At 44.9% G+C, this 57,671-nt stretch carries 49 protein-coding genes and 1 other RNA gene (2 of these 50 only partly in view); 29 read left to right on the top strand and 21 right to left on the bottom strand.

Annotation, left to right across the window (positions count from 1 at the left end; genetic code table 11):
• On the top strand, positions 1–489 hold the end of the coding sequence (gene vmeF / locus ACF8OV_RS07740) for a multidrug efflux RND transporter permease subunit VmeF (protein ID WP_005481813.1). The gene continues 2,625 nt to the left of window position 1, outside the view; 489 of the gene's 3,114 nt are visible here — the last part of the coding sequence; its start codon lies off the left edge, out of view; its stop codon occupies positions 487–489.
• A 221-nt stretch (positions 490–710) separates the two neighbouring features.
• On the top strand, positions 711–908 hold the full coding sequence (locus tag ACF8OV_RS07735; protein ID WP_005461161.1) for a type II secretion system protein: 198 nt from the start codon (positions 711–713) through the stop codon (positions 906–908).
• A gap of 90 nt (positions 909–998) precedes the next feature.
• On the opposite strand, the gene ACF8OV_RS07730 is transcribed toward ACF8OV_RS07735, so the two are convergent.
• Entirely contained in the window at positions 999–1,574 is a 576-nt protein-coding gene (locus ACF8OV_RS07730; protein ID WP_005495951.1) for a porin family protein, read from the bottom strand.
• 215 nt (positions 1,575–1,789) lie between these two features.
• On the opposite strand from ACF8OV_RS07730, the gene ACF8OV_RS07725 reads away from it, so the two are divergent.
• On the top strand, positions 1,790–2,107 hold the full coding sequence (locus ACF8OV_RS07725; protein ID WP_021449582.1) for a DUF1244 domain-containing protein: 318 nt from the start codon (positions 1,790–1,792) through the stop codon (positions 2,105–2,107).
• Between the two features lie 63 nt (positions 2,108–2,170).
• Here ACF8OV_RS07725 and ACF8OV_RS07720 read toward each other — a convergent pair whose 3' ends face one another.
• The gene (locus ACF8OV_RS07720) at positions 2,171–3,265 is read right to left on the bottom strand and encodes a PLP-dependent cysteine synthase family protein (protein WP_140113320.1); all 1,095 of its coding nucleotides are present in this window, start codon (positions 3,263–3,265) and stop codon (positions 2,171–2,173) included.
• A gap of 139 nt (positions 3,266–3,404) precedes the next feature.
• Here ACF8OV_RS07720 and ACF8OV_RS07715 point away from each other — a divergent pair, with 139 nt between their 5' ends.
• Entirely contained in the window at positions 3,405–3,869 is a 465-nt protein-coding gene (locus ACF8OV_RS07715) for an Lrp/AsnC family transcriptional regulator (RefSeq protein ID WP_005481879.1), read from the top strand.
• 456 nt (positions 3,870–4,325) lie between these two features.
• Positions 4,326–7,370 carry a cadherin repeat domain-containing protein gene (locus tag ACF8OV_RS07710; protein WP_203502929.1) on the top strand — a complete coding sequence of 1,015 codons (3,045 nt, stop codon included), beginning with the start codon at positions 4,326–4,328 and terminating at the stop codon, positions 7,368–7,370.
• A gap of 64 nt (positions 7,371–7,434) precedes the next feature.
• Here the strand turns inward: ACF8OV_RS07710 and tesB are convergent, their stop codons facing one another.
• Complete coding sequence (tesB, locus tag ACF8OV_RS07705; RefSeq protein ID WP_005461165.1) at positions 7,435–8,295, bottom strand: acyl-CoA thioesterase II; 861 nt, start codon at positions 8,293–8,295, stop codon at positions 7,435–7,437.
• Positions 8,296–8,606: 311 nt separating this feature from the next.
• Here tesB and ACF8OV_RS07700 point away from each other — a divergent pair, with 311 nt between their 5' ends.
• Positions 8,607–9,041 carry a YbaY family lipoprotein gene (locus tag ACF8OV_RS07700; protein ID WP_005461146.1) on the top strand — a complete coding sequence of 145 codons (435 nt, stop codon included), beginning with the start codon at positions 8,607–8,609 and terminating at the stop codon, positions 9,039–9,041.
• Positions 9,042–9,070: 29 nt separating this feature from the next.
• Here the strand turns inward: ACF8OV_RS07700 and ACF8OV_RS07695 are convergent, their stop codons facing one another.
• Positions 9,071–9,373 carry a DNA base-flipping protein gene (locus ACF8OV_RS07695; RefSeq protein ID WP_005481834.1) on the bottom strand — a complete coding sequence of 101 codons (303 nt, stop codon included), beginning with the start codon at positions 9,371–9,373 and terminating at the stop codon, positions 9,071–9,073.
• Between the two features lie 268 nt (positions 9,374–9,641).
• On the opposite strand from ACF8OV_RS07695, the gene ACF8OV_RS07690 reads away from it, so the two are divergent.
• The 4 genes from ACF8OV_RS07690 (at position 9,642) to ACF8OV_RS07675 (ending at position 13,652) form a co-directional block, all read left to right on the top strand.
• Entirely contained in the window at positions 9,642–10,385 is a 744-nt protein-coding gene (locus ACF8OV_RS07690; RefSeq protein WP_029826720.1) for a hypothetical protein, read from the top strand.
• Positions 10,386–10,545: 160 nt separating this feature from the next.
• Entirely contained in the window at positions 10,546–12,549 is a 2,004-nt protein-coding gene (locus ACF8OV_RS07685) for a GGDEF domain-containing protein (RefSeq protein ID WP_203502926.1), read from the top strand.
• Positions 12,550–12,688: 139 nt separating this feature from the next.
• Positions 12,689–12,785, top strand: an RNA gene (gene ffs, locus ACF8OV_RS07680) — signal recognition particle sRNA small type.
• Between the two features lie 132 nt (positions 12,786–12,917).
• Positions 12,918–13,652, top strand: coding sequence for an RNA methyltransferase (locus ACF8OV_RS07675; protein WP_005495942.1), 735 nt, complete (start codon positions 12,918–12,920; stop codon positions 13,650–13,652).
• A gap of 91 nt (positions 13,653–13,743) precedes the next feature.
• Here ACF8OV_RS07675 and fdxA read toward each other — a convergent pair whose 3' ends face one another.
• The gene (gene fdxA, locus ACF8OV_RS07670) at positions 13,744–14,067 is read right to left on the bottom strand and encodes a ferredoxin FdxA (protein WP_005495940.1); all 324 of its coding nucleotides are present in this window, start codon (positions 14,065–14,067) and stop codon (positions 13,744–13,746) included.
• Positions 14,068–14,272: 205 nt separating this feature from the next.
• Between fdxA and ACF8OV_RS07665 the strand changes: the two genes are divergently transcribed.
• The 4 genes from ACF8OV_RS07665 (at position 14,273) to udp (ending at position 20,215) form a co-directional block, all read left to right on the top strand.
• Positions 14,273–15,892 (top strand): NAD(P)/FAD-dependent oxidoreductase, encoded by a 1,620-nt coding sequence (locus ACF8OV_RS07665; protein WP_203502923.1) that lies wholly within the window; start codon positions 14,273–14,275, stop codon positions 15,890–15,892.
• Between the two features lie 343 nt (positions 15,893–16,235).
• On the top strand, positions 16,236–16,655 hold the full coding sequence (locus ACF8OV_RS07660; RefSeq protein WP_005461138.1) for a CBS domain-containing protein: 420 nt from the start codon (positions 16,236–16,238) through the stop codon (positions 16,653–16,655).
• Positions 16,656–16,839: 184 nt separating this feature from the next.
• Complete coding sequence (locus ACF8OV_RS07655; RefSeq protein WP_203502920.1) at positions 16,840–19,146, top strand: zinc/cadmium/mercury/lead-transporting ATPase; 2,307 nt, start codon at positions 16,840–16,842, stop codon at positions 19,144–19,146.
• A gap of 310 nt (positions 19,147–19,456) precedes the next feature.
• Positions 19,457–20,215, top strand: coding sequence for a uridine phosphorylase (udp, locus tag ACF8OV_RS07650; RefSeq protein WP_005461152.1), 759 nt, complete (start codon positions 19,457–19,459; stop codon positions 20,213–20,215).
• Between the two features lie 191 nt (positions 20,216–20,406).
• Here the strand turns inward: udp and ACF8OV_RS07645 are convergent, their stop codons facing one another.
• The gene (locus ACF8OV_RS07645) at positions 20,407–21,567 is read right to left on the bottom strand and encodes a DUF1887 family protein (protein ID WP_005461150.1); all 1,161 of its coding nucleotides are present in this window, start codon (positions 21,565–21,567) and stop codon (positions 20,407–20,409) included.
• Positions 21,568–21,720: 153 nt separating this feature from the next.
• Entirely contained in the window at positions 21,721–23,712 is a 1,992-nt protein-coding gene (locus tag ACF8OV_RS07640; protein ID WP_005481899.1) for a methyl-accepting chemotaxis protein, read from the bottom strand.
• Positions 23,713–23,948: 236 nt separating this feature from the next.
• On the opposite strand from ACF8OV_RS07640, the gene hinT reads away from it, so the two are divergent.
• From hinT to ACF8OV_RS07605, 7 genes are all read left to right on the top strand, one after another.
• On the top strand, positions 23,949–24,299 hold the full coding sequence (gene hinT / locus ACF8OV_RS07635; protein ID WP_005461572.1) for a purine nucleoside phosphoramidase: 351 nt from the start codon (positions 23,949–23,951) through the stop codon (positions 24,297–24,299).
• 74 nt (positions 24,300–24,373) lie between these two features.
• Entirely contained in the window at positions 24,374–25,771 is a 1,398-nt protein-coding gene (locus tag ACF8OV_RS07630; protein WP_203502918.1) for a COG3014 family protein, read from the top strand.
• Positions 25,771–26,163, top strand: coding sequence for a YcfL family protein (locus ACF8OV_RS07625; protein WP_005456243.1), 393 nt, complete (start codon positions 25,771–25,773; stop codon positions 26,161–26,163). Before ACF8OV_RS07630 ends, ACF8OV_RS07625 begins: the two co-directional genes overlap by 1 nt.
• 66 nt (positions 26,164–26,229) lie before the next feature.
• Positions 26,230–26,820, top strand: a complete 591-nt coding sequence (gene lpoB, locus ACF8OV_RS07620) for a penicillin-binding protein activator LpoB (protein ID WP_005456187.1) — start codon at positions 26,230–26,232, stop codon at positions 26,818–26,820.
• A 24-nt stretch (positions 26,821–26,844) separates the two neighbouring features.
• A complete protein-coding gene (gene thiK / locus ACF8OV_RS07615; RefSeq protein ID WP_021485339.1) occupies positions 26,845–27,726 on the top strand; it encodes a thiamine kinase in 882 nt (293 codons plus the stop codon).
• 74 nt (positions 27,727–27,800) lie between these two features.
• On the top strand, positions 27,801–28,340 hold the full coding sequence (gene ycfP, locus ACF8OV_RS07610; protein WP_005456278.1) for an alpha/beta hydrolase YcfP: 540 nt from the start codon (positions 27,801–27,803) through the stop codon (positions 28,338–28,340).
• A gap of 536 nt (positions 28,341–28,876) precedes the next feature.
• On the top strand, positions 28,877–30,166 hold the full coding sequence (locus ACF8OV_RS07605) for an NAD(P)/FAD-dependent oxidoreductase (protein ID WP_005456272.1): 1,290 nt from the start codon (positions 28,877–28,879) through the stop codon (positions 30,164–30,166).
• 133 nt (positions 30,167–30,299) lie between these two features.
• Here the strand turns inward: ACF8OV_RS07605 and ACF8OV_RS07600 are convergent, their stop codons facing one another.
• From ACF8OV_RS07600 to ACF8OV_RS07585, 4 genes are all read right to left on the bottom strand, one after another.
• Entirely contained in the window at positions 30,300–30,848 is a 549-nt protein-coding gene (locus ACF8OV_RS07600) for a GNAT family N-acetyltransferase (protein WP_005481806.1), read from the bottom strand.
• Positions 30,849–31,060: 212 nt separating this feature from the next.
• Positions 31,061–31,828, bottom strand: a complete 768-nt coding sequence (locus ACF8OV_RS07595) for a peptidoglycan binding protein CsiV (protein ID WP_317676138.1) — start codon at positions 31,826–31,828, stop codon at positions 31,061–31,063.
• 7 nt (positions 31,829–31,835) lie between these two features.
• The gene (gene mfd, locus ACF8OV_RS07590; protein WP_203502915.1) at positions 31,836–35,297 is read right to left on the bottom strand and encodes a transcription-repair coupling factor; all 3,462 of its coding nucleotides are present in this window, start codon (positions 35,295–35,297) and stop codon (positions 31,836–31,838) included.
• A 5-nt stretch (positions 35,298–35,302) separates the two neighbouring features.
• Positions 35,303–35,872 carry a PilZ domain-containing protein gene (locus tag ACF8OV_RS07585; protein WP_203502913.1) on the bottom strand — a complete coding sequence of 190 codons (570 nt, stop codon included), beginning with the start codon at positions 35,870–35,872 and terminating at the stop codon, positions 35,303–35,305.
• Positions 35,873–36,136: 264 nt separating this feature from the next.
• On the opposite strand from ACF8OV_RS07585, the gene lolC reads away from it, so the two are divergent.
• From lolC to lolE, 3 genes are read left to right on the top strand one after another with little or no spacing between them, the layout of a single operon-like run.
• A complete protein-coding gene (gene lolC, locus ACF8OV_RS07580; RefSeq protein ID WP_029786973.1) occupies positions 36,137–37,345 on the top strand; it encodes a lipoprotein-releasing ABC transporter permease subunit LolC in 1,209 nt (402 codons plus the stop codon).
• Complete coding sequence (lolD, locus tag ACF8OV_RS07575; RefSeq protein WP_140347221.1) at positions 37,338–38,045, top strand: lipoprotein-releasing ABC transporter ATP-binding protein LolD; 708 nt, start codon at positions 37,338–37,340, stop codon at positions 38,043–38,045. The genes lolC and lolD overlap by 8 nt, the downstream gene beginning before the upstream one ends.
• A gap of 2 nt (positions 38,046–38,047) precedes the next feature.
• Entirely contained in the window at positions 38,048–39,292 is a 1,245-nt protein-coding gene (gene lolE / locus ACF8OV_RS07570) for a lipoprotein-releasing ABC transporter permease subunit LolE (protein WP_021449343.1), read from the top strand.
• A gap of 205 nt (positions 39,293–39,497) precedes the next feature.
• On the opposite strand, the gene ACF8OV_RS07565 is transcribed toward lolE, so the two are convergent.
• Entirely contained in the window at positions 39,498–40,007 is a 510-nt protein-coding gene (locus ACF8OV_RS07565) for a DUF2062 domain-containing protein (protein WP_005456245.1), read from the bottom strand.
• An 8-nt stretch (positions 40,008–40,015) separates the two neighbouring features.
• Between ACF8OV_RS07565 and ACF8OV_RS07560 the strand changes: the two genes are divergently transcribed.
• From ACF8OV_RS07560 to kdsB, 5 genes are read left to right on the top strand one after another with little or no spacing between them, the layout of a single operon-like run.
• Complete coding sequence (locus ACF8OV_RS07560) at positions 40,016–42,274, top strand: DNA internalization-related competence protein ComEC/Rec2 (protein WP_203502904.1); 2,259 nt, start codon at positions 40,016–40,018, stop codon at positions 42,272–42,274.
• 31 nt (positions 42,275–42,305) lie between these two features.
• Positions 42,306–44,054 carry a lipid A ABC transporter ATP-binding protein/permease MsbA gene (msbA, locus tag ACF8OV_RS07555; RefSeq protein ID WP_029795884.1) on the top strand — a complete coding sequence of 583 codons (1,749 nt, stop codon included), beginning with the start codon at positions 42,306–42,308 and terminating at the stop codon, positions 44,052–44,054.
• Between the two features lie 5 nt (positions 44,055–44,059).
• Positions 44,060–45,067 carry a tetraacyldisaccharide 4'-kinase gene (gene lpxK, locus ACF8OV_RS07550; protein ID WP_129829924.1) on the top strand — a complete coding sequence of 336 codons (1,008 nt, stop codon included), beginning with the start codon at positions 44,060–44,062 and terminating at the stop codon, positions 45,065–45,067.
• Positions 45,048–45,227, top strand: a complete 180-nt coding sequence (locus tag ACF8OV_RS07545) for a Trm112 family protein (protein WP_023585387.1) — start codon at positions 45,048–45,050, stop codon at positions 45,225–45,227. Before lpxK ends, ACF8OV_RS07545 begins: the two co-directional genes overlap by 20 nt.
• Entirely contained in the window at positions 45,227–45,982 is a 756-nt protein-coding gene (gene kdsB, locus ACF8OV_RS07540) for a 3-deoxy-manno-octulosonate cytidylyltransferase (RefSeq protein ID WP_021449339.1), read from the top strand. The genes ACF8OV_RS07545 and kdsB overlap by 1 nt, the downstream gene beginning before the upstream one ends.
• A 77-nt stretch (positions 45,983–46,059) precedes the next feature.
• Here kdsB and ACF8OV_RS07535 read toward each other — a convergent pair whose 3' ends face one another.
• From ACF8OV_RS07535 to ACF8OV_RS07495, 9 genes are all read right to left on the bottom strand, one after another.
• Positions 46,060–47,619 carry a SpoVR family protein gene (locus tag ACF8OV_RS07535; protein ID WP_005456192.1) on the bottom strand — a complete coding sequence of 520 codons (1,560 nt, stop codon included), beginning with the start codon at positions 47,617–47,619 and terminating at the stop codon, positions 46,060–46,062.
• An 11-nt stretch (positions 47,620–47,630) separates the two neighbouring features.
• Positions 47,631–48,902 (bottom strand): YeaH/YhbH family protein, encoded by a 1,272-nt coding sequence (locus tag ACF8OV_RS07530; protein ID WP_005481863.1) that lies wholly within the window; start codon positions 48,900–48,902, stop codon positions 47,631–47,633.
• Positions 48,903–48,949: 47 nt separating this feature from the next.
• Positions 48,950–50,884, bottom strand: coding sequence for a PrkA family serine protein kinase (locus ACF8OV_RS07525; protein ID WP_005456210.1), 1,935 nt, complete (start codon positions 50,882–50,884; stop codon positions 48,950–48,952).
• A 488-nt stretch (positions 50,885–51,372) separates the two neighbouring features.
• A complete protein-coding gene (locus ACF8OV_RS07520; RefSeq protein WP_005456271.1) occupies positions 51,373–51,873 on the bottom strand; it encodes a YfbU family protein in 501 nt (166 codons plus the stop codon).
• A gap of 154 nt (positions 51,874–52,027) precedes the next feature.
• Positions 52,028–52,696: an energy-coupling factor ABC transporter permease gene (locus ACF8OV_RS07515; protein ID WP_203502902.1), complete on the bottom strand. Its 669-nt coding sequence runs from the start codon at positions 52,694–52,696 to the stop codon at positions 52,028–52,030.
• A 160-nt stretch (positions 52,697–52,856) separates the two neighbouring features.
• Complete coding sequence (pflA, locus tag ACF8OV_RS07510) at positions 52,857–53,597, bottom strand: pyruvate formate lyase 1-activating protein (protein ID WP_005456250.1); 741 nt, start codon at positions 53,595–53,597, stop codon at positions 52,857–52,859.
• A gap of 146 nt (positions 53,598–53,743) precedes the next feature.
• Positions 53,744–54,721 (bottom strand): lipid A deacylase LpxR family protein, encoded by a 978-nt coding sequence (locus ACF8OV_RS07505; protein WP_005481800.1) that lies wholly within the window; start codon positions 54,719–54,721, stop codon positions 53,744–53,746.
• Between the two features lie 152 nt (positions 54,722–54,873).
• Positions 54,874–57,150, bottom strand: coding sequence for a formate C-acetyltransferase (pflB, locus tag ACF8OV_RS07500; RefSeq protein WP_005456189.1), 2,277 nt, complete (start codon positions 57,148–57,150; stop codon positions 54,874–54,876).
• A gap of 306 nt (positions 57,151–57,456) precedes the next feature.
• Positions 57,457–57,671, bottom strand: the 3' end of a protein-coding gene (locus tag ACF8OV_RS07495; RefSeq protein WP_005456280.1) for a DUF3360 family protein. Its footprint extends 1,333 nt past the window's final position; the window shows 215 of its 1,548 coding nt (coding positions 1,334–1,548); its start codon lies off the right edge, out of view; the stop codon is at positions 57,457–57,459.

Here is a 57,671-nt window from a genome sequence, read left to right as displayed (position 1 = left end):
GTGAACCCGCTAGTAGTGATGTTCACTGTACCAATGGGTGTGTTTGGTGGTTTCCTTGGTTTGGTCGTGATGGGGCAAGGGATGAACATTTACAGCCAGATTGGCATGATCATGTTGATCGGTATGGTAACGAAAAACGGCATTTTGATCGTAGAATTTGCCAACCAGCTACGTGACCGTGGTGTTGAGTTTGAAAAAGCGATCATTGATGCCGCCGCGCGACGTCTACGCCCAATTTTGATGACTGCGTTTACCACACTTGCAGGTGCAATCCCGTTGATCGTATCAACAGGTGCTGGTTATGAGAGCCGTATTGCTGTGGGTACGGTTATCTTTTTCGGGATGGGATTTGCTACATTGGTGACCTTGTTTGTTATCCCTGCGATGTACCGACTGATTTCTGCGAAAACACAAGCTCCAGGTCATGTAGAAGCAGAACTGAACAAAGCGCTCAGCCACGATTCAAAAGGCCGCACAGTGCATCCTTAACGACAGCATGTAACGCTTTGATTAAAAACGCCGAACCATTTTTTGTTTGGCGTTTTTTATATTTCTAGTGATTATTTGTAGATCTAACCATTAATTGTGGTTATTATTTCGCCACTTCTTCGAGGGGCACAGGACTCGCTCATCGTTTATGACTGAATGTCGAGTCTTGCTAGGTATAAAGCCAGGAAGGTGGCTATACCTATGATTATTGAGGTGTTCCCTTGAAAAAAGTTCGTGGTAGTTACATGGTAGAAATGGTTCTGGTTGCGGGTATTATGGCGTTGTTAGTCACCACTGCACTTCCAACGTTTACGAATGCGCTAAAAGGTCATCAAGATGGTATTTTAGCGTCACTTGATACTGTTCAACCTAGCAGTCATGTAAACAAAGAGACCGCAGAAAAATTTTCCGCTCAATAAGCAAAGCTACTTTTTAGATTGATAAAAGAAGCCGAGGCATTTGCCTCGGCTTCTTTACATTTAACTTCAAATTCTGAGTTCAACGTCGCGCTAGAAGCGTTTTCCTAAGCTGATTTGTAGACCTTCATAGCTGTCGTAAAAGTCTTCAAAACCCATATCTGCGACATTGTAGATGTACTCTGCGCGTAACCAGATATCTTTACTCATATCCCAATGAACTCCAGCTCCCACGTTAAACAGAGCGCCAGAGTCGTCAGTCACTTTCTGGGCATTTGGAACATACATTTCTGCTTGAGTCCCCAAAGCGGTCACGCGGCCAAACAAAGAGAGTGGTGTGTCGCCTAGGTTGTCACTGGTTAATACCGCTGACATGCCCGCTTGGTAATAGTGCAAATCCAAATCTGTTTTTAGCGTGTCGTTCTTAAGCTCGTTTTGGGAGTAACGAAGTACACCTTCAAACGCAAGGTATTGATTAACATGATAGCCCCAGCCAACAGTGATATGCGGTGTGGACCACTCATTGTCTCTGTCTGATCCAAAATATGGCGTATCGAAACCAACGTTACCAGTACCTAGATAAAAATAAGATTGATGAGTTTGTTCTTGAGCAGCAAAAGTCGGCACACTGATGGTCAAGGCAGACAATAATAGGATGGCGTTTTTCATAACTTGACGATAACCTTTGTAAAAGACCGTTGTAATGATTTGTGTTAATATTAATTTAATCAATAAGATAGATGGCGCTTATCATATCAGTTTTTGTTCAAAGGTAGTGATTTTCGAATGGGAATTGTTGCGCTAAAGCATACTTCCTACTTATGAAAGTGGACTAACTGGATATGGTGACGAAAGCCAATCAAATAAGAGAGAAGGAAAGTAAAGTGGCTGAATTCAAATATAAAAATCTGACTCAAGAAGAACAAGACAAGTTAGACGCAGCGACATTTCGTCGTTTATTGGCGCATTTAGATGCAAACAAAGATGTGCAAAACATCGACCTGATGATCCTTGCGGGCTTCTGTCGTAACTGCTTTAGCAAATGGTACAAAGCAGAGGCTGAAAATCTCGGTTTGGATTTAGATATTGATGACGCTCGCGAACGTGTTTACGGCATGACTTATGATGAGTGGAAACAAAACCATCAACCAGCAGCAACGCCAGAACAATTGGCCGCGTTTGAAGCGCGTCAGAAAAAGTAATCCCAATCAATAAAAAACAGCCCGCACATAAGCGGGCTGTTTTTTTACATTCGAATTTACATCTTAAGCGGTAATTGGACCGCAACATGCCGGCTCAACACAGCCTTTCGCTTGAATGACTTCAAGTTGCGCGAGGTAAGGTTGAATATCACCGATGTTCTCTTTTACCCATGTTGAGTCGTAATACGTATCTAAGTAACGCTCACCAGAGTCACATAGAAGTGTCACGATAGAGCCTGTTTCACCGCGTTGTTTCATTTCGCAGGCCAGTTGAAGTACACCGTAGAGGTTCGTCCCCGTAGATGCACCGACTTTACGTCCAATCAGCTGAGAAACCCAATGCGCGGTCGCGATACTTGCCGCATCAGGAATTTTTCGCATCTCATCAACCACACCGGCGATAAAGCTTGGCTCAACACGTGGTCGGCCGATGCCTTCAATTTTGCTGCCAGTATTGCCTTTTAACTCATTGTTGCCGGATTGGAAGGCATCGTAAAACACTGAGTTTTCAGGGTCTACTACACACAGTTTGGTGTCGTATTTTTGGTAACGAATAAAGCGGCCAATGGTTGCTGATGTGCCACCAGTTCCTGGACTCATCACTACCCAACTCGGAATTGGGTGATCTTCTAACTGCATTTGGCTGAAGATCGAGTTCGCGATGTTGTTGTTGCCGCGCCAGTCAGTTGCACGTTCAGCATAAGTAAACTGATCCATGTAGTGGCCATTTAACTCTTGAGCCAAACGTCGAGACTCGTCATAAATCTGATCTGAGCGTTCAACGAGGTGTGCTTTGCCACCGTAAAACTCAATTTGTTCAATCTTTTTACGCGCGGTGGTTTTTGGCATAACGGCAATGAAAGGTAAGCCAAGTAAGCGAGCAAAATACGCTTCTGAAACGGCAGTGCTGCCTGAGGATGCTTCAATTACTGTGGTTTCAGGACCAATCCACCCATTACAAATCGCATAAAGAAACAACGAACGTGCCAACCGGTGTTTGAGAGAGCCTGTTGGATGAGTGCTCTCATCTTTTAGGTAGATATCGATACCATCAAGAGAAGGCAGTTCGAGTTTAAATAAATGAGTATCAGCAGAGCGTTGAAAATCCGCTTCAATTTTACGCACTGCATTGTTGATCCAGTCGTGGTCAGTACACATAGCGTCTCTCCTTGGAAATCGATAGATAAGCATTAGATAGGGATAATTTACCTATAAGGTGAGAGAAAAACTTTGCTATAGTTGCTCTTGATAAGTATTAGGGTGGAAAAATTTTCTACATTTTATGGTTTTTATAGAAATGAAATTAGATCGGGTCGATAAACAACTGCTTGCTTTGCTACAAACCGACAGCACCTTGTCATTAAATGACTTAGCAGAGCGAGTCAATCTGACAACAACGCCATGTTGGAAGCGTTTAAAAAGGTTGGAAGAGGAAGGCTACATTGAAAAGCGCGTCGCGTTACTGAGCGCAGAAAAACTCGACTTGTCTTTTATCGCTTTTGTTCAGCTAAAAACCATCGATCACTCCGAAGATTGGTATCACCATTTTGTCACAACAGTGAGTGATTTCCCTGAGGTGATGGAGTTTTATCGTATGGCCGGCGAGTATGACTACATGATGAAAGTGCTGGTGAAAGATATGAAGTGCTTTGACGAATTTTATAAGCGCTTAGTGAATAGTGTAAAAGGGCTATCTAACGTGACTTCAACATTTGCAATGGAGTCGATTAAATATACCACTGAGTTGCCAATTCGAAGTTAATCTAAGTTTACAGTTACTGGAATAATAGTTGTTACTGACGAGACATTAAAATGGAATGTAAGAGTGACATTATTCCAGTTTTAAAATACAAATCTCTTTTATTAAATATAAACGAGATTCGTTCTTGCTTTTATTTGTGTATTAGATAATTATGTTTTTCTAATCTGTTAATGTCCATACAGCATAGCCCGCCAAAAATTAACGCAATTTTTCTTCATTATTTTTCCTGTTTTATTTTGTTGAATATTCACTCTTTCTAAATTAATTAATTACATTAATTTAAACGTTTGCTTCGCGTTTTTTCGGGTAATTTTCTCGCCATTTATCAGAATTTATTTTTACCCTTAATATAGTAGTAAATACTTAAGTAATAAAGTCATCAACAATAGGGATAGCGATTAATAAAACATCGTATTATTATCTCGCCCCTTGAGATATAACAAATTATTACTAAAAATGAACAGAAATTATTATTTGATTTTTCTTGCTGCTTTACTTGCTGGTTGCGGTGGAGGAGGTGACTCCAAGCCGAGCAATACAAGCTCTCCAACTTCTATCACGAAGCAGAGTCGTCCACAGCTGATTGTTGAAGATGCCTCGTTGCAGTTTGAGGGTGTGGGAACCATCACTCAGACACTACTGAGCAACGTTCGCGGCTCAGTATCTTACCAAGTCATTGATTCAAATCCGCCGAATGTGGTGAGGGTGAATGATTCGGGTGTATTTCAAATCCTGCGTCCAGGCACCGCGATAATTCGTGCAACAGATACCAGTTCTGTGTATGAATCTTCTGAAACGACGTTTTCGGTCACGGTTGAACGAGGTTTTAACAATGATCTTTCTGCCAGTGATTTAAGCCTAGTAGCACTCGATCCTGACGGGAAAGCTCTGACCGTGCGCGGGCAGAAAGGTAAACTGAGTTATCAAGTCGAAAGCGGGCAGAGCCTCATTCAAGTTGATGATAACGGCGTTGTTTATTCACTTGGTTCTGCGGGTCAGGCTTCTGTACTGATTTCCGATTCAGGTAACGACTTATATCTACCTAAGCAAGTTCGTGCAACCGTGACATTGTATGCGATAGGTGCTGAGCAACTTAAATTTGCCTTAATCGAAGATGAGTATCGAGACGGTTTAACCTTAGCGCCTTCACGTTTGGATAAAGTTGAAACGCAAAATATCACTTACAAAATTTTGCGCAGCGAACCAGACAACGAGGTTGCCGAGTTACTAAACCCAGAAACGGGTTTGCTTTTGATCCACAACGTTGGTCAGATAACCGTCGAGGCGACAGCAACATACAGCGATGCTTTCTTAAACAAGCAGCAAGTCGCTCAGTTTGTGGTCGATGTGAAACAGGGTCAACGTCAAGCCATCAGTGTTGCGAATATTGCTAAGACGTATGAAGACGGTGGACGCATTTTCCCTCAAGTTGCACACGCTCGCGGCGACTATGGATATCGCATCATCAATGGTGAAGATGTTGTCGCTAAAACTACGGATGGTGAAGCGTTGTTGATCAAAGGTGTTGGTAGCGCAGAAGTTGAAGCCTACGAATACGACTTGCGTAATTATCCAGCAAGTAAAACCCGCTTCAACATTGAAATCGAACGCGCATCTCATCCGGTAATGAAAGACGTGGAAATGTCTCTCACTTATCAGCCTAAACTGGCTATTCCAATGACGTTTGCTGGTCAGAAAGGCAAAGTCAGTCTGATTGGTGGGTTGCCGGAAGGTCTTCGAATGAAGGATGGCAACTTAGAAGTGGATACCGCGGGCGAATATCGTCTTAAGTTTGAAGATGATGGCGGTGACTTTTACCAACCAATTCAATTCAACGTTGTGATCAAAGTTGCGAAAGCGCAAGGCCAAGCGATGACGACGCAAGATTATGAAATGGTATACAGTAAAGACTACGATTTTAACTTGCAGCGTGATTTTGGTTTAACGGCCAGCAATGATCATTTGGAAGTCGTTGACAATACTTCTCCAAGTGTTGCAGATGTTATTGGTGACGGTCTTATTCGTGTCTACAAAGCGGGTCAAACGACGTTAACGGTTCGCAGGAAAGAGAGTACAAATTACACGGCCGGTCCAGATCAAAAAGTTCGCTTCAACATTCTGAGTGCGCCAAGCCGAATTGCTATCCAGTCAGGCGTAGTAGAAGGTACGTGGAACATCAACCAGCCTTATGTCCAAAAACCATCGATTCTCGGTACGGTTGGCGAAGTAAGCTACCGATTTGCGACGGATTCTGCAACCGATGTGGTTTCCTTAGATCGCAAAACGGGTGATATGCGCATTCTGAATGCGGGCAGCACCAGAGTTATTGTGTCGGACGCAGGTAACGATAAGTTTACTCCAGGTGAAAGTAGCTTTGCTGTAACGATTAAACAAGGTAGCAACCCGGTTTCTATTACTTATCCAACTCTGAACTTTTCTGCTGGTGCGGTTATCACACCTGTGATGAGTGGGGGAGAAGCCAAAGCAAGCTACCGTCTGATTAACCAAGCTGAGCCGGTGGTTGAGTTGTTATCTTCAGATTCTGGTCGTTTGAAAGTGCTGCATGCTGGCGACTACCAAGTGGAAGTGACGTTAACTGCACGTAACTATACAACTAAAACAGTATTGGTTAACGGCACCATTAATAAAGCGGATCATCCAGGTCTTACGACGAAGCTTCAAACTGTGGAATTTACGCCATTTAAGACGATTAGTTTGGACTTTGGTAAAACGGTAGGCACTCGCACTTACTCATTTGCTGATACCGTGAGCGAAGAGCTTGCCACGTTAGACAATGCGAAAGCTGAGTTGACGCTAACTAATTACTCTCAATATCATTCTATTGCGTTGGATATTTCTGAGAGTGAATCGCGAGATCACAAAGCGTTACCAAGAACAAGAGTCACGGTTAATGTCGATTTGGCGGAATCGGGTGTTGCAGATAAATACACACAACTTGATAGCGAACAAACCGTCATCGTAAGTACCCTCAGTGCCCCGCAGTTTTCCAATTTAGAAGAAAGTGAGTTTGGCATCATGGGGTCGCGTTCGGTGCGTGAACCGACGGATGATGAGCTGCAAAAATTTGGCAAAGGTAAGGTCGCGCTGTTCTTGTTAAAACCAGTGGGTAGCGATGACCGAACCCAACAAAAGGCAGTCTGGGTACATGTTGCTCGATTTGATGGCTGTACAGCGGATCTGTTTTCTAATGATCTAAAACCATTTGATGCGATTGATTATGACGCTGCAGGTTATTGTTCGAACGGTAGTACGATTCGCATGACTCGCTTTTTAGTGATTGACGACTCTAAACTAGAAAACATTGAGTATGAGTTGGCAGCGCCTATCGTGTACTACCGTCGCGGTCAACGTGAGTTCTTAGCGAGTGATGACGGCGGTTTTTATGCCAAGCCAAATGTGGTGTACGGAAAAAGCAAGTATGGCTATCCGAAATCACTTTATGAGTGGTCAGTGGTAACCATGAAGTATCAACCGAATTAATCATCGTTTGATACCCACTAAAAAGGAGTGTTGAGCACTCCTTTTTGCGTCTTATACGCACGGGTTACTTCGTGTAGCGCATGACTCCTTCTTGTACGGCAGTCGCTACCAAATGACCTTGCTGGTTATAAATTTCGCCACGCACTAAGCCTCGAGTATTACTCGCCGTTGGGCTTTCTATTGCGTACAAAAGCCATTCATCCATCTTGAAGGGACGATGGAACCAGATTGAATGGTCAATCGTCGCAACTTGGAAATTCGGCGTCATTAACGACACTTCATGTGGATGCATCGCCGTGACCAAAAATCCCCAATCTGACGCGTAAGCCAGCAAGTATTGATGAATCAGTTGGTTATCTGGCATCTCACCGTTAGCACGAATCCAAAGGTACTGTTTTGGCTCCGCTTTTTTGGGTTTTAGAGGATTGATCACCGTGACAGGGCGAGTCTCAATAGGTTTTTCTCCGCAGAATGTTTTACGCAAGCGCTCTGGCAGAAACTCCGCAATATGACTTGCGAGTTCACTCTCTGAGGCGAAGTTTTCAGGCCCCGGAATATCTGGCATGGCTTTCTGGTGATCGAACCCCGGTTGATCGCCGTGATAAGAAGCCGTTAGATAAAAAATAGGTCGTCCATTTTGCACTGCTTTAACGCGTCTGGTGCTAAAGCTACGTCCATCTCTTAAATTTTCCACATCGTAAATGATCGGCTTTTCAGGGTCTCCAGGGTAGAGAAAATAGCTATGGAAGGAGTGCACAGTGCGTGTTTCTTCTACTGTGTAACGAGCCGCTGAGAGGGCTTGTCCAATCACTTGGCCGCCGTAGACTTGAGGTAAACCTAGGTTTTCACTTTGTCCACGAAACAAGCCTTCTTCTAATTTTTCGAGTTGTAGTAGGCTGAGCAATTCTCGTAATGGTTTACTCATTGTGTCTCCTCACCGATGTGTTTTTTCTTCACGTTACCTCAAGATCTGATGATCTGTGAAGTGACTTTGTTTAGAACTGTTGAGTGACTTAATAGTAGTCTCATCCTTAAACCTACGAATAAGGCAAAAGGAATGGTAACAACGTTTCTGCTTTGCAGGAAAAGTCCGGCTAGTCCTAATTATGAAACGAAATCAATTGTTTGAAAAATTCTAACTTAGTCAAACTATTGTCAAATAAACGAAAGGAAACAAGACAGTTTTATATTCCAACCCTATACTTATCCCGATTTAATACTCTTCTTGAGGAATATATGAAAAAAACACTACTACTTGTTACTTCTTTACTTTTTGGCGCTGCGTTAGTGGGTTGCCAAACTTCTCAAACAACAGAAATGGAATCTGCTGAGGCGTCAATGAAGACAATTACAGGTACAGTGGCTTACCGTGAACGTATTGCTCTACCACCAAATGCTGTGGTTACGGTAACACTAGAAGATGTGTCTTTGGCTGATGCGCCATCTAAGCTTCTAGCAAAACAAACGTTCGAAACAGAAGGTAAGCAAGTTCCTCTTTCGTTTGAGCTGAGTTACGACAGCAACGAAATTAAACCGAATCACACTTACAGCGTGCGCGCGCGTATTGAAGTGGATGGTAAATTGCGTTTCATCAGTGATACGCATAACGGTGTGATCACAGACGAAGCACAAACTCACCAGTTGGATATTCGTCTAGTTGGTACGCGTTAATACCAAACATAGCGAACAAAAATGGCAGCCTAAGGCTGCCATTTGTATTTTCTGAGGGCGATTTTCCCTATCTCAGAAACTTCGACCCCTTCAGCTTCTAATTTCTGCTTTTGCCTGTCTAAGTCTCTGCCTTTCAGCGATATCTTTCCTTGGCTATTGATGACTCGAAACCAAGGCAATTTGCTACCTTCTGGCAAATTCCCAAGAGCTTTTCCTACGTGTCTGGCGTATCCCGGATAGCCTGCCATTTTGGCAATTTCGCCGTAGGTCGATACTTTTCCTTTTGGAATTTGGTGAATTACAGCAAAGATTTGCACTAAAAATTGGTCCATACTGAAACTGTCCGTTGTGGCTTGCTAAGGAATGGTAATACACACGACTTGTATTTCGCTAACAGTTCTTGTGCATGGTTAACATTTGTTGCTAGTGAGTTAGATGCCTTTTTAAAGACCTTTTAACTAAAGACAAATTGGTGCACCAAGCGCACGAAATACAAATTAACGATAAGCTAAGCTTGAATCTAGACCCACTCAACGACTTTAGATACCCAGTTTTATTTGCCGTTGAGTTACCAAGTTGGTGGGGAAGCCAGGAGGCGCTATGATTTTTTCAACACTTCAATTTTTCATCACAACTTTTCTTGCCGTTGTGTGTGCCCGAGCGATGAGTTTGAGTGAGGGCGAAATCCCAGTACTCGCGCTCATGATCCCGGCATTATGGCTGTTGCCTCAAGGTGGCCTTGCTGGCTTAGTGTTGCTCGGCGCTATGATGGTGTTTGGTGCGACGCTTTCGATGCAGCCCATTGCGTTGTCTGTTGGCGTGCTGATTCTATTCCCGTTACTTATGGTGGTGTTCTCACATCGCAGCTCTCTTGGCGTTCTCCTTACCACCGGTTTGATTGTGATTACCTTACAAGTAGGGCTGATGGTCACGCAACAAGGCGGTAAGCTTGATGGTTCAGCTTGGGTGACCGTGGTTCAAACGTTGTCTGTTGTGGTCATGTGGTGGGCTGCAACGCATTGGAAACGCACAGAAAAACACAGCTGGTGGCCTTTGCTTTTACTATTGCCTCTCTGGATTGCCGATCTTCATTACGCGGTGCTGGTGGCGTTGAGCATTACTGGGATGTTGGCTTCGATGGAAACACTCGCCAAATTAAAAGACTCGATTCGCTGGAGTAAGTTGCTTTGTTGGACACTACCAACCGTCGGTTTTGCAGCGTTGGTGGTGAGCCCTAATACGGATGTACCAAATCCTGTATTTGTGGTCTGGATCTGTTTGTTGGGAACTGCTTGGATGACGGACTACATCTTGCGTAGTAGTGACGAGCAGGCGGAGTTATAAAATAGTTGTAGGCGTTCAGAGGAAAAAGTGACCCGTGCGGCAGAGTGTTGAATTGATTGTGAAACAATAAGTGAATTAGTATATGTTCATCATTTCATAATTATTCTACTTTCCATAATAATAACCACACTGTAAGTGGTTAATTTTAGATAAGTTTGTCATGATCACACTTGCTCGAACGCTGCTGCTTTTCGCTTGCCTGTTGCCAAGCCTTCATGTAAAGGCCGAACCTTCATTACAGCCTCACTATAAAATCGCGACGGAAGCGGATGATGTTGTCACTCGCGTTTTATTTGATGCGGTATCCACTGAATTTGGTGTGAGTGTTGAGTACATCAACTACGCGAGTTTTGATGCCATTTTAGATGCAGTCGCGAATGAAGACGCGGACTTTGCTGCCAACATTACCTATACCGATACTCGCGCCGAGCGTTTCAGCTATTCCCGACCAACAAACATTGAATACACATACCTATATGGGCTGAGCGACTCGACATTAGATGATATTTCGCGTGTTGGTGTGCCTCAAAACACCATCTACTCAGAACTGATCAAACAGTATCATCCAGAGTTAAAACAAGTTCCTTATAAAGGCCATAACGAAGCCGTACGTTTGCTACAAGCTGGTTTAGTGGATGGCGTGGTTGATGCGATTAACCAACTCAAACCAATGTTGTTGGAAGGGTTTGATGCCAAAATGCTCAACGATCAGATCTCCATCAAACCTGTTTCTATCATTAGTAAAAAAGGTCACCACTTAGAAGAGTTGGATACCTTTGCCTCGTTTATTCATGGTGAAGCGGTACAAAAGCAACTTCGTGAGCAAATCGCGTTGTATCAATTTGAGTTGAGGCGTTCAGCCCTGCGAGATGCGATCAAGTTACTGCCTGTCGATTTAAATGAGCCAATTCGAATCAAAATGGAATCCATCTTTCCTTATGTGGTGTACAACCCTGATGGCACCGTACAAGGGATGACAGCCGATATCGTTCTACAAAGCTGTGAAATTCTGGATTTAAACTGTGTGATCATCAGTGAGCCTAACGAAAGTTGGGAGTCGATGTATCGCCAGTTTATGAAAGGTGAATTTGATATTTTGGCACCATTAACGGTGAGCAGAGAACGGCATGAATTCAGCTATTTTCCAAGACCGCACTATTCACCAGCTTCAGTGATGGTCAAGCGATTGGGTTACAAGCCAAACACCTATTCCCATGTGTCACAATTGATATCTGAAAGAATCGGTGTAGTCAAAGACGATTTCTTCGATCAAATGATGACTCAGCTTTTACCGTTGAAAGAGCTTGAGCGTTTTAACACGCAGCACGATCTTATTGAAGCATTGCTTAAAGGGGAGGTGGATTACATCCCGATGGATACGGCAATGCTCAACCATTTCCTTCGTTTGAGCGAGCTTGTGCCCATCGAGCAAGATACCGCGATAGGGGAGTTTTACAGTTCGCAGTTGTCTATCGGTCTCGTCGCGAATGAACGCGGTGCAATGTTAGCGCCATATTTTAGCCGCGCGATTGCGATGTTGGGCGTTGACAAAATTGTGGCTCAATACGATTTGCGTCCAGATTGGCGCACGGCGTTAGAGTATGAGGTGCGATTGGCAACACAAACCCAAGCGGTATTTCTATTCGTACTTGTATTGGCAATTTGTGTTTCTCTCTATCTGTATCGTCAATCCAACACCGATAATTTAACTGGGTTGAGGAATCGTCGCTCTTTGCAAGTTAAGTATCGCCAAGGGGTGAATAAGGATTTGGCGATTCTTTATTTAGATATTAATCACTTCAAACAAATCAACGATACCTACGGTCATTTAGCGGGTGATGAAGTGCTGCAATTACTTTCGCTGAAGATACATCGAGTGTGGTCTGGGCGAAGCTATCGTATTGGTGGTGACGAATTTATTTTGCTCGGATACCCAACACAAATAGAGCTTTCGCGAGCCGTTCAAGAACTGAGTCGATTGGATGTTACCGATAAATTGTGCGCAGAGCTGAAAACCGTCACGATTTCAGTTGGTGTTTCTGAGAAACGAAAGCAGCACATGAGCTTGGAACAAGCGCTGCATTTGGCGGATGAAGACATGTACGTCAGCAAACATTCTTCTCGTCATTATTCTGGTTCTAGCAACTATCTTGTTCAGTCTTAAATGGATGAATTGATCGAGTTTTGTCCAAACGAATGAAGAATAGTGGATTTAGCGGTTTTTGCCCTTGCATTATGAAGGCCGATACTGAATAATCCCCAACATCATTTGAGGCAAGCCCTCAAATAAAAGAATTATGGGGCTCTGGTCCTCTCGCAACAATAGCTCGTGAACTCGGTCAGGTCCGGAAGGAAGCAGCCGCAGCGTGTGACTTGTGTGCCGGGATGTGGCTGGGGTCCCACCCTTTAAAAGCCCCGCTTATATAGCGGGGCTTTTTCGTTTTTAACATCTCTTTTTGCCTTGAGCACTTTACTTTATAATCACGCTTGTTTTAATTCGCCAAGTATTCACTTTCCACCTGAGATATTGTCATGATTTCAAAAAACCAACTAAAACTGCTTCGTGCTTTGGGCCAAAAGAAACAGCGTAAAGCGCATGGTTTGTTTCTTGTTCAAGGTGAAAAGAACGTATTAGAGTTGGCGAGCAGCTCATTGGTTGTGAAGCAAATTTTTGCTACGGCAGACTTTTTGGAAAGTCACCGCCAAGAGCTGAGTGGTTTTGAGTGCGTTGAAGCGTCGCTTGATGATCTAACCAAAGCAAGTACGCTTGTGAGCAACAACGCCGCCATTGCTGTGGTAGAGATTCCAAACGTAAAAGAACCACAGGCAAAGGGCTTGATGATTGCTCTGGATGGTGTTTCAGACCCTGGTAACCTAGGTACGATTATCCGTGTAGCTGACTGGTATGGCATTAAGCACATTATTGCGAGCACTGACTGTGCAGACCCGTATAACCCAAAAACCATCAGCGCGACAATGGGCAGTTTTGGGCGTGTGCAAGTGAGTTTGGTTGATTTGCCAAGTTACTTAGCTGAAGCAAACTTGCCAGTGTATGGTGCTTTCCTTGAAGGTGAGAGCGTGCATAAAACTGATTTTTCAGCAGAAGGTATTTTGTTGATGGGCAGCGAGTCACATGGTGTGCGAGAAGAAGCGTCCAAGTTCGTGACAGATAAGATCACGATTCCTGCTTTCGGTGGCGCAGAATCTTTAAACGTAGCAATGGCGACGGGCATCATTTTGGACAACATGCGTCGTCAGCACAGCTAATCGTATCAACGAATTTTAGATACAAAAAAAGCGTAACGGCCTAGGCGATTTCAAGCTGAGGTTCATTACGCTTTTTTCGTTTTGAATGCGGTTATTTTTCTAACATATCCAACTTGTTTGGCACGCCATTCCATTTTTCCGCTTCATCCATCGCTGGTTTCACTTCAGTTTGTACCGGCCAGATTTCTGCGAGTTCGGCGTTGAGCTCTTTGTAGATGATTTGATCTTCAGGCAGCTCGTCTTCTTGGAAGATTGCCGCTGCGGCACACTCGTCAACACACAAGCCACAGTCGATACATTCTATTGGGTTGATTACCATGAAGTTTGGACCTTCGTGGAAGGCGTCAGCCGGGCACACCGCGACACAGTCGGTGTATTTACATTGGATACAGTTATCGGTTACGACAAACGCCATGATAATCAGCTCTTAAGTTAGTCAAAATCAAAGAAGGGGGATAATACTCATCCCAAGGCAAAATTCAACATTCACCAAGTTAAATCCGTCGTCCAACCTTGATTTAGTATGACAGACAATTCAATTTCTCGTAAAATGCGCGCCATTGTGAGCTGGGGGCCGTTAGGTTTTTTGGCTAAGACACCTACTATAACGAGACATCGATATGATTCGTATTAATGAAATTAAGCTTCCTCTTGATCATGAGGAAGGCGCGCTATTAGACGCGATCACTAAAAAACTTGGCATTCCTGCTGAGAAAGTTATCTCTTTTAACGTCTTTAGACGCGGCTACGATGCTCGTAAGAAAACCAATATTCATCTTATTTACACGCTAGACATCATCGTTGAAGGCGATGAAACCGCGTTGCTAGCGAAGTTCGCAAACGATCCTCACGTTCGCCAAACACCAGACATGGAATACAAGTTTGTTGCGAAAGCACCTGAGAACCTAACAGAGCGCCCAATCGTCATCGGTTTTGGTCCATGTGGTCTGTTTGCTGGTTTGGTGTTGGCTCAAATGGGTTTCAACCCAATCATTGTTGAACGTGGTAAAGAAGTACGTGAACGTACTAAAGATACTTTCGGTTTCTGGCGTAAACGCACGCTAAACCCAGAATCAAACGTACAGTTTGGTGAGGGCGGTGCGGGTACGTTCTCTGACGGTAAGCTGTACAGCCAAGTGAAAGATCCAAACTTCTACGGTCGCAAAGTGATCACTGAATTTGTTGAGGCTGGCGCACCAGAAGAAATTCTATACGTAAGTAAACCGCACATCGGTACTTTTAAGCTGGTAACGATGATCGAGAAAATGCGTGCGACCATCATTGAGTTAGGTGGTGAAATTCGCTTTAGTACTCGTGTTGATGATCTTCATATGGAAGACGGTCAAATCACTGGCGTGACATTGTCAAACGGTGAAGAGATCAAATCTCGTCACGTGGTATTGGCTGTTGGTCACAGTGCGCGTGATACATTTGAAATGTTGCACGAGCGCGGTGTGTACATGGAGGCGAAACCATTCTCGGTTGGCTTCCGTATCGAGCACAAGCAATCGATGATCGACGAAGCGCGTTTTGGTCCAAATGCGGGTCACCCAATTCTTGGTGCTGCGGATTATAAACTGGTTCACCATTGTAAAAATGGTCGTACCGTGTACAGCTTCTGTATGTGTCCAGGCGGCACTGTTGTTGCGGCGACATCTGAAGAAGGTCGCGTAGTGACGAACGGCATGAGCCAATACTCTCGTGCAGAGCGTAACGCAAACAGTGCGATTGTTGTGGGTATCTCTCCTGAGGTGGATTACCCGGGTGATCCTCTAGCAGGTATCCGTTTCCAACGTGAACTTGAATCTAACGCTTACAAACTAGGCGGCGAAAACTACGATGCGCCAGCACAGAAAACCGGTGACTTCCTGAAAGGTCGCGATCCAAGTCAACTTGGTGATGTTGAGCCATCATTCACGCCGGGCATTAAGCTCACAGACTTATCGAAAGCGCTGCCTCCATTTGCGGTAGAAGCGATTCGTGAAGCCATTCCAGCTTTCGATCGTAAGATCAAAGGTTTTGCATCTGAAGATGGCCTACTGACTGGCGTTGAGACTCGTACCTCTTCACCAGTTTGCATTAAGCGCGGTAAAGATTTCCAAAGTGTAAACTTAAAAGGCTTCTACCCTGCGGGTGAAGGTGCAGGTTACGCTGGTGGTATTCTTTCTGCTGGTATCGATGGTATTAAAGTCGCAGAGGCGGTTGCGCGTGACATCGTTGCAGCAATGGAAAATGCATAATTAAATCACTTTTTGATTTGATGAAAGCCAGTCAGTTTTGCTGACTGGCTTTTTTGTATGTGCTGCATAGCTAATTAGGATTAGTGAGCATTTTCTGTGCGACATTTGAGACGTTTCCTCGTCATGTCTCTGGCTTTTGTTGGTGTTTACTTCTGCAGATAAATTTTTCTTACTGGGATAAATATGCAACAAGATTTAGCTTGAGAGCAGTAGATAAATGAATTTTGATAGAGATCAATAGACTGCGCCTATGAACAAAATTGCTAATTTCCATTTAGTAAAATCAAGAAAGTAGACGACACTTATCTTAAGGCCGCAATAAAATGCCGCTAAGGAGATAAGAATGCATTCATTAAAAGTAAAAGATTACATGACGTTGCAAGCGGTGACTTTCACTAAAGACATGTCACTCACAGCCGCTTTGAACAAAGTGATGCAGAGCGTGACGCTTGGTGGTCCAGTCATTGATGAAAACGAAAAAGTAGTGGGGTTCTTATCTGAACAAGATTTGTTAGATAAGTTGGTGAAAGCCAGCTACCACTGCCAAGATACACATACTGTGCAAGAGTGTATGCATGAAGATGTGTTGTCCGTCTCGCCAGAAATGTCGGTCATTGAATTGGCGGATATGATGAAAGTCGGTAAGCCAAAAATGTACCCAGTAGTTGACGACCGAGGAAAACTTGTTGGCATCATCACTCGCCGTGATGTTCTGCGCGCTATTGGGATGACGTTGAACGAATGCTTTAAACATCCAGTTTGATGACGACATCGACGTGACTACTTCGAAAGGCGCTGCGGCGTCTTTCTTTTTTTCGGAAAAAGGCTGAGGTTGAGCGAAGTGGTTATTTTTCTCTTTTAACAAAATTCGCCTTGACCTTGGAGCTAGCTCCAAGGTTTATCCTTAGTGGTAGATGAACAGTCTCAGCCAATAAGGAAAACAAACTATGTGTACAAAACATCAAGGTTGCCAGTCAGGCAAAATCAAAACTGCGGTGCCACTCAGTGCCCATGACTCTTGCTGCGCGCCAACTAAACCGACGCTAAATATTGCTCAAGCGGGTGTTGATACTGTTGAAAGCTCTTGCTGTAGTGGAGGCAGTTGCAGTTCGGACACCGCCGATGAAGAAGGCCCCGCGGAACAGCGAGAATCCTCAATTCGTAGCAGTTGGCTCGTGTCCGATATGGATTGCCCATCTTGTGCGCAAAAGCTTGAAAAAGCCATCATGTCATTGCAAGGCGTTACGAATGCCAAAGTCCTTTTTGCTACAGAAAAGTTAGTTGTCGATTTTGATGATCATTCTCTAAGTTCGATCATCGAACAAACAGCGCGCCAAACTGGTTTCCCGCTTTCTGCGCTGGATAAACCAAAGCAAAAGAAAGAGAGCAAAGGCTGGTTCGGTTTTATTCAAGACAATCTACAGATTTTATCGATCGCAGGTGCAATGGCATTTGCGGGCCTAGTCGCAAGCATCAACCCTCAGCTTAGTAGCTGGATTTTTACTTTAACCTGTTTGCTGGGTTTGTATCCTATTGCCCGTAAGGCTGTCAAACTGGCTCGTGGTGGCACACCATTTGCCATTGAAACACTGATGAGTGTTGCAGCATTAGGTGCGTTGTACTTAGGTGAAACCGCAGAAGCCGCGATGGTGTTATTGCTCTTCCTTATTGGTGAAAAGCTAGAAGCATACGCATCGTCGCGAGCTCGAAGTGGCGTTCAGGCCTTAATGGATTTGGTACCAGAAAACACCACGCTGATCATTGATGGTGTACGCAAAGAAGTACCAGCGTCTCAGCTTCAACCTGGGGACGTCATTGAAGTGGCACCTGGCGGTCGTTTGCCAGCTGATGGTGTATTGATGACGACGTTAGCCAGCTTTGATGAAAGTGCATTGACCGGTGAATCAGTTCCTGTTGAGCATGAAGAAGGCGGGAAAATCATGGCGGGGGCTGTGGTAGTCGATAAAGTAGTGCAGGTGCAAGTGACCTCCCGCCAAGGTGAAAATGCCATTGACCGCATCCTTCATTTGATTGAAGAAGCTGAATCGCGCAAAGCGCCGTTAGAACGATTCCTCGATAAATTCAGTCGCTGGTACACGCCACTTATGATGCTGGTGTCTCTTGCTGTCATCGTTACGCCACCATTACTGTTCGCTCAACCTTGGGAAACATGGGTGTACCGTGGTTTGGCATTGCTCTTAATCGCTTGTCCTTGTGCCTTGGTTATTTCAACGCCTGCTGCTATTACGTCGGGTCTGGCTGCAGCGGCACGCCGTGGTGCATTGATCAAAGGTGGGGCAGCGCTTGAGTTGCTTGGCAAAGTGGAGTCGGTCGCGTTTGATAAAACAGGCACGTTGACACAAGGTAAACCGCAAGTAACGGACGTGGTGACTTACGATGTAACAGAAGAAACACTACTGAGTTTAACGGCTTCTATTGAGGTGGGCTCAAGCCATCCTTTAGCGGTTTCATTAGTGAAGCGGGCCGAAGAACAAGGCATTTCGATTCCTGAGGCAAGTGATAAAACTGCTCAAGTCGGCTCTGGTGTAACAGGTTTGGTGAACGGTAAATTAGTGCAAGTTATTGCGCCATCAAAAGCGGACTTCCCTGTTTCTTCGAAAGTTGAACAACGTGTTATTGAACTGGAAGAACAAGGCAAAACCGTGGTGATCGTTCGTCACGATTACGAAGTTATTGGCGTGATCGCGTGGCAAGATACTCTTCGTCAAGATGCTCAACAGGCAATCGCCACGTTGAAAATGTTGGGCGTGAGTTCTGTGATGTTGACGGGGGACAACCCACGCAGTGCAGAAGCGATAGCCCATCAAATTGGTTTGGATTACAAAGCGAGCTTGTTGCCTGCCGATAAAGTGCGTTATGTGGAACAACTTTCTACTGAGCACACGGTTGCGATGGTTGGTGATGGTATTAACGACGCACCTGCGATGAAAGCGTCTAGCATTGGTATCGCGATGGGCGGAGGTACTGACGTCGCATTAGAAACTGCTGATGCGGCACTAACGCACAACCGCTTGGTTGAATTGCCAGCAATGATTGAATTATCACGTGCGACGCTAAACAACATTCGTCAAAACGTGGCGTTGGCGCTTGGCTTAAAAGGCGTGTTCTTAGTCACCAGTTTATTGGGTATCACTGGGCTTTGGGTTGCGGTATTGGCGGACAGCGGGGCGACTGCGTTAGTGACACTCAATGCGCTACGACTTCTGCGGTTTGAATCTAAACAAGTGCAATAACGCTATTCTCAAAGTTGCTCTATATTTAACCCGAGGCGTTTCTCGTCTCGGGTTTTTATGTTTCTGTGAGCACTATAAGTTTTGTGAATGCAATCTGAGCCGTCGGACTTGTTGTTATGCAACGAAATGATAAGTTTGTCCGAATAATGTGATCAAAACCGTTTTAATTTGAAATTGTAGATTTATTACATTTTATCAATGTGATTGTGATCACTCTATGTTGGTGCAAGGTTCGCTACAGTGCTCCTGTACCCAACAACTTACTAATGAGCTTATTGTTTACAAAATAAGCCACAATAAGGAGCGACATATGTCTCAAGCTGTATTCCATTTAGGTGTTACTGAAGCTGATCTTAATGGTGCAACTCTAGCCATCATTCCAGGTGATCCAGCGCGTGTTCAAAAAATCGCAGAACAAATGGAAAACCCTGTATTCCTAGCAAGTCACCGCGAATACACGCTTTACCGCGCAGAACTAGACGGTAAGCCAGTTGTGGTTTGTTCAACAGGTATCGGTGGTCCATCTACCTCTATCGCTGTAGAAGAGCTAGCACAGCTTGGTGTTCGCACATTCCTACGCGTAGGTACGACTGGTGCAATTCAACCACACGTAAACGTAGGCGATATGATCGTGACAACGGGTTCTGTTCGTCTAGATGGTGCAAGCCTACACTTCGCTCCAATGGAATTCCCAGCAGTTGCAGACTTTGATGTTGCAACCGCGATGAAAGCAGCAGTTGAAGAATCTGGTGCAACAGTTCATATGGGTGTGACTGCTTCAAGTGACACTTTCTACCCAGGTCAAGAGCGTTACGACACATTCACTGGTCGTGTTGTGAAGCGTTTCCAAGGCTCTATGAAAGAGTGGCAAGACATGGGCGTGCTGAACTTCGAAATGGAATCAGCAACGCTACTTACCATGTGTGCAAGCTCTGGCCTGAAAGCAGGTTGTGTGGCGGGTGTAATCATCAACCGTACACAAAAAGAGATTCCAGATCATTCAACACTGAAAGAAACGGAAGCTCGCTCAATTAAAGTTGTAGTAGAAGCAGCACGTAAAATGCTTTAAGCGCTCACTTTAGTTGGCATTTAAACAAACAGAAAAACCCAGAGGCTTGCCTCTGGGTTTTTCTATGCGCCTTGTTCAAGGTGCGGTTTTCTAGATTCTGAAACGCAAAGTGATTGAAGCTAGGATAGGCACTAAAAACAGGCATTAAAAAAGCAGCTCCAGTGAGCTGCTTTCGTGTTTTTAGAGGGCGACTAGATTTCGTCAGAACCGCCAGCGGCTTCAAACCATTTCGCAAGATGCGTTTTGAGATCTTTCAGCTCTTCAGGGCCGATAAGCGCAAGGCCAAGATCCTCTGCACGAGTAATGTCATTGTGACGAAGAGGGCGGAAGCTCACCAGCATAGCGCGTGCTTGTAGACCGCCTAGCAGGTCACGCAAAGATTCCAGTTTGTACAGCGTATCGTCACCATCATCGCGCATGCCTTTCGTTTTACACTCAATGATGTGCAGCTTGTTATTTACAACCGTTGCTACGTCCAGCTCGTTACGTACTTCACTTTCACCCAGCTTACGATATACCTGAACATTCAAAGAGCGATCTTGAATCGTTGGCATAGTGTCTTGGATTTGCTTCACAGTGCTGTGAACCAGAGTCTCCAACCATTCGCCGTTAGAGAATCGACGTGCGTCTTCGTTCGCGAAGGTCAAAATGCCATTTTCGTAAGTCGCGATCTGTGCTTCGACAAGATCCGACAGCAGCATGTTGAGTTCACGGTAGCCTTGTTGCTTCTCAGACAGCTCCACATCCAGCTTCTGCTCCTTACGGCAGGTTGTCGCAAGGTAGTTGAGTGTCGCCAAGCCTGGGCCCAATTCAAGCGCATTTGACGCCCAGCGTTCGCCAAGCTCATACAGTTTTTGATCAAGAAGAGGAGGAAGGTCTACGTGGTGGAACTCGCCGCGCGCACCGAAAATGGTTAGGTAGTCGGAGATAGTAATGTGGTCTTCAACTTGCGTATCTTCTTTGCCATCTGGGTAAAGCCAGCAAAGTTTGTCACTGTTTGGTTCAACTACGAAGATAGGCCAGCGATAAGTACGGAAAACCTCGTAAACCGACAACAATCGATGACGAAGGCCACAGCTTGCGTTCAGTTTGACGTCTTCTCCACGGTCGTGAAGATCTTTCGCGAGCTTTTGAATCGATTGTTTAATCAGGGTTGTATTGACAGCAGACGGAATTTCAAAAAACTCAGAAGTAATCTCTCGCTGCTCTAACACGCTACTCAGTCGGTCAAACATATCTACCTGTGTTTTGTCACCAATGAATACGATATGTGTGCTTAAAGTGCGATTATCCAATAGAGGAGTGACCAATCTCACTGGGTCTTGGTCGATAATACCAACATGAACAGCCATAGATTTTCCTTTTTGTGTGGCCGCTCGAAAAGAGAAGTGCAAGGGATGAGCAGGCCATATTACCCATATGTAGACAAGGCCGAGAAAAAACAAGGGCGACTTCATAAAAAGTCGCCCTTATACAGCTGGTTGCATCAACTATTGCATAAAAATTTACAATTTAAAGCGATGAACTAATTCATTTTGCTGATGAGCAAGCTGAGTGAGAGATTCACTCGTATGAGTGATGCTCGACATCGCGTGGTAACTTTCATCAGCAATATTGTTGATGTCTTCAATGTTGCGCGCAATATCTGCTGAGGTTTCGCTTTGCTCTGCTGCCGCTTGAGAAATGTGCGTACTCATTTGGCTGATTTCGATAATGAGTGCTTGGATCTCTTCCATTGAACTGTTCGCTTTCGAGGCTTGCTCAACCGACATTTCCATATCACTCATGCAGCTTTGAATCACTTGGTTGGCTGACTGAGAGCTCGATTGCAGATTGCTGATCATCGATTCGATTTCTGTGGTGGATTGTGTGGTTTTTGATGCCAGCACACGCACCTCATCCGCTACCACGGCAAATCCGCGTCCTTGCTCTCCTGCACGTGCTGCTTCAATCGCGGCATTGAGAGCCAACAAGTTGGTTTGCTCAGCAATGTTGCGGATGACATCCAAAATTGAGCCAATTTGACCACTCATCTTTTGCAGTTCAGAAACGGCAGACACAGACTCGTGAAGGCGCGTTTCTAGCTGATTGATAGTCGAAATGTTACTACTCATGACATTTCGGCCTTCTTCGGATGCAGACTCAACACGTTGAACCATTTCCAAAGAGCCTTGAGCGCTTTGCGCAACTTCTTGAACCGAGTGAGACATCTCGGTCATAGCCGTTGCCACGTTGGCGGTCTGCTCACGTTGTGCATTCAGCTTAGATTGCGCTTGAGAAGACGTTCGTTCGTTGGTTGTCGCGGTCGAGGCTAAGTTTTCTGATGCCTCATTTAGCTTCACTAGAATGTCGTGCAAGCTGTCCGCTAACGTGTTGATATGGCCACTAACGCGGCTGAACTCGTTGTTAAAGCGAATATCAATACGTTGCGTCATATCGCCTTTAGTCAGGCTCTCTAGCGCATTGAGAATACGTGTTAATGGCTCACGCACACTTTGCGCGATGTGATAGCCGATAGCCGCCGCAAACAAAACCACAACTACACCAATCACAATCGCTTTCGTCACGCCAGCAGAGTAAATGTCACCGGCATCATCAAGAGATTCGTTTAGTTTGTCTGTTGCTGTCGTTGTGAATTGCTCAAGGATAGCCATCGTAGAATCGACTTTGTTAGCTAAGTTCGCAATGTTGTCGTACAGAGCTGCGCGAGCGTTGAGGTAGTTGTTGTGTTGGTCTAGCACACCACCACGCATACCTACGTCACGGGTAAATTGTTCTACGGATTCGCCAAAAGCTTTTTCTAACTCAGGAAGCTGAGTGACCAACCCACGGAATGCGTAGTTCAAGTGCGTTACTGCTTTACGGTTTTTCGTTACCGCTTGCGTAACAAACTCAGGATTGGAGCTGGCCAGCGCATCGGAAGTGATCACTTCGGCATCTTTGAGTTTGATGAAGTAGCTTTTCGCCATAACTTTCACTGAAATACTCGATTGGTCTGCAACGTATTCTTTCAGGCCAACAGAAAGTTCAGTGTTGAGCTTTTGAAAGCGGCGCGATGACTTCTGCACTTCTTCTTGTGCAGAAAACATTGCTTCATAGTTGTCCATTGCTTCGAGTGCTTCGGTAAAGTAGCTTTGCTCTAGTGTCTTCAGTTGAGAAAAAGGTTCGGCAAGAGAAGGGTAGATCTGGCTTGCTGATTCGAGCTGCGCCAAAGTGGATTCAAAACGTTGTTGAGATCTCGCAAACTCCTGACGCATTTCTTCCATGCGCTGTTTATTCTCAGTGGTCAGAAAATCTTTAAAAGACTTGTCGGCAGAAAGCAGTTCCACACTGGTTTGGTTAGATAACGATACAAGGGGCAACGATGATTTAGAGACGGTTTCAAATTTCCCGTGAATATCGTGCATTCCCCCCATCATAATAGCAATTGTGACAGCAAACAGGATGATGATCAGCGCAAAGCCCGCATACATCCTTTTAATAACTGAACCTCGCATAAGTGAGCTTCCTCTCCCAAAAATAGACAACATAAATAAGAATTGTCTTAAAAAAGTAACAAAATTCATTGGATTGTATTGAGTTCGTGACGCACGTTTTATGACGCATACGACAAAAAAAGCTTCGTTTATTAGCATTAGATTGATAATGTTAAGTGAACACTGTTTTTTATTGAGCTCAGCTTTGGGTTGGAGCATACTAAATGGGTTACACACCTTTATAAAATGGAGTCCCCATGGCGGAAGAAACTATCTTTAGTAAAATTATTCGTAAGGAAATCCCAGCAGACATTCTTTACCAAGATGATTTAGTGACCGCGTTTCGCGATATTAACCCTCGCGCGCCAAGCCACATTCTTATCATCCCGAACAAGTTGATTCCGACAACAAACGATGTGGAAGCAGAAGACGAAGCAATGATGGGACGCCTATTCACTGTGGCGAAGAAGCTTGCGAAAGAAGAAGGTATTGCTGAAGACGGTTACCGTTTGATCCTTAATTGCAACCCTCATGGTGGCCAAGAGGTTTACCATATCCACATGCACCTACTAGGCGGTCGTCCTTTAGGCCCAATGGTATTGAGCTAAGCTAATTTGAAAAGGGTGGTGCCTATGCCACCCTATTTATATTCTTTTCTGAGCACACATTTGCGGAGATAAATGTGAAATTAGGTGTGAAGCTGTTTGGACTGATTAGCTGGGTCTTGATGGCGTCTGGCTGCGCTAATTTGTCTGCGGGCAATTTGTTTAGCCACTACAGCGACCAGAATCAAGAAGTTTATCAGGCAGTTGTTGCTGGCAATTATGCCAACGCTGAGCAACTACAATCGAGCGACGTCGGTGGCGAGATCCTTGGCAATTTCGAAAAGGGTCGTATTTCATTCCTTGCGAAAGATTACCCAACCAGCCTCAAAGCTCTCGAAGAGAGCGAACGCGCGGTACGTGTTCAACAAGACCGAGCAACCATTTCTGTTTCTGAAACAGCGACGAGCGTAGGTTCACTTGCTGTAAACGACAATCTTAACGAATACCAACCTGCAGACTACGAACTCGGCTTTTTGCATTTATACCTTGGTCTGAACTATCTACAAAAAAATGATTTAGAAGGCGCACTCGTCGAAGTTCGTCGTGCCAACCAAGTTCAGGAAGCGGCGAGAAAAGCGCGTGAAAAAGAGCTGAAGTCGGCAGAAAAAGATCTTAAAAACCAAGGTATGTCAGCCAACTTAGGCAGCGTGCTCGCGAGTTATCCAGACGCAGGGAAAAAACTCAGCGCGGTGCAAAACGGTTATCTCTTCTATCTTTCTGGTTTGTTGTACGAAGCGTCACGTGATCTTAACAGCGCTTATGTGGATTACCGTCGCGCTTTGGCTGTGATGCCAGATAACAAACAGGTTATTGAAAGCACGATGTACGCCGCGAAAAAGCTCGGTATGCGTGAAGACTTACGTCTGCTTGAAAAACGCTATGGCAAGGCACCGACAGGGTTAAATAAGTCACAAGGACGCGTCATTGTGATTGACGAGCAAGGTGTGGTTGAGGCTTTGCAAGGTTGGCGTATTGATTTACCTATTTTTGACAGTCGCGGCAATGGCGCAATCTACTCATTGGCACTACCTTATTATCCGAAACGTGGGGCACCACGCTTTAGTGATGTGGCTTTGAATGGAACAAAACTGCCTTCTAGTACGTTGGCTGACGTTAATACTATGGCTCAGAATGATTTGAATGAACGCTTAACGACAATAGTGATTCGCCAAGCCATTCGCGTTTGGGCGAAAGACCGAATCAGAAAAGAAGCAGCGAAAAAAGGCGATGACGTCGGCAATATTCTTTTCAACGTTTGGAATACGTTAACAGAACAACCAGATACTCGAAGCTGGCAAACGCTGCCAGCGCAAGTGAAGACAGCCTCACAAATTGTGAAGCCGGGTACACAGCAGCTAAATTTAGGCGATCAAGTCTATCAATTTGACGTACCAGCGCAGCAAACCACACTAGTGTGGGTTTCTCGTCAGGGAGCGCATTCGATGGTATGGCATAAACAATTAGGGAGATTGTAATGAGAGCATGGCTTATTGGCTTAGCAGTCATTATCGGTTTGGCAGGTTGTGCGGACAACACTGCTGGGATCCGAGTTGATGGCCAAACACAAAACGTATTTTTTAACGATAACGTATTGGGCAGCCGACTGTTGGTTGACAACATCACCACGACTTACGTCGATGATCGACCACGTGGTGTGGTGCAGTTAAGCAGTAACTACAAAGGTGACCAGCATATTCTTTATCGCTTCTACTGGTACGACAACAATGGTTTGGAGGTGAACACCAAACCGGGCCCTTGGCGCAAAATGATCGTGCGTGGATTTGAATCTGTGACGCTTTCGGAAGTCACGGTCAATCCAAATGGCACACATTTCCGTGTTCAAATTAGAGAAGCACAAGACGATTAATCTTAACGGCTTTGCCGTAGCTGCCGCGCCAACATGCGCTGGTATTGATATAACTAAGGAACTCTCATGAAAAAAAGTATTATTGCTCTTTTAGGTCTAGCCGTTATTTTGGGTGGTTGTTCTAACAAAGTCTCTTACGGTGATTCACAAGCGACTGAAACGACAACCATCGATTTCGGTTCGACGGACCTACAAAAAATTGCTGGCGAGATGGTAGACAGCATGATGATGTCAGGTTCAGTAGCAGCAATTACTCGTGACCAACGTCCAATCGTGTTTGTTGAGCGAATCAAGAACAAAACCAGTGAGCACATCGACACTGAATCGATCACTGATACTATCTCAACTAAAATGCTGAACTCAGGCAAATTCCGCTTTGTTGATATGGACCGCGTAGAATCGGTTCGTGAACAACTTAACTTCCAAAATACGGACGAGCTTGTTAACCAAAGTACAGCAATTCAGTTTGGTAAAATGGTCGGTGCGCAATACATGCTTTACGGTAACCTTTCTAGCATCGTGAAAAATGCAGGTAGCGATAAAGATGTATACTACAAAATGACAATGCGTTTGATGGATTTGGAAACAGGCCTAATCGAATGGGCTGATGAAACAGAAATCCGCAAAGAGCAATCTAAGAGCCTATTTGGCCTTTAATTGACCATAATGGAGAAGTCATCAATGGCGTGGTTTTCTTGGCAACAAGCAAAACAGTTAGATCCGAGCTTAAATGCGTTAGATGGCTTCTTTTCAGAACCTCCGGTGAAGGTGCAAACCGTCACCGGAGGGCTCACCAACCGCTGTTGGCGGTTGGAATCTTCTCAAGGCCTTGCTTATGTCTGGCGACCGACCAGCAACGTATGCAAGGCTTTTTCTATCTCTCGTCATAACGAGTATCAAGTTCTTCATGCTATCGAGCCGCTAAATCTCGGGCCAAAGCCGATCTTCGTTCATGAGCAAGGGTTGTTAGTGGAGTGGATCGATGGGATCACGCTGACAAAAGATGGCATCGAGTTGGAAGAGCTCTTACCCATCGCGGCGACCATTCATCAATACCATTCGAGCTCCATACCTGTTGTGCCATTTTCTTACATCTCGCGAATTGATCATTATTGGTTGGAGTTAGAAGGAAAGTACGTCGGTTCAGAATTTGAAACTCTATACAAACAGTGGCGTTCTGAACCTAGTGTTGAGCAAATTCCGTTAGCGCTGTGTCACTTTGATTTGGGGTGTTACAACCTAGTTCGGGGAGAGCAGGGCGTGAAAGTCATTGATTGGGAGTACGCAAGCCTTGCAGACCCAAGATTGGATTTAACGCTCATTTTGCAAATTACCGATTCGCCAATAGAAGAGTCGGTTGAACGCTATTGCCAGATTCGAAATATTGAAAATACCTCAGTTTGGCTTGAAGGAGTAAAAGCGTGGCAACCCCGCACTTTAGTGATGGCAATGCTTTGGTACTTGCTTGCTTATAAATTATGGGGAGATGAACAATACTTAAACAGTGCGCAAGAGTTTAAAGACTTATTGTGTTTAGAAGATCACTGTTTTGAGAACTCGTGACGTTTTCCCCTTTATCAGTAAGGAAATAGTGGTAGTTTTAAAAAAAGTACCAGATTTTACAGGGAGAGGTACACATGATTATTTACTTGCACGGCTTTGATAGTACAAGCCCAGGTAACCACGAAAAAGTTCTTCAACTACAGTTCATCGATGACGATGTCCGTTTCATTAATTACAGCACGCTTCATCCTAAACATGACATGCAGCACCTGCTAAAAGAAGTGTCGAAGGTTATCGATCAGTCTGATGATCCTAATCCACTTATCTGTGGGGTTGGCCTGGGTGGGTATTGGTCTGAACGTATTGGTTTCTTGTGTGGTATTAAGCAAGTGATGTTCAATCCGAACTTACATCCAGAAAACACCATGGCTGGTCGCATCGATCGACCAGAAGAATACGAAGATATTGCAACGAAGTGTGTAGATCAGTTCAGAGCTAAAAACCAAGGGCGCTGTTTAGTGATTTTGTCGAAAGAAGATGAAATTCATGACAATACAAAAACGGCTTCTGAGTTAGAAAAGCACTACGACATTATCTGGGATGAATCGCAGTCACATAAGTTCAAGAAAATCTCTCAGCATCTTCAAGCGATGAAAGAGTTCAAAAATACCTAGTACGCAAAACTCATTGTTTACGATTTAAACAGCACTGCTTGCAGTGCTGTTTTTCTATCTGTCCCATTTCGCTTTTTGCTGGATTACTCCAGCTCACATTTTCAGCCGTTTAAAGGCAAGAATATTGTGTTCTTTCTATGGTTTTCTTACTGATGAACTATGTGGCACGAATACCTTGTTGTAGAGTAGTCGAAAAGTAGTCAATCCGCATCCAGAGTAAGGATTTTGGTTGCCTTCAAAGGATGGCTCTATATAATGAACCAGACTAAAATAATTTGATAAATATCAAAAAAAATTGAGAGCGAGTGAGAAACTTGCCCACTTTTGTCTGGAATCGTATGTTTCAGGCGATGTAAATGATGCCCAATGAACAAACAGTAATAACAACGAAAAACATAGGCATCCGTTTTAATCCAAACAAGCTGAGACACCTCTAAGAACCAAGAATTCATCGGTTGGATGTTTTACTGCAGATTTGCTGTGAGTGAGACATCGGGCTGAACCCCATATATTCATTTTTGTAGAGGAAAATCATTGTGACACGCATTATCGTTGTAGGCGGCGGTGCTGGTGGCCTTGAGTTGGCGACTAAGCTTGGCCGTACTCTTGGTCGTAAGAACCGTGCGCAAATTACGCTAGTAGACCGTAAAGCGAGCCACTTGTGGAAACCACTGTTGCACGAAGTTGCAACGGGTTCTTTGGACGAAGGTGTTGACGCTTTGAGCTACCGTGCTCATGCGAAAAACCATAGCTTCGATTTCCAAATGGGTAGCCTTCAAGACATCGACCGTGAACGTAAAGTGATCATTTTAAGTGAACTGAAAGACGAGCACGGTGAACTTCTTATGCCAAGCCGCGAGCTAGAATACGATCTTCTAGTGATGGCGATTGGTTCAACATCGAACGATTTCAACACTCCAGGCGTTCGCGAAAACTGTATTTTCCTAGATAGCCCAGAACAAGCGCACCGTTTCCGTACAGAAATGAACAATGAGTTCCTAAAGCTGCATGCGAAAAATGGTAACGGCACAGTGGATATCGCGATCGTTGGTGCTGGTGCAACGGGCGTTGAGCTATCGGCTGAGCTGCACAATGCCGTGAAAGAACTTCGCACTTACGGATTTGGTGATCTAGATTCAAGCAAGCTGAATGTTAACCTGATTGAAGCGGGCGAGCGCATTCTTCCTGCATTGCCACCACGTATTTCGTCTGCGGCGCATCAAGAGCTTGTTAAGCTGGGTGTAAACGTTCGCACAGCAACGATGGTGACTAAGGCGGAGAAAGACGGCCTAACTACCAAAGATGGCGAAAAGATTCCTGCGCAAATCATGGTTTGGGCTGCGGGTATCAAAGCACCTGATTTCATCAAAGACATTGCAGGTCTAGAAACAAACCGTATTAACCAATTGGTTGTGAAAGGAACACTGCAAACAACGCGTGATGACGATATTTTTGTTATCGGCGACTTGGCGCAATGCACACAACCAGACGGCTCATTTGTGCCACCTCGTGCGCAAGCTGCGCACCAAATGGCTAGCCAAGCGTTCAGCAACATTGTGGCGAAGCTAAATGGTCGTGAGTTGAAAAACTATGTGTACAAAGACCATGGTTCTTTAGTGTCTCTAAGCCGCTTCTCTACAGTAGGTAGCTTGATGGGCAACTTAACCAAAGGTTCGATGATGGTTGAAGGCCGTATTGCACGTGTTGTTTATATCTCACTATACCGCATGCACTTGATGGCACTTCACGGCGTGTTCAAAACAGGCTTGATGATGCTGGTTGGCCGCATTAACCGTGTATTGCGTCCAAACCTTAAGCTTCATTAATATCGGCGATTCAGCCAGTTTCAGTGTTGAAACTATAGAATAGAAAAAGCCACCGCAAGTCGGTGGCTTTTTATTTTTTTCTATTTTGTCCCGTCCCAAATAAAGCTTACACCTTCCAACGCTTACCGCTGTCTTACAGCAAATCAGTTGGCAGAAGTGAATACACGACGCCATCTTTTGGTTTGCCATGGAAAATAAATCGATTTCTGGCGATGGCTTCTTTTTTTGCTCCAACGGATTCGATCAACGCTTGGCTGGCGTTGTTATCAGGATCACAAACGATTTCAATACGAGTTAAGCTCAGTTTCGCAAAACAAAATTCTGCCAACGCTTTAATCGCCTCTTGAGCGTAGCCTTGTCTTTGGTAACGGTCTGCTACCCAATAACCAATACTCGCCATATTAAACGTATGGTAAAGCTCATTCACGGCTGCCATTCCCAGCAAGGTATTGCTATCTCTATCATAAATACCGAAACCAAATGCTTCCGTTTTGACCCAATTTAAACGTGTTGCTAGTAGAAAGTCTTGGGCATCTTTTAGCGAGACTTCTGCGTCACACCAATCAAGCCAAGTATGCAAAGATGGGGATTGGGAGAGCAATCGTTGTAGCGAGTGAGCGTCATCTGCTGGGATAAGACGAAGGGCTAGGCGAGGGGTGATGATTTCAAAATCTGGGCTCATGAATAAATACGACTTCCATTGCTGATTTTAGAGATACCGACCTTTCGTTCCTTAGGTCATTGTAGTTGCTGGCTTGGGTTTACTTCGCTCAAAGGCTAAGGCTTCAAACCGAGTGACTACTGGCATGGTTGTGATTAAATGAGTTTAGGTGATATGAAGTGGCAGATAAAACAAAGCGCAGCGATTGCTGCGCTTTGTAGAACTGTCGAAGTTTAGTTAACTCGACGCACTTGGATGATCATTCCCATTAGAGGGTTGTCTAAGTAGTGCGTTTCGCTGCTTTTCATGCGGCGTTTTTGATCCAATCGGTAGCTCTTTAAGAAGGTTTCTTCAGTCACCGTTGGTGAGATTTCTGCGAGGTTACCCACTTGAACGTTGCCGTCAACATCACCGAGTTCATCATTCAACTGGTCAGTTGATTTAGACTCAAAGCGAACTTCACGAACGCTTGGTTCACGCAAATCCAGCGTGGTTTCTGCAAACAAGTAATGCTGCACGTAAATTTGGAATTTGCCATCTAACTCATACAGTGGGCCGTTGATGGTTTCTTCGTTATAGCCATCGCTAGAGTAGCTGTTATTGCCATTAATCGGGCTACCATCTGCATTGTAAGAGCCAGAGAAATCACGACCACCTACAATTCGAAAGATTGGCGCGATTGCTTTACCTCGATCACCTTGACGCCATGCTACGTGTTTTAGCACTTTAAATCCGGCATGATTGTTCAGCGCCGCTTCTTGTGCGTTTAAGCGGAAAGAAGAGCGAGGTAACAGAGTTACGCCTTTAGAACGGCGGTAGGCTTCGCTGTCCAAACTGCCGACATTTTCCATGTCGATTTTAGGCAGTTGGTTTGGCCAAGATTCAGTAGTGCTTTCAGCGTCGACTGCTCGCTTGAAAATAATTACTTCAATATCAAATTGACGCGCAGCCCAAGAAGGCATTGAGACACATAGAAGCAATAACGGGATCAATATTCTCATTCGACTATTAGCTCGTTGGTAATAAATTCTGTTTAAAATCATTCAGTAAGTCTTGTACAAACTGAATGCGTTTACGTCGGTCCGCCAATGGTACGCTAAACTTGAACTTAGTTGGACCTTCCATTGCAAATTTTTGCGGCTGTGATTGCAGGAGTTTAACTAAATACGCTGGATTTATGTCAGCATCAGGGTAAAACTCGATAAATCCACCTTTATCATGGGCTTCTATCTTCTTCGCTTTAATACTACCTGCGGCAAATTTCAATTCTGAGACAGCCAGCAAGTTCTTCGCGGCATCAGGAAGTACGCCAAAGCGGTCGATCAGCTCAACTTTTAATTCGGATAGCTCATCGCTGTCGCTCACACTCGCAATTCGTTTGTACATCGACAGACGCGTATTGACGTCTGGAATGTAATCATCAGGCAGTAGCGCTGGGATTCTCAGTTCCACTTCTGTTTGTTCGCGAAGCAGATCATCCAATGATGGCTCTTTACCTTCTTTCAACGCTTCAACCGCTTGTTCAAGCATTTCCATATACAGTGTAAAACCAACCGATTGAATTTGACCACTTTGTTCGTCACCAAGCAGTTCACCAGCGCCACGAATTTCCAAATCGTGCGTTGCCAGAGTAAAGCCCGCGCCTAAGTCTTCCAGTGAAGCAATGGCATCGAGACGTTTAATGGCATCTTTGGTCATTGCTTTTGGATGTGGCGTTAACAAATAAGCATAGGCTTGATGGTGAGAGCGACCAACACGGCCACGCAATTGATGCAGTTGCGCCAAGCCAAGGTTGTCAGCACGATCCATAATGATTGTGTTGGCCGTCGGAACGTCGATACCCGTTTCAATGATGGTGGTACACACCAACACGTTAAAGCGCTGGTGGTAGAAATCATTCATGATGCGTTCTAGTTCGCGTTCACGCATTTGGCCATGTGCCACGGTAATACGGGCTTCTGGAATGAGTTTTTGTAAGTCTTCTGCCGTTTTTTCAATGGTTTCTACCTGATTGTGTAGGAAGTAAACCTGACCACCACGCATAATTTCACGCAGTACGGCTTCTCGCACCACGGACTCTTCACGTTCACGAACAAATGTCTTGATAGCTAAACGGCGTGCTGGTGGTGTGGCGATGATCGACAAATCACGCATACCACTCATTGCCATGTTCAGCGTACGAGGAATCGGCGTTGCCGTTAGGGTAAGAATGTCCACATCGGCGCGCATCGCTTTGACTTTCTCTTTTTGACGAACACCGAAGCGATGCTCTTCGTCGACAATCAACAAACCCAAATCTTTGAATTTGATGTCGCTGGAGAGCAATTTGTGCGTACCGACGACGATATCAACTTTGCCATCCGCCACATCTTGCAAAATCACTTTTTGCTCTTTGGCTGATTTAAAGCGAGAAAGCACCTCGACTCGGATTGGCAAGTTCGCGAAGCGGTCACGGAAGTTTTCAAAATGCTGCTGAGCAAGCAGGGTTGTTGGCACGAGTACGGCAACTTGCTTGCTGTTGTCCGTAGCAACAAAGGCCGCACGCATGGCAACTTCTGTTTTACCAAAACCAACGTCACCACACACCAAGCGATCCATGGCTTTTGCTTGGCACATATCGGAAAGTACCGCGTTGATTGCCATGGCTTGATCATCGGTTTCTTCAAACGGGAATGTTGCCTTGAAGGTCGCGTATTGGCCACGATCCAAGGCAAATTTAAAGCCCGGTTTTAGCTCACGCTTCGCGTATACATCAAGTAGCTCTGCTGCAACATCGCGTACTTTCTCAGCTGCTTTTCGACGTGCTTTCGACCACGCTTCACCGCCAAGTTTGTGCAGAGGAGTCGTTTCTTCAGCTCCACCAGAGTAACGGCTGATCAAGTTTAGCGAGGAAACGGGAACATAAAGTTTGGCGTCGTTTTGATATTCAAGCGTCACATACTCGGTTTTCATTCCCCCCGCTTCAAGGGTTTGCAGACCAATGTAGCGACCGATGCCGTGGTCAATATGAACAACAGGTTGGCCTGGTTTCAGTTCGGCAAGGTGGCGAATAACAGTGTCACTGTTGACGGCTTTTTTGTCTTTGCGACGGCGTTGAATTACGCGATCGCCAAGCAAGTCACTTTCGCATATCAGCGCGAAATTCAGCTCGTCATGAATAAAGCCGTGTTCTGCTGAACCAAGAATCAACGTGAAACGGTGGTCTGACTCCAAAGCGTGATACAGCGATTCTTGCACCACTGGGCGAACTTTGATGCCTTGCAGAAGCTCAGTCAGGGCTTCGCGTCGACCTTCTGATTCCACTGAAAAGATGATTTTGCCCGTAAATTGTTCGCTGAATTGGCGCAGACGAGACAATGGCTCTTTGTTTTGCTGTTGAACACCAAGTTCTGCCAGTGTTTGTACCGCTAAGTTTTGGCGGCCAGCACGTTTCACTACTTTCTCTAGGCTGAGCTGTGCCTGAGGAAGTTGTTTGAAGTGTGCAAACAATTCGTCTTTCTTGAGCCACAAATCATGTGGGGCAAGAAGTGGACGCAGAGGATCAATTTTCTTTTGATCGTAGCGATACTCGACGTCATTTAAGAATGTGTCGACGGCTGCTTCAATGTCGCCGTATGTGATCAGCTGCGAATCTTCAGGTAAGTAGTCGAACAGGGTTTCGGTATGGTCGAAGAACAGTGGTTGCCAGTATTCAATGCCTGCCGGCCACGTTCCTTTGGTGACTTGCATGTAGATGGATTCTGGCTCGCGTCTCGCCTCAAACTGGGTGCGCCAACGAGTACGGAAATCTTCAATCGCTTCTTTCGTCGTTGGGAATTCATGCGCAGGCAGTAATTGGATTTGCTGAATGTCTTCAATAGAACGCTGGTTTTCTGGATCGAAAGTGCGAATGGTGTCGATTTCATCATCGAAAAAGTCAATACGGTAAGGATCAGCACTGCCCATCGGGAATAAGTCGAGAATCGAACCTCGGCTCGCGTATTCACCCGGCCCAAACACTTGGTCTACATGACGGTAACCCGAGTTCTCTAGTTGCACTCTCAGGTTTTCTAGCGAGAAATTATCGCCTGTTTTGACCATTAGTGTGTGCTGTAACAAAAATTCTCGCGGAGATTGGCGCTGAAGAACAGTGCTGACTGGCACGATAGTGACACCGCCACGTTGATTCGGCAGTTGGTATAGGCGAGCAATACGGTCAGAAATGATCTCTTGGTGTGGAGAAAAATTGTCGTATGGCAACGTTTCCCAATCAGGGAAAAGGCTTACCGGTTGGTCGGTAAACTGTTCGATTTCTGCTTGCAGTTTCAACGCGATCTGCGGATCTGGCACAACCAGTAGTGAGTGACTTGAATGCTGCTTGGCCAGTTCGGCAATAGCGAGTGGCAGCGCTGCACCGGGTAAGTTGCCAAGTTGTTTTTTGTCGCCACGCTCAGTTGGATTGGTGACGGAAAGTATCGTTGCTTTAGTCATAGGAGTTATTTTTTATCTCGCTCCAGTGAGCGCTGACGTAAAAGTTTTTGTTGTTGATATAAAGCGGCTTTAATGAGCAAATCTTGGTCTGCTTCTCTGAGCATTTTATATCTAAGAGTGACGACGAACCCTTGCTCAGAGACGACACATTCTACGACTTGAGCGTAGCAGTAAATTGCCGCAGCAGGATGGTCAAGAAAGAGTTTCACTCGGACAAATTGGTCCGTTTCTACTGGGCTTGATGAGCGGTAAATCAACTGACTTGCACCAAATTGAGTGGTCTGGAAGCGAACCGAAATATCATCTTGTTGAGACAACATAAAGCTCAGCAGTAAGTTGAGTTTTGAATTTTGCGTGTCGAGCAAACTAATAACGTGTTTAAGCTCTTTATTTTGCAGCTCTAGGCGTGCGTTATCTGCCAATGTATCTAAGTGGCTGAACTCGCTCGCGACAATAAAAGGCGCAGGAATTTCTGACACAAACGTTTGTTCGTCTGGCAAAGCAAAATCGGTCCCCAAGGCTTCCACGTTAATGGTGAGGTTATGGTGAACGGTGAAGTATTCTTGCTCTGTCATAAATCGGTCCTTTGTTGCCAGCGAGCACTCTCATTTCACGAATAATAAGAGGGATAGGGCACTGATTATCGCTAACTGAATGAAGTTATCAAGTTTACCACTACTGCGTTTGAACTTTTTGCCCTAAATGCAGACTTATTGCATGTCGTTGACAAATTTAGCGATTATCTTGTCTTCTTCATGAGAAGAGTAAGGTAAGATAACTCTTATTATTTAGAACTAGGGTCAATCGCCCTTATTAGAAAACCAGTTGGTTTGTCCTGTATGTATCATCCTATCTCTTTGTTTATTGGCTTGAGATATCTTCGGGGACGCTCCGGAGATAGGTTTAGCCGATTTGTTTCTTATATGTCGACGGCGGGCATCACGATCGGTGTGATGGCGTTGGTCACTGTGCTTTCGGTTATGAACGGATTCGAAGCACAACTGAAAGAGCGCATTCTTGGTGTTCTTCCTCACGCGGTGATTTCTCAACATGATGGTCGCACTCCACTGACGGAGTCTGCGCCGCAATTCATTCAAGCGATGTCGGATGTTGCTGAGCCAGAACCTGTTGTTCGCGGAGAGGCGGTAATTCAAAGTTCGGCACAACTGACGGCAGGTTATTTGATTGGGATTGAGCCTAAGAAAGGCGACCCGATTGCCAACCATTTGATTGCGGGTCGTTTGTCTTCTCTTCAAGCAGGAGAGTACAAAGTGTTTCTTGGCCACAGTTTAGCGCGCTCTCTTAAGGTTTCTATTGGCGACAAAGTTCGTTTAATGGTGACAAACGCCACGCAGTTTACCCCTCTTGGTCGAATCCCTAGTCAGCGCAACTTCACAGTGGCTGGTATTTTTAATACCGGTTCGGATGTCGATGGCCAGCTTATGATCGTCAATATGGCGGATGCAGCTAAGTTAATGCGCCTGCCCAAAGATACCGTATCTGGCTGGCGAGTGTTTTTCTCTGACCCATTTATGGTGACGGATTTCGCTGATAAACCGATGCCAGCAGGGTGGCAGTGGAGTGATTGGCGTGCACAACGTGGTGAGCTTTTCCAAGCTGTAAAAATGGAAAAGAATATGATGGGCTTAATGCTAGGTCTCATTGTCGGCGTTGCAGCGTTTAACATCATTTCTGCTTTGATCATGGTGGTGATGGAAAAACAATCTGAAGTCGCGATTTTGAAAACGCAGGGTATGACGCAATCGCAAGTCATGACGATTTTCATGGTGCAAGGCGCAAGTAGTGGTGTGATTGGGGCTATTGTCGGCGGAGCGGTTGGCGTGGCGTTGTCACTCAACCTCAACGCCATTTTGGAATCGGCTGGCGTGGCTCTGTTCAGCTTTGGCGGGCATTTACCAATTGTGATTGATTCTTTCCAAATTCTATTAGTGGTAGTGCTAGCGATTGCTCTGAGTCTGGCTGCTACTGTTTATCCTTCTTACCGAGCATCTTCTGTTAAACCTGCTGAGGCACTTCGCTATGAATAAGCTATTAGAATGTCGTGATATTCGTAAAGTATACCGAGAAGGTTCGTTGGATACGGAAGTCTTGAAAGGCGTGAGCTTTGATATCGATAAAGGTGAGCTCGTTTCGATTGTTGGCTCATCGGGCTCAGGTAAGAGTACGCTGCTTCATATCCTTGGCGCATTGGACGACGCAACGCAAGGTGAAGTCGATTTTTTAGGGCAGAGCCTATCGGCGTTAAGCTCCAATAAGCAGGCTGCTTTGCGCAACAAACATCTTGGTTTTGTGTATCAATTTCACCACTTACTTGCTGATTTTACGGCACTTGAAAATGTCGCAATGCCACTGCTGATTGGCGGTACTAAAGTGACAGAAGCTAAACAGGCGGCAAAAGCGCTGCTTGAGAAAGTGGGCTTGAGCCATCGTATGGATCACCGCCCATCAGAGCTGTCTGGTGGTGAGCGCCAGCGCGTGGCCATTGCTCGTGCTCTTGTGAACAAGCCTGACTTAGTTTTGGCTGACGAACCAACTGGTAATCTGGATCATAATACGGCTTTGGCGATTTACGATTTGATGCGTGAACTAAACAAAGAGTCGAACATCGCCTTTTTGGTGGTGACGCATGACAACGAACTCGCAGCAAAAATGGACCGTCAGATGCACATGCAAGATGGCCTTCTGGTGGATCGTTTGATGACCAAATCTGCATCGGTGGAGGGCTAGTTTTGTTCTCTTCTTTAGCATTAATGATTGGTGGACGCTTTAGCCGTGCGAAAAAGCGCAACAAAATGGTGTCGTTCATTTCTCTTTCTTCAACCATTGGTATTGCAGTAGGTGTGGCGGTGATCATCATTGGCCTTTCGGCGATGAATGGTTTTGAGCGTGAGCTTCAGTCGCGTGTGTTGTCCGTGATTCCTCATGGTGAGTTAGAAGGGGTTAATGGGCCACTGCAGAACTACACCAAGACGATGAACCAAGCGCTGCAACATGAGCATGTCGTTGCTGCCGCACCGTACGTCCGCTTTACAGGTTTAGCCGAAAAAGGCAGTAAACTAAAGGCGATTGAAGTGCGTGGTGTGGATCCTGCCTATGAGCAAGCGGTGTCGAGCATGTCTGACTTTATTGATCCAGAGGCATGGCAAAACTTTTACTCAGGCCAACAACAAGTGATTTTAGGTCGAGGGGTTGCAAATGAGTTGAAGGTGCAAGTCGGTGACTACGTCACGTTGATGATTCCTCAAGCGGGTGGCACGAATAAAGTTCAAGCGCCAAAACGTGTGCGCGTCAAAGTGGCGGGTTTCTTGACGTTGAACGGTCAAATTGATCATTCATTGGCTTTAGTTCCGCTGGCGGATGCGCAGCAATACGCTCGTTTAGGAGACGGCGTAACTGGAATTTCTCTAAAAACCGATGATGTTCTTGATGCGCCTTCGATCGTTCGAGAAGTCGGCAACCTAGTGAATGTGTACGTATATTTGAAGAGTTGGCAGCAGCAGTTTGGCTTTCTCTACCGTGACATTCAGTTGGTACGCACGATCATGTATTTGGTCATGGTATTAGTGATTGGTGTGGCGTGTTTCAATATTGTCTCGACATTGATGATGGCAGTGAAAGATCGCGCAGCAGAGATCGCGATTTTGCGTACGATGGGGGCAAAAGATGGTCTGATTAAACGTATTTTCGTTTGGCAGGGCGTCTTCTCTGGAGTGTTTGGTAGCCTTGTCGGTAGCCTTGTTGGTGTGTTGGTTGCGTTAAATTTAACTCCAATCATTAAGGGGCTTGAAGGCTTAATAGGACACCAATTTTTATCGGGTGACATCTACTTTGTGGACTTTCTTCCATCGCAGTTGCATTGGCCTGACGTCGCATTGGTGTCGACCACCGCTATCGTATTAAGCCTATTGGCCACTTGGTACCCAGCTTCTCGCGCAGCGAAACTGAACCCTGCCGCAGTTTTGAGTGCTAAGTAGCGAAGGAAGGAAAGCTAGCCTCGTAGACATCGTTGTTGGCTACGATTTCTTTTTACTAAGTACACTAGATACAAAAAAGGACCTTTCATGGTCCTTTTTTGTACTCATTAGCATCTTTTCATTCTTTGCTTACATTTCGTTTCAGCTTTATTGTCGTTTGAACCTCAAGCCATGTCGCAACGAATGATTTTAGCGTCTTATCCGCTTATCTTACTTTTCGTTTTTGCCAACTGCGAACGACAGAGTAGCGCCACAATCCGCGAATACCGAAATAACCAATGATCGCAGAACCCACACCGCAAATTGCGCATCCCAATAGGAATGGAGGCCCAATCGTGCTCATCTGTTGCATGATAAAGTCCCAAGATAGCTCAAAATGGAATGGCTGAGGTGGAACATGCATGACCCATGCACCGAGCTTGTAAGCAAAGTAAAACAAGACGGGCATGGTAATAGGGTTGCTGACCCAAACGAGAGCAACTGACAGAGGTAAATTTACGCCCATTAAAATGGCTAAACCAGCAGACATGATCATCTGGCTCGGAAGCGGGACAAACGCCATAAATAGGCCAACGGCAAAAGCACCTGACGCAGAGCGACGGTTTAAGCACCAAAGGTTCGGGTTGTATAACACATTGCCGAAGACCTTCAATGCTTTTTGGCGTTTGATCACTTCGTGATCAGGCATGAAGCGTTTTATCAGCTTTCTAGGCATAGGACGACATGACTCTCTTAGAAAAAAGTTGGACCTTGGCGTTATTTGTCGCGAGCGTAATTTCGTCTGCATGGTGGCCGACGATGCCGGATTGGCGTTGGTTGCTGCTGGGAATAATTACCACTGGCTCAATAATTAAATTACGTCGAGGCTTAATTAGCATAGGCGTAATTGTGGGCTTTATGGTTGTCATCGTCCACGGCAATATTATGGAGTATCAGAGACAAGCCCTTTTTCAAGCAGGTGAGAATAGTACCATAATTGGTAGAGTTGACAGCTCTTTTACGCAAATAAGTCACGGATATGAAGGTGTCGTAGCGATAAAACAAGTGAATACTCACACTCTGTTACCTTTTCTTAAACCTAAAGTCCGCCTTATAACGCCATTCCCACTAGCTGTTAACAGTGAGTTTACGACTAACGTTTTGATTAAGCCCATTATCGGCCTCAGAAATGAAGCGGGTTTCGACGCAGAAAAGCAGTCAATGGGAAGTGGTGTTGTTGCAAGAGCGGTCGTAACTAAAGATTCATACTGGGTCATTCGTACTTCTTCGTCTTGGCGCGAAGCTATTATTCAAACTGTTGAGCGTGATATTTTTCGCCTTGAGCACTTTGCTCTAATCAAAGCACTGGCTTTTGCTGATCGCACTGGGCTTACCAAAGAGGATTGGCAGTCTCTGCGTGACAGCGGATTACTGCATCTTGTATCGATTTCTGGTTTACACATTGGGATGGCATTGACGTTTGGGCTCGCCCTTGGTGGGCTTATTCGGCTTGCTATGCCGCGATATTGGTTTCTACCATCAGTGAGTGGGTTGGCGTTTGCCATTGTTTACGCTTGGCTTGCTGATTTTTCTTTGCCGACGACCCGAGCCGTTTCTGTTTGTATCATCTATATTGCTTTGAAGTATTGGCTTGTTCATTGGAGTCCATGGCGCGTACTGTTATTGGCTGTGGCGTTGCAACTTTTCTTCCAACCTTTTGCTTCTTTTAGTTTGAGTTTTTGGCTGTCTTATTTATCCGTTGGTGCCGTTTTGTTTGCGGTTAACACAGTGCAAGACTCTAAGGAAGGTCGTTTGGGAAAGTTGCGGATACTTCTGTTGACTCAACTGATACTGAGCTTATTGATTGTCCCGATCAGTGGCTATTTTTTCTCTGGATTTAGCTGGTCTTCTTTAGTCTACAATTTGGTTTTCATTCCTTGGTTTGGCTTTGTTGTCGTTCCAATCATGTTTGCTGCTTTAATTGCGTCATTGCTCTTTCCTATGTTGGCGACGGTTCTATGGTATTTGCTTGACATATTTCTGGTTCCACTAAGTTGGTCGGTTCGATATGCCATAGGGACTTGGCAACCCATTAGTGCCGAGTGGACATTTGTTATTGCTGTAGTGAGTGCAGTGCTCGTTTTAAGACATGTTATGCCTCGTTACGTTTGGATGTTTGTCTGTGTAATTGTTGTGATGACCGGGTTGTTTCCTAAGCAAGATAACCAAACTTGGCGTATTGATGTGCTTGATGTCGGGCATGGGTTGGCGGTGCTGGTCGAAAAAGAAGGGAGAGTTTTACTCTATGATACGGGCAAGGCTTGGCACAACGGCAGTATAGCTGAGCAAGTGATTACGCCAGTACTGCACCGCAGAGGCTACTCTAGTGTCGATACGATGATTTTAAGTCATGCCGATAATGACCATGCTGGCGGCCGAAAAGTGATAGAGCAGTACTTTTCACCTAAACACAAACTAAGCAGCCAGAGCTTTTTACATTATCAGCCTTGTATTGCTGCTGAGAAATGGAAGTGGCAAGGGTTGAACATGGAGGTACTTTGGCCTCCTAAACCTGTTGTACGTGCATACAACCCCCACTCTTGTGTCATCAGTCTGGAAGACCCTAGTACAGGTTTTAAAATGTTGTTTACTGGTGATATCGAAGCCATCAGCGAATGGATACTGCTTCGAGAGCCAGAAAAGCTGCGCAGTGATGTAATGTTAGTGCCGCATCATGGAAGCAAAACCTCTTCTAACCCTAAGTTTATCAATGTTGTTGAGCCTAGCTTGGCTATTGCTTCAACGGCAAAACTAAACCAGTGGGGAATGCCCGCACCTGAAGTCGTTCAGGCCTATACCGATAGTGGTGTTAGTTGGTTAGACACTGGAAGTGATGGCCAAATAACAATCTTACTTGATGGCAATAACTGGCGTTTTGAAAGTAAACGTCGAGAGACAATTGAGCCTTGGTATAGGCAGATGCTGCGTAACCGAGTAGAATAAGAGTCTTACTGTAAGAAAATAAAGCACTTCTATGTCGATAAATACTGATGAAACGACTTGGCAGACGTTTAAACGTCTTTGGCAATTTATCCGCCTTTACAAGTCTGGCCTTATCGTTGCCGTCATTGCATTAGTGATTAATGCTATCTCTGATACTTATATGATCTCCCTACTAAAACCGCTTCTCGATGAAGGTTTTGGTAATGCGGATTCTGATTTTCTACGTACACTTCCTTTAATTATATTTGTCATGATGTTCATTCGTGGCACGAGTGGTTTTGTCTCCACGTATTGTTTGAGTTGGGTCTCTGGCAATGTGGTGATGCTAGTACGACGCATGGTGTTTAATCACTTTATGCACATGCCTGTATCGTACTTTGATAAAGAAAAAACGGGTAACTTGCTTTCTCGAATCACTTACGATTCAGAGCAAGTCTCTGCGGCGACGAGCCAAGCGTTAGTGAGCATCGTACGTGAAGGCGCAAGCATTATTGGTTTGCTTGTTCTGATGTTTTACAACAGCTGGCAGTTGTCATTAGTGCTGTTTGCTGTAGCGCCTGTGGTTGCTTGGGGTATTGGTGTCGTTTCTAAGCGATTCAGAAAAATCTCGAAGAACATGCAAACGATGATGGGTAATGTGACCGCATCGGCTGAGCAAATGTTAAAAGGGCACAAAGTCGTATTGAGCTACGGTGGTCAAGACATTGAACGTCAACGTTTTGATAAAGTCAGCAACCAAATGCGTCAACAAAGCATGAAGTTGGTAACGGCTCAGGCTGCGGCAAACCCAATCATTCAAATGATTGCATCATTTGCGATTGTTGCTGTTCTTTATCTCGCAAGCATTGATTCAATCAAAGAGCAGTTGACTCCGGGTACTTTTACCGTGGTTTTTTCTGCGATGTTTGGTTTGATGCGCCCACTTAAAGCACTGACAAACGTAACTTCTCAGTTCCAACGTGGTATGGCAGCAAGCCAAACTTTGTTTGCTCTGATCGATTTAGAACCAGAGAAAAACGAAGGTAAATACACGGTTGAGCGCGCGAAGGGTGATGTATCTGTGAAAGATGTCAGCTTCACGTATGAAGGTTCAGAAAAGCCAGCTCTAGAGCATGTCAGTTTTGATATTCCAAGAGGTAAAACGGTCGCTCTAGTGGGGCGTTCAGGTTCAGGTAAAAGTACCATTGCGAACTTGTTTAACCGTTTTTATGACGTGGACAGTGGCTCGATTACATTAGATGGCCGTGATATTCGTGACTATGAATTGAAGAACTTGCGTGAGCAGTTTGCTTTGGTTTCGCAAAACGTACATCTTTTCAATGACACCATAGCAAACAACATTGCTTACGCAACGGAAGATAAGTACCAGCGCAGCGATATTGAGCATGCAGCGAAGCTGGCTCACGCAATGGAATTCATCAATAAGATGGAAAATGGTTTAGATACCATGATCGGCGAAAACGGCGCGAGCTTATCTGGTGGTCAGCGCCAACGTGTAGCGATTGCTCGGGCGTTGCTGCGTGATGCGCCTGTACTGATTCTTGACGAAGCAACCTCTGCACTGGATACGGAATCTGAGCGTGCCATCCAAGCTGCATTAGATGAGCTGCAGAAAGATAAAACCGTGTTGGTGATTGCTCACCGCTTGTCAACGATCGAAAAAGCCGATGAGATTCTAGTCGTAGACGACGGTGCCATTATTGAACGAGGTAATCACGCAGACTTGATTGCTAAGAATGGCGCTTACGCTCAACTTCATCGCATCCAGTTTGGCGAATAGTTGCTGTGGTTGAAAAAATCTGGTTTGAAAATCATCCATTAAAATATCTGTTGTGGCCATTATTATGGCCACTCAGTGTGTTGTTTGGTGCAATCAGTAGAGCGAAGCGTCAACAGTTCCAAACTGGTCGCAAGCAAGCGTATCAAGCACCAGTACCCGTAGTGGTGGTCGGTAATATCACCGCTGGTGGCAATGGTAAGACGCCTGTTGTGGTTTGGCTGGTCGAGCAATTACAACATCTGGGGTATAAACCGGGAGTGGTGTCTCGAGGGTATGGTGCGAAGGCTCCGCAGTATCCGCTGGTGTTAAATGATGATACTCCTACTCAACATTGTGGTGATGAACCTAAACTCATCCACCGGCGCACCGGAGCACCTGTTGCAGTCGATCCTGTACGTGCAAACGCCGTGAAAGCGCTAGTAGAGTTAGACGTGGATATCATCATTACCGATGATGGTTTGCAGCATTATGCTCTAGAGCGTGATGTTGAACTTGTGATTGTTGATGGAAATCGTCGTTTTGGTAATGAGTGTTTGATTCCGCTTGGTCCATTGCGCGAAGGTGTTGAGCGACTTCAGGAAGTCGACTTTATCATCACCAATGGCGGTTTGGCCCATCAGGGTGAGATCTCAATGTCTCTAGCACCATCAAAAGCGATCAACCTAAAGACCAAGCAGCAAGTTGATGTAAGTGAGTTAAAGGCATTGGTGGCATTTGCCGGTATCGGGCATCCACCTCGGTTTTTTAATACACTAGAATCAATGCATGCAGATGTTAAAGTCACGAAAGGTTTTGCTGACCATCAAGACTTTGACCAAAAAGAACTTGAAGCATTGGCTCTGCAAGGGGCCAATGTGATTATGACAGAGAAAGATGCTGTCAAATGTTGCGACTACGCACAAGACAATTGGTGGTATCTGCCTGTATCTGCTCAATTTGAGCCTAAAGATGCAGAGCGAATTTTAAATCGAATAAAAGAGGTTAAAGCGACTTATGGATCACCGTCTGCTTGAGATTGTGGCTTGCCCAGTGTGTAAAGGTAAGCTGACTTACGATAAAGATAATCAAGAGTTGATCTGCAAATTGGATCGCCTTGCTTACCCTATCAAAGAGGGTATTCCTGTTCTGCTTGAGCCAGAAGCTCGCATCATGAGCATGGATGAGGGGCGTTAATGTCTTTTACGGTTGTTATACCGGCTCGTTACTCTTCGAGCCGTTTACCAGGTAAACCATTGGCTGATATTGGCGGTAAACCAATGGTGCAATGGGTTTACGAACAAGCAATGCAAGCTGGCGCTGATGACGTGATCATTGCTACTGACGATGAGCGAGTTTCTGCGGCGGTTGAGAAATTCGGTGGCAAAGTTTGTATGACTTCGCCAAACCACGAATCTGGTACAGAGCGTTTAGCGGAAGTGGTAGATAAAATGGCCATTCCTGCTGACCACATTATTGTGAACGTTCAAGGTGATGAGCCTTTGGTACCACCAGTTATCATCCGCCAAGTCGCAGATAACTTAGCCGCTAGTGATGCGCCTATGGCTACGTTGGCGGTTGAAATTGAATCTGAAGATGAAGTCTTCAACCCAAATGCCGTAAAAGTCGTTGCTGATGAGCGTGGTTATGCCATGTACTTTAGCCGAGCAACAATTCCTTGGGATCGTGATAACTTCGCTAAGCAAGACAAAGCTATCGTGAATCCATTGATGCGTCACATCGGTATCTATGCATACCGCGCAGGTTTCATTAATACTTACGTAAACTGGGCGCCAAGTGCCCTAGAGCAAATTGAATGCCTAGAGCAGTTACGAGTGCTTTGGTACGGCGAGAAAATCCACGTTGCAGTCGCTAAAGAAGCGCCAGCAGCAGGCGTTGATACGCCAGAAGACCTTGAAGCCGTTAGAGCTATTGTGGCGAAAAAAGCGTAACGATTCTACTTCTTGCAGTTAATAAAAAGGCTCCTTTCATGGAGCCTTTGGTTTTAAGGGGATGAGTCTATTTTTTGCTAAATGTTTGAGTCGTACTGATTGCGTTTTGGACAAGTGGCTAATGTTTCTCTGTGTCCCGTGTCTTTAACTTCTTCTAAGATTACGTCAAAGCCCCATAGGCGATAGACGTGTTTCAAAACCTCATCATAACTTTCATCGAGTGGAATGCGGTTATGAGGAACGTACTGCAACGTGAGTGAACGGTCACCACGAACATCCACGTTAAACACCTGAATGTTAGGCTCTAAGTTTGATAGGTTGTACTGCGCTGCCAGAGTTTCTCGAATGCGCTTGTAGCCCATTTCATCATGTATGGCGGAGACTTCAATAAAGTTCTTCCTGTCATCATCGTTGATGGCGAACAGTTTGAAATCACGCATCAATTTCGGAGACAAATATTGGCTGATAAAGCTTTCATCTTTGAAATTATGCATAGCAAAATGCAAGGCATCTAACCAATCTGTTCCTGCTAGATCCGGGAACCACTCTTTATCTTCGTCAGTTGGCTCTTCACAAATACGCTTTATATCGCGGAACATCGCAAAGCCGAGAGCATAGGGGTTGATACCGCTAAAGTAAGGACTGTTGTAAGGTGGTTGAGCAACAACACTCGTGTGGCTATGTAAAAATTCAAGAATGAACTTTTCGGATACAATACCTTCATCATATAAGTGGTTTAGAATCGTATAGTGCCAGAACGTTGCCCATCCCTCATTCATAACCTGAGTTTGCTTTTGTGGATAAAAGTACTGGCTTATTTTTCGGACGATTCGAACAACCTCGCGTTGCCATGGTTCCAAGAGCGGCGCATGTTTTTCAAAGAAGTAGAGTAGGTTTTCTTGAGGTTCACTAGGGAAGCGCTCTTTAATGTCTTCTTCTTTAGTTTTGGCTCTTGGTACGGTTCGCCACAGTTCATTGACTTGAGATTGCAGATAAGCCTCGCGCTCCTCTTGGCGGGCCTTCTCTTCGGTAATCGAGATTTTCTCTGGTCGTTTGTAGCGGTCGACACCAAAGTTCATTAACGCATGGCAGGAGTCGAGAAGCTTTTCAACCTCTTGAACGCCATAGCGCTCCTCACATTCGGCAAGGTACTTTTTAGCAAAGAGTAAGTAGTCGATGATAGAACTGGCGTCCGTCCACGTTTGGAACAGATAGTTCCCCTTGAAGAAAGAGTTGTGGCCGTAGCACGCGTGTGCAATGACAAGCGCTTGCATGGTGACTGTGTTCTCTTCCATCAAATACGCAATACAAGGGTCGGAGTTAATCACAATCTCGTACGCAAGGCCCATCTGACCATGTTTGTAGTTCTGTTCTGTTTGAATGAACTTTTTACCAAATGACCAATGGTTGTAGTTGATAGGCATACCGATACTTGAGTACGCATCCATCATCTGCTCAGACGTGATCACTTCGATCTGATTTGGATAGGTGTCCAAACGATAGTGCTCCGCGACACGTTTTATTTCCTTGTGATAGCGTTCAAGCAGTTCGAATGTCCAATCCGGTCCGTCAGGTAGCAACTTGCTGTTGCGCTTTTTAGGCGCCTCTCCAGAGAGGTTTTTTGTTGCGGTAGTCATCGCTAGCCTCCTTACGCCGTTTCTTTTTGGAATAGTTCTCGGAAGACTGGGAAGATATCCTCCACAGAGCGAATATTCTTCATAGCGAAGTTTGGAAACTCGTCGGTGAGCTTCTCATACTCGTGCCATAAGGTTTGATGTGAGCGACGCGTGATTTCTATATAAGAATAGTACTGACAATTTGGCAGCAACTTATTCACGAGTAAATCTCGGCATCGTGGTGAGTCATCCGCCCAGTTATCCCCATCGGACGCTTGGGCTGCGTAGATGTTCCACTGACCAACCGGGTAACGCTCTTTGACGATTTCATCCATTAATTTCAAAGCGCTAGATACGATGGTGCCACCGGTTTCTTGCGAGTAGAAAAATTCGTGTTCATCGACTTCTTTGGCTTGCGTGTGGTGGCGAATAAACACAACGTCTACGTTTTCATAGGTGCGAGTCAAGAACAGATACAACAGCACATAGAAGCGTTTTGCGATGTCTTTGGTCGCTTGATCCATAGAACCAGACACGTCCATCAAACAAAACATCACGGCTTGGCTAGAAGGGACTGGTCGTTTTTCGTAGTTTTTAAAACGTAAATCGAAAGTATCGATGAACGGCACATTTTCAATTTTCTTGCGCAGTTCTTCGATTTCTTTTTTCAGACGATTTTCTTCAAGTTGTTGTGCTGGCTCAATATTTTTGATGCGAGTCAACTCGTCTTCGAGCTCTTTAAGAAGTCGTTTTTTGCCTGCAGTCATGGCGGTTCGACGAGCTAATGACTGCTGCAATGAACGAATAACGGAAATGTTGGAAGGGATCCCTGCGGTTTGGAAACCTGCTCGGTGAGTTTTCCATTCCGTAATTTTAGCGATTTGATTTTTTTCTAGATTCGGTAGCTCTAAGTCTTCAAACAGAATATCCAGGTATTCGTCTTTTGAAATTTGGAACACAAATTCATCTTGGCCTTCGCCATCTGGACTCGCATTACCTTCACCAGAGCCACTGCCTTGACCTCCACCTTTTGGACGCTCGATTTTATCACCCGTAATAAACTGATCGTTACCAGGGTGCACGCGTTCACGCACGCCACCTTTCCCTTGATGGAAAATCGGCTCGTTAATGTCTTTGTGCGGTATTGAGACGTCTTCGCCCGTTTCTGTATTCGTGATCGAGCGTCGATTCACTGCGTCAGCTACCGACTCTTTGATCTGCTCTTTATGGCGCTTCAAGAAGCGCTGTCTGTTAACAGCGCTCTTGTTCTTGCCATTGAGCCTTCGGTCTATAAATTGCGCCATGAAATAGCCCTCTTCATGTTTCACAAGCGACCTAACTCAACACTGGGTTAGGATGACTTACGTACTCGTAGGTACCACTCAGAAAGTAGGCGAACCTGTTTCTCGGTATAGCCTTTTTCCATCATGCGAGCGACAAAGTCGTCGTGTTTCTTCTGATCTTCAGAAGAGGTTTTCGCATTAAACGAGATAACCGGAAGAAGCTCTTCGGTATTGGAGAACATTTTCTTCTCGATTACCGTGCGCAGTTTTTCGTAGCTGGTCCAAACTGGGTTTTGACCATTGTTATTGGCTTTCGCACGAAGCACAAAGTTGACGATTTCATTTCGGAAATCTTTCGGGTTGGAGATACCAGCGGTTTTCTCAATTTTCTCTAGTTCCGCATTGAGAGATGCGCGGTCAAATAGCTGTCCCGTTTCTGGATCGCGGTATTCTTGGTCCTGAATCCAGAAGTCTGCGTAGGTAACATAACGGTCGAAGATGTTTTGGCCGTATTCAGAGTAAGATTCTAGGTACGCGGTTTGAATTTCTTTACCGATAAACTCAACGTAACGAGGAACGAGGTACCCTTTCAAAAACTCAAGATATTTTTCTGCGGTTTCTGAAGGGAATTGTTCGCGCTCTACTTGTTGTTCAATCACATAGAACAGGTGAACTGGGTTTGCTGCCACTTCGGTTTGGTCAAAGTTGAACACGCGAGACAAAATCTTAAACGCAAAACGTGTAGATAGGCCGTTCATACCTTCATCGACGCCTGCGTAATCTCGATATTCTTGGTAGCTTTTCGCTTTAGGATCGGTATCTTTTAGCGTCTCGCCGTCGTACACGCGCATTTTCGAGAAAATAGACGAGTTTTCAGGCTCTTTCAGACGAGAAAGAATGCTGAACTGCGCCAATGTTTCTAATGTGCTTGGTGAGCAAGGGGCTTGAGACAATTCACTGTTTTCAAGCAGTTTTTGATAGATTTTAACTTCTTCCGATACGCGTAAACAGTACGGTACTTTAACGATGTATACACGGTCTAGGAAGGCTTCGTTGTTTTTGTTGTTGCGGAAGGTTTGCCACTCAGATTCGTTAGAGTGAGCCAAAATCATGCCGTCAAACGGAATTGCAGAAAGGCCTTCCGTCCCGTTAAAGTTGCCTTCCTGTGTTGCGGTTAGTAATGGGTGCAATACTTTAATTGGCGCTTTGAACATCTCGACGAATTCCATCAAGCCTTGGTTTGCTTTACACAGCGCGCCAGAGTAGCTGTATGCATCTGGGTCGTCTTGAGAGTAGTGTTCGAGTTTACGGATATCCACTTTACCGACGAGTGATGAAATATCTTGGTTGTTCTCATCACCAGGTTCGGTTTTCGCAATACCGATTTGGTCAAGGATAGATGGACGAACTTTCATCACTTTAAATTTGGTGATGTCGCCGCCAAATTCGTGAAGGCGTTTCGCTGCCCAAGGTGACATGATTGAGCGAAGGTAGCGCTGCTCAATACCGTAGTCCGTTTTCAGAATCTCGCCATCTTCGGTCGCTTTGAATAAACAGAATGGGTGGTCGTTCACTGGGCTGCGTTCGCCATTAGCGCTCAATACGTAAATAGGCATCGCTTCCATAAGCGATTTTAGTTTTTCAGCAAGTGAGGACTTACCGCCACCAACAGGACCCAATAGATAGAGGATCTGTTTGCGTTCTTCTAATCCTTGCGCCGCATGCTTGAGGTAAGAAACAATTTGTTCAATCGCATCTTCCATACCATAAAAGTCTTTGAAAGTTTCATAGCGAGAGATAACGCGGTTGGAGAAGATGCGGCTCAAACGTGGGTCTTTAGCTGTATCTATTATCTCTGGCTCGCCGATTGCCATCAGTAGGCGTTCTGCTGCATTAGCATAAGCACTTTTGTCATCCTTACACAGGGCTAGAAACTCCTGTAACGACATCTCTTCATCTTTTGCAGCTTCATATCTGGATTGATAGTGGTCGAAAATACTCATGTCGCTTTCCCCTTTAATAGTCAGTCTACCGACGAACGTTGGTGCAGGCTGTTCCACGTTTTGCTGTGCTCTTAGTTGCCTGAATGTCGACGTCCTGTTATCTCATTTGGTTTGTACGAAATGTATGACCAGTAACACCAAAGACTTTGCTTTATGGACAGTTTTTTCATCACAACGGTGAGCAGTGGATGTGTACTTTTCAGTCACAGCCTTTCTCTACTTAAGCCTAGTCGGGGATTTGCAATTTTGCTTAACAATTATGAATTTATTGTAAAAGTGACATTTGAATCACTCTTTAGATGAGGATGAATTTATGTTGCGAATAGGGCGGAGATAAATCAAATATTTGGTGAAAAATACAGAATTTCAGTGATTCGTTATTCCACATTGCACAAGATAAGCAGAAGGATACGGTAGTGAAGAATGGAAGTTGTGACAGGAAAATAAAAAAGGAGAGCGAATGCTCTCCTAATCAAAGACTTGCTATCTTACGCACTAAAAATTTGTGCAAGCTCGTTTTCACACAAGTGATATTGACGAGGGCAGTTACGCCAAGTTTGCAGCATGCGGCGGTATTTATCTAGCATTGGCATTTGGCTATTAAAGTGGTGATCTGCCTTGTCGAATTGTGGGTAAAGACCTTCAGAATCAACAAGGAAGCGGACGTAATGCACTTGCTGCGCTTCTGTTGCGATATCGAAACCTAAGAACTGTAAGCGACGTTGGTCTACTTTGCTACGTTCTTCCGCATCTAACATATTGTTAGATTCTTGCATCGCGTGATACATCTCCATAATGTCGATGATTTCACGGCATTCTGCTTCTGAAAGGCAACCGAAATCTTTGTTCAGTTCGCGCATTTGTAGCTCATAGCCGCGTTCAACGATCGTCTGTAGGCGTTTGTATTTAGCCGCATTATTCGGATCAAGCTGAGACATTAGGTTGTATTGGTTTGATAGGATCAAACGTTGAGCGTTTGACATTTCCATGATGACCTCACTAAATAATCTAATACATTTTTAATGTGCTTAGGTTAACGCTTCAGACAAGGGTGAAACATGATCTCAACACATATTTAATATGAAAAAATGGCAAGAATTGTCGAATTCAGCCACGGCGAGATACACGATATAAGAAGAATATCTACTTTTTGTGATAGTGGTTGTATATGTAATCTCGGTCCGAAAACACTCTTAACCACTCTGGCTTGAAGACGGTTAATACTGCCAGTGACATCCCGTTAAGTAACCCTTCGGGGAACGCAAGCAATGGGACAAAAATAAAGTAGTTGTGTTGAATGGTTTCCCAATCGTAGTGGCCAACCAACAAGTGATAAAACGAGTTAAATACTAAGTGTAAGCTGCCTGTGAGTGCGCCATTAAAAAAGCCAGCGACAAAAATAAACACAAAGATGTTGCGGGGTAAATAATGGTAACTAAGCAAAAAGACTAAGTAGCTGATTAATATTGGCATGAGTGCCGATAACACAAGAGAGCTCGGGAGCAAGATAAACGAAATATCGTGTATCCAGTGGTAGGCGATCATCGCAGGAATGCTGAGCAAAAAAGCCATTCTCCAACCGTACATCATGGTAAGTGTCGTCAACGCGAGAAAGTGTATTTGTAACCCTTCTTTTACTCCTGCTTGAGCAGACCAAAGAACCGTAATGAGGAAGAAAGAGGCAAGCACGATATGTTGAAATGCTTTCTCTTGTTCAAGTTTAGGCCAAACTACTTTTCTCCAATCGGGTATGCAAAAAGCAACGACAACCAAAGTGACGATGATGAGTGAGCCTACGTTAAACCAGTCCATGAACTCTTTTCCTAAAATGCGTTTGTTACTTTTACGTTAATCCTTTTGTTTGGGCGCTATTTTACACGCCTTGGTGATTTATATAAGGAATTTGCCGGTGTTACATACAAAAATGCCAGCTAAATGCTGGCATTTCTAGAACGTTAAGTTTCTTATTTGCTTAGTATTTCACGTTAGAGTGGTACTGAGACAAGATGGATTGAATTTCATCCATTGTCTCTTTTGAAGGAGGATTCACGCCTTCAAGAGGGTACTCTAAACCAAGAGCTTCCCATTTATGTGCACCGAGTTTGTGGTATGGGAGCAGTTCAACTTTCTCGATGTTGTCCATATCTTTAATGAATTCACCCAGCATGTGCGCCGCTTCTGGATCATCGGTGTAACCCGGCACAACTACGTAGCGGATCCATGTTTTTTGACCAATTTTGTGCAAGTAACGAGCAAAGTCTAACGTACGTCGATTCGACACACCGATAAAGTCTTGGTGAATTTCATCTTTCATATGTTTGATATCTAGCATCACCAAATCAGTCGCGTCCAATACTTCGTCGATCACTTCTGTGTGTTTACGAATGTAGCCATTGGTATCTAGACATGTGTGGATGCCTTCTGCGTGAGCCGCACGGAAAAAGTCGCGAACAAATTCTGGTTGAAGCATGGCTTCGCCACCAGAACAAGTGATACCACCACCTGATGCATTCATGAAATGACGGTAGCTTTTCGCTTCGGCAATGATTTCTTCAACAGTAACTTCTTTACCATCATGCGTGTCCCAAGTATCGCGGTTATGGCAATACTTACAGCGCATTAAACAACCTTGCAAGAAGACGATAAAACGAATACCAGGTCCGTCTACGGTACCGCATGATTCAAATGAGTGAATACGACCAGTTGTTGACATCTTTTGCTCTCATTACTAATAAATTCTTGCTGTTATTTTATTACAAAAAGCAGGGTTAAAACAGCCTTGTGGGTGGCTAAGGCAGCGTAATGTGACCAAAGAAAACGGCCAATGACGCGTTCATTGGCCGGAGAGATAAATACTATTTAAAAGAAAGCAAAGACTGAGAAAGAACCAGTACCATAAACGTCAGTTTGTGATTCTTCGTAATCAGGTGTTTTCACCGTAAAGGTTAGGCTTGCGCCGTAATTCTGGTTATACCAAGTTGCACCTGCAACGGCACTTGCTTGCCAGTTTTCTAGAGTCACATCATAAGGTTCTGATGAGCCTGGAATACCTGAGCGATCGCCTTCAATGGTGATATCGTTGAAACGGTATCGACCTTCAAATCCTGTAAAGACAAACCAACTGGAGGTATTTTTCGCAAGCATACTGGCAGAGAAAGGGCTTTCTACACTGATGTTTGCTGCGCCAATACTATTGGCTAGATTCGTGCCCCAGCGGAACATGACACCTTGTGATACATCGCTGCGGAAGTTACCTGCGTTAATGTCATTCACATTAGTGATTTCCCATTGCGTCTTCTGGCCCTCACTGCGCATGAGTTTATTGAAAGCTCGGTAACCAACGCTAAAGGCAATTTCATCGTCAATTTGGTAATCCCAGCCTTGAGGATCGGTTGAACCAGTGATGCCGTGAACAATTTCCTGCGCTTTTTCTGATAGAGAACTTTCACCTGTGGCACCAATGGTGAAGTTATAGCGAACGGCTTGATCGGCGGTTAGAGATAGGTAGTTGATTTCAGTGTGTAGGTAACCAGCGTATGGACGGTCATTGGCAAGAGGGTAGTCTGCTTCAATATCACTTGGAGTCCACATCTTGTGGCCAAGTACTACCTCGATTTTATCGACATTGGATTGATCTGCATTTTCTAAGCTGAACCATTTCCATTCGCTTTCTTTTTTTAGTTTCTCGGTTGCGTAAGAGAAGAATATACCGTTGGTGTAATCTTGGTCGACACCAAAAATGCCATCGTTATCAAGGGTAAAGGATACTGTGGATTTGGTGGATGCCAGAGCAACTGGCGATAAAAGGGTAAGGAAAATTAATTTACTGAGTTTCATATACTGCATTTACTAACTTTTTTTGCATCATACGTAAGAATTCAATCAAAATCTTCCGCAATGTCACAACTTTAGTTCAAGAAACAAAAAAAGGCTGATGCTTTGCAGCATCAGCCTTTGTTGTATCACTAAAACGTTATTTCGCTAAAGTCTTATAGAGACTCAGTGAATGTACGTGCGATTACGTCAGCTTGTTGCTCTGCAGTTAGAGAGTTGAAGCGAACAGCGTAACCAGATACACGAATTGTTAGCTGAGGGTATTTCTCTGGGTGCTTAACTGCGTCTTCTAGAGTTTCGCGGTTAAGAACGTTCACGTTTAGGTGTTGACCACCTTCGATACCAGCTTCGTGGTGGAAGTAACCATCCATCAGACCAGCAAGGTTAGCGCGTTGTGAACCCTCATCTTTACCTAGTGCGTTAGGTACGATAGAGAATGTGTAAGAGATACCATCTTGTGCATCAGCAAACGGCAGTTTAGCTACTGAAGTTAGTGATGCTACAGCACCTTTCTCATCGCGACCGTGCATTGGGTTTGCACCTGGAGCAAATGGAGCACCAGCACGACGACCGTCAGGTGTGTTACCAGTTTTCTTACCGTATACCACGTTTGAAGTGATAGTAAGAATTGACTGAGTAGGGATTGCATCACGGTAAGTCTTAAGCTTACGGATTTTGCCCATAAATACAGAAACAAGTTCACATGCGATGTCATCAACGCGTGGGTCGTTGTTACCAAATTTAGGGTAATCGCCTTCGATTTCGAAGTCGATTGCTAGACCGTCTTCATCACGGATAGGTTTAACAGTTGCGTATTTAATTGCAGACAGAGAGTCAGCAGCAACAGATAGACCAGCAATACCACAAGCCATAGTACGTTTAACGTCACGGTCGTGCAGAGCCATTAGTGCAGCTTCGTAGCTGTACTTGTCGTGCATGAAGTGGATTGCGTTTAGTGCAGTCACGTACTGCTTCGCTAGCCAATCCATGAAGTGGTCCATTTTTTCCCACAACTCGTCATAGCTTAGTACGTCGCCTTCGATCTTAGGCATTTTCGGACCAACTTGGATTTTTAGCTTCTCATCCACACCACCGTTGATGGTGTAAAGCATAGTTTTCGCAAGGTTAGCACGAGCGCCGAAGAACTGCATTTGCTTACCAACAACCATTGGAGATACACAACATGCGATTGCGTAGTCGTCAGAGTTCATGTCTGGACGCATTAGGTCGTCGTTTTCGTACTGGATTGAAGAAGTGTCGATAGATACTTTCGCACAGAACTTCTTGAAGCCTTCAGGTAGTTGCTCAGACCAAAGTACAGTGATGTTTGGCTCTGGAGAAGGACCCATTGTGTATAGTGAGTTTAGGAAACGGAAGTTAGTACGAGTAACTAGCGTACGACCGTCAAGACCCATACCACCCATAGACTCAGTTGCCCAGATTGGGTCGCCAGAGAATAGGTCATCGTACTCAGGAGTACGTAGGAAACGAACCATACGTAGTTTCATTACGAAGTGGTCGATCATTTCCTGAGCTTGTTCTTCAGTAAGCTTACCAGCAGCGATATCACGCTCGATGAACACGTCTAGGAATGTAGAAGTACGACCTAGAGACATTGCAGCACCGTTTTGAGACTTAACAGCTGCTAGGTAGCCGAAGTAAGTCCATTGGATAGCTTCTTGTGCAGTTTCAGCAGGGCGAGAGATGTCACAACCGTATTTCGCAGCCATAACTTTCATTTGGCCAAGTGCACGGTGTTGCTCAGCGATCTCTTCGCGAAGCTGCATAGTCATTTGAAGATCTTCACCGTTCTCAAAACGCTCTTGCAGAGATTTGAATTGAGCCAGTTTGTCCTTCATTAGGAAGTCGATACCGTATAGAGCAACACGGCGGTAGTCACCGATGATACGGCCACGACCGTAAGCATCTGGAAGACCAGTTAGAACACCAGATTTACGACAAGCTAGGATTTCTGGAGTGTAGATGTCGAAAACACCAGCGTTGTGAGTTTTACGGTATTCTGTAAAGATTTTTTTAACTTGTGGGTCTAGTTCGCGGTCGTATGCTTTGCACGAACCTTCAACCATGCGGATACCACCGTTAGGGATGATAGCGCGTTTTAGAGGAGCGTCAGTTTGAAGACCAACGATAGTCTCAAGATCTTTCTCGATGTAGCCTGCATCGTGAGCAGTGATGGTAGAGATGATAGAAGTATCGAAATCAACAGGAGCGTGAGTTGAGTTCTCTTGCTTGATACCTTCCATTACCTTAGCCCAAAGCTTGTTAGTTGCTTCAGTACCTTCAGAAACTAGGAAAGATTCGTCGCCTTCGTACGGAGTGTAGTTCTTTTGAATGAAATCACGAACGTTTACTTCGTTTTGCCAGTCACCTGCAACAAAACCTTCCCAAGCTTTAGCAAATTGCTCTGCCATGACATACCTACCTTTTTAGTAGAAAAAAATTACGTACTGCTTCGCCGTTGAGCCAGCTATCCCCAAAATCTGAGGGGGAACAGTACACTCTTTTGAATAACAATATTTATAGTCTTAAATTTAAAAAATTGGGTCACAAAACTATAAATATTGTCACTATCTTTAATGACACTCTTTTTAAGAGACAACTAGAGGTTAAACTAAAATTTTTTTGCAAACCTTAAACTAAATCAATAAATCCTCAAAAATCTCGATAAAAATGGGGTAGCGACAAGCGCTACCCACACGTTTTTTGAACAATTAGCCTTACAGCCAAGCTTTGATGCCATACTGGCCTTCTAGCATACCAACTGCAAGCATAGCGACCAAACAGATAACAAGTACACCTACTGGGATCACAATCTTGTCTACGAATGACAGGCGAGCTGCACGCTCTTTGTCACCAATTAGACCGTTGTTATCAAGTAGCATTGTTAATGCCCATGCTAGTACAGGGTTAACTACGGCAGAACCGAAAATAC

Origin of the sequence: Vibrio sp. GLN_1 (assembly GCF_043106015.1) — a bacterium.
GTDB classification, from domain to species: Bacteria; Pseudomonadota; Gammaproteobacteria; order Enterobacterales; family Vibrionaceae; genus Vibrio; species Vibrio parahaemolyticus.
Note: the sequence above shows the minus strand (reverse complement) of the source record. Positions and strands in the feature narration are given on the sequence as shown.

Coding starts and splice junctions, on each gene's coding strand:
- ACF8OV_RS07730 (WP_005495951.1), bottom strand. CDS start 1,574: ATGAAAAACGCCATCCTATTATTGTCTGCCTTGACCATCAGTGTGCCG.
- ACF8OV_RS07720 (WP_140113320.1), bottom strand. CDS start 3,265: ATGTGTACTGACCACGACTGGATCAACAATGCAGTGCGTAAAATTGAA.
- ACF8OV_RS07715 (WP_005481879.1), top strand. CDS start 3,405: ATGAAATTAGATCGGGTCGATAAACAACTGCTTGCTTTGCTACAAACC.
- ACF8OV_RS07710 (WP_203502929.1), top strand. CDS start 4,326: ATGAACAGAAATTATTATTTGATTTTTCTTGCTGCTTTACTTGCTGGT.
- tesB (WP_005461165.1), bottom strand. CDS start 8,295: ATGAGTAAACCATTACGAGAATTGCTCAGCCTACTACAACTCGAAAAA.
- ACF8OV_RS07700 (WP_005461146.1), top strand. CDS start 8,607: ATGAAAAAAACACTACTACTTGTTACTTCTTTACTTTTTGGCGCTGCG.
- ACF8OV_RS07695 (WP_005481834.1), bottom strand. CDS start 9,373: ATGGACCAATTTTTAGTGCAAATCTTTGCTGTAATTCACCAAATTCCA.
- ACF8OV_RS07690 (WP_029826720.1), top strand. CDS start 9,642: ATGATTTTTTCAACACTTCAATTTTTCATCACAACTTTTCTTGCCGTT.
- ACF8OV_RS07685 (WP_203502926.1), top strand. CDS start 10,546: ATGATCACACTTGCTCGAACGCTGCTGCTTTTCGCTTGCCTGTTGCCA.
- ACF8OV_RS07675 (WP_005495942.1), top strand. CDS start 12,918: ATGATTTCAAAAAACCAACTAAAACTGCTTCGTGCTTTGGGCCAAAAG.
- fdxA (WP_005495940.1), bottom strand. CDS start 14,067: ATGGCGTTTGTCGTAACCGATAACTGTATCCAATGTAAATACACCGAC.
- ACF8OV_RS07665 (WP_203502923.1), top strand. CDS start 14,273: ATGATTCGTATTAATGAAATTAAGCTTCCTCTTGATCATGAGGAAGGC.
- ACF8OV_RS07660 (WP_005461138.1), top strand. CDS start 16,236: ATGCATTCATTAAAAGTAAAAGATTACATGACGTTGCAAGCGGTGACT.
- ACF8OV_RS07655 (WP_203502920.1), top strand. CDS start 16,840: ATGTGTACAAAACATCAAGGTTGCCAGTCAGGCAAAATCAAAACTGCG.
- udp (WP_005461152.1), top strand. CDS start 19,457: ATGTCTCAAGCTGTATTCCATTTAGGTGTTACTGAAGCTGATCTTAAT.
- ACF8OV_RS07645 (WP_005461150.1), bottom strand. CDS start 21,567: ATGGCTGTTCATGTTGGTATTATCGACCAAGACCCAGTGAGATTGGTC.
- ACF8OV_RS07640 (WP_005481899.1), bottom strand. CDS start 23,712: ATGCGAGGTTCAGTTATTAAAAGGATGTATGCGGGCTTTGCGCTGATC.
- hinT (WP_005461572.1), top strand. CDS start 23,949: ATGGCGGAAGAAACTATCTTTAGTAAAATTATTCGTAAGGAAATCCCA.
- ACF8OV_RS07625 (WP_005456243.1), top strand. CDS start 25,771: ATGAGAGCATGGCTTATTGGCTTAGCAGTCATTATCGGTTTGGCAGGT.
- lpoB (WP_005456187.1), top strand. CDS start 26,230: ATGAAAAAAAGTATTATTGCTCTTTTAGGTCTAGCCGTTATTTTGGGT.
- thiK (WP_021485339.1), top strand. CDS start 26,845: ATGGCGTGGTTTTCTTGGCAACAAGCAAAACAGTTAGATCCGAGCTTA.
- ycfP (WP_005456278.1), top strand. CDS start 27,801: ATGATTATTTACTTGCACGGCTTTGATAGTACAAGCCCAGGTAACCAC.
- ACF8OV_RS07600 (WP_005481806.1), bottom strand. CDS start 30,848: ATGAGCCCAGATTTTGAAATCATCACCCCTCGCCTAGCCCTTCGTCTT.
- ACF8OV_RS07595 (WP_317676138.1), bottom strand. CDS start 31,828: ATGAGAATATTGATCCCGTTATTGCTTCTATGTGTCTCAATGCCTTCT.
- mfd (WP_203502915.1), bottom strand. CDS start 35,297: ATGACTAAAGCAACGATACTTTCCGTCACCAATCCAACTGAGCGTGGC.
- ACF8OV_RS07585 (WP_203502913.1), bottom strand. CDS start 35,872: ATGACAGAGCAAGAATACTTCACCGTTCACCATAACCTCACCATTAAC.
- lolC (WP_029786973.1), top strand. CDS start 36,137: ATGTATCATCCTATCTCTTTGTTTATTGGCTTGAGATATCTTCGGGGA.
- lolD (WP_140347221.1), top strand. CDS start 37,338: ATGAATAAGCTATTAGAATGTCGTGATATTCGTAAAGTATACCGAGAA.
- ACF8OV_RS07565 (WP_005456245.1), bottom strand. CDS start 40,007: ATGCCTAGAAAGCTGATAAAACGCTTCATGCCTGATCACGAAGTGATC.
- ACF8OV_RS07560 (WP_203502904.1), top strand. CDS start 40,016: ATGACTCTCTTAGAAAAAAGTTGGACCTTGGCGTTATTTGTCGCGAGC.
- msbA (WP_029795884.1), top strand. CDS start 42,306: ATGTCGATAAATACTGATGAAACGACTTGGCAGACGTTTAAACGTCTT.
- ACF8OV_RS07545 (WP_023585387.1), top strand. CDS start 45,048: ATGGATCACCGTCTGCTTGAGATTGTGGCTTGCCCAGTGTGTAAAGGT.
- kdsB (WP_021449339.1), top strand. CDS start 45,227: ATGTCTTTTACGGTTGTTATACCGGCTCGTTACTCTTCGAGCCGTTTA.
- ACF8OV_RS07535 (WP_005456192.1), bottom strand. CDS start 47,619: ATGACTACCGCAACAAAAAACCTCTCTGGAGAGGCGCCTAAAAAGCGC.
- ACF8OV_RS07530 (WP_005481863.1), bottom strand. CDS start 48,902: ATGGCGCAATTTATAGACCGAAGGCTCAATGGCAAGAACAAGAGCGCT.
- ACF8OV_RS07525 (WP_005456210.1), bottom strand. CDS start 50,884: ATGAGTATTTTCGACCACTATCAATCCAGATATGAAGCTGCAAAAGAT.
- ACF8OV_RS07520 (WP_005456271.1), bottom strand. CDS start 51,873: ATGGAAATGTCAAACGCTCAACGTTTGATCCTATCAAACCAATACAAC.
- ACF8OV_RS07515 (WP_203502902.1), bottom strand. CDS start 52,696: ATGGACTGGTTTAACGTAGGCTCACTCATCATCGTCACTTTGGTTGTC.
- pflA (WP_005456250.1), bottom strand. CDS start 53,597: ATGTCAACAACTGGTCGTATTCACTCATTTGAATCATGCGGTACCGTA.
- ACF8OV_RS07505 (WP_005481800.1), bottom strand. CDS start 54,721: ATGAAACTCAGTAAATTAATTTTCCTTACCCTTTTATCGCCAGTTGCT.
- pflB (WP_005456189.1), bottom strand. CDS start 57,150: ATGGCAGAGCAATTTGCTAAAGCTTGGGAAGGTTTTGTTGCAGGTGAC.